Source organism: Nostoc sp. DedQUE04, from assembly GCF_034530995.1.
Taxonomy (GTDB): domain Bacteria; phylum Cyanobacteriota; class Cyanobacteriia; order Cyanobacteriales; family Nostocaceae; genus Nostoc.
Genome location: NZ_JAVRCA010000049.1, coordinates 1 through 55,057 on the forward strand (window position 1 = coordinate 1; position 55,057 = coordinate 55,057).

A 55,057-nucleotide genomic window follows, 5' to 3' on the forward strand; every position below is an offset into this window, starting at 1 on the left:
CAATTTAAACCTTTTTTATCTTCTGGATAATTTCAGTTATTTACTACTTGCTTATCTCGGAAAGTGACAGAAGAGGGGTAAATAAGAGCGCATCTACATTGGGGTACAAGAGGTGCGATCGCACTTTATTGTTTATCGATGGACTGCAACATTGCCAATAAGCAAATCGACCTTAGCAACGAGCGTGTAGCCAGTGCCCAAGCCAACCTCAATGACCAACCTGAGATTGAGAAAAATGCAACTCAGGAGCAGAAAATCACCCAAGGCACAGAAACCCAAAACTTTCAAGCTGGTGAATCTAGGCGCAGACGCGGCGCTGCAATAGATTTGTTTGAGACTAGTGAAAAAGCGGGTAAACCAATAAGCATGGAGGAAGCTGAGAAATCGCGAGTTAGTCCAGACTTGGCACTTCCCCAAAAAAATCGACATTAACCAAATGCCTGAATTGAAACTCAAGCTGGGAGAAAATATTTTTGAAGCTTACCAGCGACAACGAGAAGAAATGAAGTTGCCCTCCACTGGAGTGAAGTTACCAACTGCTACGAAGGCTGATATGCCGCCAATCGATACAACTTCCCAGGCAATCAAATCAACCGCCATTCAACCGCGTGATACTAGTAGCGGCAATCAGTTTGTAGAGGCGTTGAAAATGGCGAATCAGGGGATTGAGCAAAGGTTGGACGCTTTGAGTAGTGCGATTATCACTTTGGCTAACACGCCGCGCAGTATTTCTGTCTCTAGCGCAAACCCAATTGATGATACTGCGGACTTGATAAATAAACTTGGTCGCGGTCAGGTTATGGCTCAGGGAATGTGAAAAATTTTTCACTCTTGCTTTACTTGTTCCTGCTCTGATTCTTGTTGGATGCCTACAAATTCTCTTCTTAAATCGTCGTCAGACGGTCTTTTACGAAATTCTTCGTGGGTGTATATCCACAGCAAATAAACAATGCGCTTTGCATCATGAACCACATACATGAAGCGACATTGCCCAGCATTACCATCTAATTCTGGTGTTCTAAACTTGATTTTCCTGAATTTAAAGTCAGCTTGATGTGACCCTTTAGGAAATCCTTCATCCTCTGAAAATGAATTAGAGCTAGGATTCTCACGGAGTTTGTCTATGTAGTGTTCTACTAATTCCAGAAAAGAATCTCTAGCTCTTTCGTTTTTACGGTAGTGGCTTTTGATTAGTTTTTTGAGGCTAGTATTAAACCTCTCCAAGCGCCTCGTCTGATAAGCTTCGCAACCAGTCACGGGTTTCCTCCGGTTTTAACTCTTCACCCTGGATTGCACCTGAGTACAATTGTTCTAGGGTATCAGATAAAACCGCTTGATAGTGCGGATCTTCGCGCTCAACAGCATCCAAAATAGTTTCAACTAGTGTATTTATAGCCTTCATGCAAGACCTGAAAGCTTCTCTTTGATTAGTTACGTGCAAATATAAGAAATAAATTATTACCCGAATTTGCAGTTGCAAGTTAAACACACCTTTTGCTGGTGGTTCAAGCCAATCATACGCAAATTCTTTTAATCCCTCGCGGTCTTCAACAGAAAGATTGTTCCACTCCTGCTTAACTCTATGGGTTAATTTACGATTTTTGGCTGTTAATTGCTCAAAATTCGATGATGAACCAATCTTTCTTTGCCGGATCTGCTCAAACTCATGAGTAAAAATCACGATCGCAGTGGACACCGCTACACTCTCCTACTTTCTGCGCCTTTGGACAACACCAATTAAGAACTGTTTGACCTTGACAAACTATATTTACAGCTTTTTTACCGCGTGTATACACTATTCTACGACAATAGAGCCTGACTGTCTTCCGCAGTCAATTGGAGACGGATGTTTGATTATTTCTGTTACAGAAGCAATCAAAGCGCGATCGGCTTGTTTTGCAATTGGATAACTAGTTATCCAATCAAGTCGAGCATTCCAAACAAGGACATCGCTGCACTTGTTGAAGAATTTTTCAACCACTGCGCCTTGTTACAGCTCATCCAAAACAAGGATATGGCGACGGCGGCGATCGCTCTAAGGGCATACATTTTTGCTCGGATATTTAAGTATCCACTCTTACTAGGCAGAGCAAAGAATAGTTGAAAAATTTTCCAGCTTCTTCCCTAAGCCAGCATAAAAAACTCACTTTTATGCTGTATCGCCCTCATCTCTAGTGAGATTAGAGCAGAGCCGATAACAGCTAAGATAATGGCATTACAGCAGCAACATAGTGGCACTACAGTAGAGATATAACGACAATGCGATGACACCACAGTAGAGATATAACGTCATTATGGTGCTATTACAGTAGAGATATAACGACAATGCGGTGACACCGCAATAGAGATATACAAGTACTATAGATATAGTGGATATATCCCAGAAATACAACAATCCTGTATCCCTAGTAAGGTTAAAGGGTTTTTCTGGGCAGTAAAAGTGAATAAGCTAATTCTGGCTGTAGGGGTCGTAAGGTAATGACACAAGGCTTCATGCTCACACAAGAAACAATCTCAACACTTCAAGCACAAGTAGAGCTGTTTGAGCAATGCCTGCATTTTCCTAATGCACAACATCAGGTCAGTGCCGAACTAGCTGAAATAGCTAACACCAGAGACATTTCACAGGATGAACTTGGGCAAGTGATAGCTCAACTTCAAGAAAAACTTCATAGACTTGTCAAACTACTTAACAAAATTAGGGAAACGACCAAAGAGGAATCAACAAACCTATACTTCGTTAAATGTATTTTCCTTTTAAAAGAAATTTTAGAGACAGACTGGGATTTCTTTTTAGGAAAAGAGGGAACAGAAGCAATCAAAAGGCTAACATCAGGTGGTGTTCTTTTATATAAGGAAATCAAAAACTTAGTTGGTAGTGAAACTCCCAAAAAAGAAAGCAGCTATGTTGTAGTAGAAGCCCTAAAACATAATCTAAAGTCGCTGATTGAAGCAGGGTTGCGAGTCAATGCATTCTCCCAAGAGGAGGTTAACGCATTCGATTTAGGAGACATAACTCCTCAAGAATCAGAAACTATGTTAATCTTCCTATCAACAATGAAAAAATGGGAATCGGTTTACAAGAGACTTGCAGCATCCTGAATTCCTTAAAAAAGAAGACGTAATCCGCATACATGATGAACTCGTCAGTGAAACTGGCGAGTCATTAACCATATTAAATGAAGGTTCATTGGAATCCGCTCTTTACCAACCAGAGGCAGGTTTTGGCGAAGAATATTTCCATCCCACAATTTACGAACAGGCCTCTGCATACCTATTTCACATAGCTTGCAATCACGCTTTTGAGCAAGGTAACAAACGCACTGCTTTTGCTGCTATGGTGACTTTTTTAAATGTGAATGATTACGATATTGAAATCACAGAAGAAGAAGCTGAGAAATTAACGGTACAGGTAGTTACGCATGAAATCACCAAGGAAGAACTGCCTAATATATTGAAAAATTATATAACAAGCCTTATTTAGCACCCTTGCAATTATCTAATTGGCTTGAGTCAGTCAACGATGCCGTAGTTCTTGATCGTAAGCGCGATCGCTAATTTTTGGCTGTCTTCTTCCTCATAGGGATGTCGTCAAATCCTCATTTACCGACATCTACGCCCCACAACCTAAGACTACATCAATTTGAACGCCGCTACAGTAATTACAATCTAAAACTCCAATAACGCCGATATCATCTGTCTAAATGCTAGATATTTGACACTTGGCAACCCCCTAATCGCTGATGTTAGGCTAAAAAATTATTTCTAATATGTACTTAAAGATGTATATCAGAGGAATGAAAAACTGATGAAGGAGCGACCCATAACATCCGCCGATAAGAGCGTCGCCGCTTCGCGACGCTCCCGACAGACTGCACGCCCCGCCCTAACGCTGCTGCTCGCGATGACCTCCCTAGTCACCGCCGTTGGCATCGCCTCCCCGGCGACCGCCAACTCGGCCGACTGCCCCTCCGGCAAGTTCTGCATCTGGACGAACTCCACCTACAACGGGTCTTTTGCGTATTTCGCCAAAGGTTCTGCCAATCTGGCTAACCCGATCGGTGGATATGTGTTCAACAACAAGGTCACGTCAATCTGGAACCGGACTGGCAGCGCATGGTGTCTATACGACGGTGCGAACTACAGGACGCTGTTACTACGGCAGTCTGCGGGCGGCTACCGCGCCAACCTAGCGATCGAGCGCATCGACAACAAGACGAGTTCGCTGAAATCCTGCTGAGATGTAGTAGTTCACATGTTCAGTGAAAGTGCGATCGCCCTCATTCCCCATACCCTATACCCCAATACCCAATGATTACCCCTTCAGGATGACCTTGAAAGGGGTATTTAATTGAATAAATAATAGGTTTAATAATCTAAAAGCTATCTCAGCCAACTTCAAGGCGGTTCTAGTGGTATTTGGTTAACCGTGAGGCGTGACCTTGAAAAACGAGGGGCAATTTTTGGCGATCGCCCTCCGGTCAGGAGTCCACGATAAGCGAACCTGAAGAATTTTTCATAAACTTCAATACAAGAGCGATGCCTTCTCTACAAGACGCTCTGCGCGTTCGGCGAGCTGCGCTAACGCTTTCAATAAGGAAGAAGTTAGTCAAAAAGCGATTTGGACGAGGGCGATCGCTCTTCAAGAAACTGAAATTATCCACAAGTTATCCACATAACAGAGGTAACAATTTGGTGAGGGCGATCGCTCAAGTCTTTCGCCTACTGTATTGGATACTTAAGTGTCCAAGCGCACAGGTATGCTCTTGAAGCGATAGCTTTTGGGTAGCTGAAAAATTTTGGCTCACCTTGGGCGGTCGCAAGAAGACAACGTGTGGGCTGCCGTAGCTGTCGCGGGATTGGGGACTGAGGTCAAGGCGATCGCAAGACAGAAATGATGCAAAACTTGTCTTTTTTTTGTGCCGTTGTGGTTTACTGCTTTTTAATCTAAGCTAAAACTACAATAGTATGCTTTGTGGAAAAACGGCTTTGTTGCACTTACCTGAGTCTGAGCGTGTAATCTATGAGCGCAATCCCCTTATTCAGGTTGCGTGTCAATTGCGGTTTCCACCCATACTTAAGATTTCTCGCCAGGAACCAGTTGAGTTTCAGGATGAGATAAGGTTTCAATACCCGCTTTTCGAGAGTATGCAACCGCAGGTTCCATCTGAAATCTCCCAAGCAATTCAACAATTTGGCATACCTCTGTTAAGCGATTTATCCTATAGTTTCAAATCTGAAGACCAGAAATGGCAGTTATCTATTTCTAAGGATTTTATTACTATAAGCACATCCGCATACGAGAAGTACGAACTGTTTGAAAAACGCTTTAGAGAAGCTGTCGAGGTTTTTGAAAGAATATATAAACCATCTTTTTACACAAGGGTGGGACTTCAATATCAAGACTTGATCATTCGCTCAAAGCTAGGGCTTGAGGATAAAGATTGGTCAGACTTGATTGGAGAAAATATTGCCTCTGAGTTATACAATTCAGAGCTTGCACCCTCAATTCAGTTAATGATTAAGAATCTAATATTGAAAGCTGAACATGGTCAAGTCAATTTCAAGCACGGGTTTGTTTCTGTGAAAGAACCAGAAACAAATAAGGATGAGATTGCTTATTTACTAGATACTGATTTTTATATAGAAAAAAAAATAGAGAGAGGTGAAAATGCCTGGAACATACTTAATCAATTCAACCAATCAGCGAGAAAGCTTTTTAGATGGAGTATCACAGATACCCTCCATAACGCTATGCGACCCCAGGCAGTTAAAACTACAGAAATATAGCGAGACTTCAACAGGAATTTCTGCAAAAAACTTTGTCCTTGATAGAGAAAGTGGGAAAACGCTTGTAATACAGTATCCATCGTTTGATTTAATGATGTCGGGTTCTTCTGTGTCTTTCAGAACTGACTGGAATCGTCTTCCTCGCACCACATTAATTGCGCTACTAAAATGCTTGTTTATTCTCCAATCTCTGCCAGAATCTGCTTTGGAGGAAGCTGCTGACGAACTTAAAGGAATTGCTGATTTTTATTCCGATCGCTTTCCCCAAGCTAATCTTCCTACTATTCCAGCTAGCAGCATCAAGGGTAAATTGAAATCTGCAAAAGTTAGACCGCCTATTGTTTTAGAATCATAGCTTGTTAAATTTGGTGCATGAGAAAACAAGCTATCTACCAACTGTCAACTAAAGATGGTTCTCTAAGGCAAGGAGAGATACTGACAAATGTGATTCAGTATAACCCTGTTGTTGGTGAACTATCACTAGAGGCACAAGAATTATCTTTTGAGCAAGTTGTTCATCCTTACGCGATTCTTATTACACAAGATTGTGATTTGGATTGGGATTATAGAGCTAGACAAAGTAGTGATATTCAATCGCCAAAACTGCTAAATTCTGTGATTTTATGTGAGATTGCAACAGCGCGAGAAGTTAGAGACATAGCAGATAAAAATACTATGAATAGTACAGAGTGGAACTTTGTTAGAACTCATCGTCATGAAAGGTTTTATTTTTTTGAAACAATTCCTGTTGAATGTGAGTTAGAACAAGTAGGCTTACCTGAGCTAACGGCTGATTTTAAGAAGGTTTTTGGAATTGATGCAGCAACCTTATACCGTCAAATTAGCTTAGGAATAACAAAGCGGCGGGCAGTTTTATGTAGTCCCTACCTAGAACATTTTTCTAGGCGATATCATAGCTTTCATGGCAGAGTTGGATTGCCTTCTCAATACGAAAGCGAACGAGGAAGTTAAAGTTTTATCTTTAAGCGCGGGAAGTTGATTGAGTGGAGTAGACAAATCTAAAAATTATTTAAATCAACGATTCCACCTTATGAAAAATTTTTCACATTCTTGCAGCTACTACTTGCCCCCTTCCAATTCTGTTCATAAAGTCTGCTGCATCATCAATGGGGTTAGGTGAAGAGATACTAAGCGATCGCGGTGTGTTAGCCAATGTGATAATCGCACTATTTAAAGCATCTAACCTCTGCTCAATGCCTTGGTTTGCCATTTTCAGCGCCTCCACAAATTGATTACCTCCAGATGCCTCACGCGGCTGAATGGTGGTTGAATTTACAGCAAGAGCGGTTTTATCAATTGGCGGAATATCAACCTTACTACTAGACAATCCTGCCCCCGGTGCTGGTAACTTCATCCCCTCTCGTTGCCGTTGGTAAGCCTCAAAAACATTCTCACCAGGCTTCAGGTCAAGTTTGGGCATCTGGTTGATGTCAATCTTTTGTGGAAGTGCTAACTCTGGAGTTCGGTTTTTCTCAGCTTCTGACAAACTTATTGGTTTGCCAGCACGCTCCCCAGTTTCTACTAAATCTATTGCCGCGCCGCGTCTGCGCCTTGATTCACCAGCTTGCAGATTTAGAGCTTCCGTCCCTTGGGTAACTTTCTGTTCTTGGGTCGCATTGGCAGCAATCTCAGGTTGATCGTTAACGTTGGCTTGGGCACTGGCGACGCGCTCATTGCTGAGGTCAATTTGTTTATTGGCGATATCCAGATTAGTCTGGGCAGTTTGAATGGCGATCGGGTCTTTTTTGGTGATCGCGCCATAGCTCGTTTATTCAACTTTGACATAACTATTACATAACTCTAACAGCCTAGTCTGACCAAGGTTGAGTTGAAAATTCGTATTGTTTGATGATTCCTGAATTGAAAGCAGTGAGCGTGTAGTAAAATTTGCTCACCTCCATAAAATGGAACATGGCTGAAGACTTCTCCCATCAAAATCTCCGAGGTCGCAAATTCAAAGGTAGAAAAGACCTTGCAGGTGCAAACTTTAGCTATGCCGACATCCGAGGGGCAAACTTCAGCGGTGCTAATTTGACAGGGGCAAACTTTAACCATGCCAAAGCTGGACTGCAACGCCGTTGGGTAATTTCCCTAGTCCTTGTCTCGTGCCTGCTGTCGGGACTGTCAGGATTTTTATGGGCTGTCAATGGTTATTTGGTGTCACTAATATTTGATACTTCTTTACCAAATCAGATTCTCGCCTGGACTGCCCTAATCGTATTAATTGCCTTTTTCTTCGTCACAATTCGCCAAGGAGTAGCATCTGGTTTAGGAGCCGGAGCCGTCGCTGGAGCCGTCACCGGAGTCGTCGCTGGAGTCGTCCTCATCACCGTCGCCGGAGCCGCTGTCGTCGCCGTCGTCGCCGTCCCCTTGGTCGCCGGAGCCGCAGCTGTCATCGGAGTCGGAGCCGTCGCCGTCGCATTCGCTGGAGCCTTTGCCGGAGCCTTCGCCGTTGCCGTCGCCGGAGCCGTCGCCTTGGCTGTCGTCTTCACCATCGCCATCACCTTCGCCGTCGTCTTCGCCTTTGCCTTCACCGTCGCAAATGCCGGAGCCTTCGCCATCACCGGAGCCGTCCCTGGAGCCTTTGCCTTCACCGTCGCCGTCGCCGTTGCCGTCGCCGTTGCTGTCGCCGTCGCCGTTGCTGGAACGTTATTTAGTATCTACATCAGCTGGCGAGCTATGAAAGGAGATCAAAAGCACTCCTTGATTCGTAATATCGCGATTGCCTTTGCTGCAATAGGAGGTACAAGTTTTCGTTACGCTGACTTAACAGGTGCTGATTTCTCCCAAGCTACATTCAAAAGTACAGATTTCCGCAACACTATTCTTATCTATAGCCGTTGGCATCAAGCCAAAATGCTTGACCGTGTTCGCCCTGGCTCAACCTATCTTAAAAACCCACAAATACGTCAACTGCTGGTTACAAGACAGGGACAGGACAAAAACTTTGATGGTCAAAATCTGCGGGGTATCAACTTACAATTAGCAAATTTAGCAGATGCAAGTTTTATTGGTGCTGATCTCAGCGAAACGAATTTGCAAGATGCCGATTTGTCAAGAGCAAAACTGAAGCAAACGCAACTAGACAGCACAGATTTAACAGGTGCAACACTCACTGGAGCTTTCATTGAGGATTGGGGCATTACAAATACAACTAAATTGCATGGGGTGAAGTGTGAATATGTCTTCATGCGTTTACCCACTGCATATGACCCTGACCCCCTCCGCAAACCTGATAATAAACAAGAGGTATTTGTAGACGGTGACTTTGCCGACTTTATCAAGCCGATTTTTGACACACTCGACCTTTACCATAATCAAGGCGTTGACCCCCGCGCCATTGCCATTGCTTTCAAAAACCTCGCCGAAAACCATCCCGAAGCCGAGTTAGAAATCGTGGCAATGGAGAAACGCGGCGATGATAAAATCTTGCTCAGAGCCAAAACCGCCGCAGATAGCGATAAATCTCAACTCAGTGCAGAATATTTTGATGACTATAATCGACTCAAAGCTTTATCGCAGAGTCAGCAATTATTGCTGGTAGAAAAAGATAGTTTTATTAGTCAGTTAGTAACTACGATTCAAGTTGGACTTGGACAGTCTAAATATCATATACAAGGAAATCCTACCATGTCTGATATTAGCGGCATCAGTATTCAAGGTAGCAGTAATGTTAGCGGTATCGCTGGTAATAGTTCTGTTGCTAATCTAGGAACCATTAGCGGTAATGTGAGTATTGCTCTCAATCAGTTACCTGATGCACCAGATACCGAAAAACCGGGAATCAAAGAACTGTTGACGCAGTTACAAGAAGCAATTTCACAGTCGGCAGATTTGCCCGAAACAGACAAAGCTGATGCATTAATACAAATACAAGCTTTAGCCGAAGCTAGTAAAAATCCCCAAGAATCGACTAAGCAAAAAACGGCAAAAAATGCAGTCACCATGTTGAAAGGGATATTTTCTGGCTTACCTGCTGTTGCCTCGCTAGTAGAAGCGGGTAATAAATTATTACCTGCGATTTCTAAATTATTCGGTTTAGGGTAATTTAACGTGAGTCTCCAACGAAAGCGCACCTACGGGAAGGGCGAAAGAAAACTGCGTTTTCTTAGGAGTTCGATATCTCCGATTATGACCAATACGATTCGGTTAACATCCCCCGCCCCCACAACTTAACCACCTCCTGAAAAATTTTTCATAACCCCCAACGCAAGAGCGATCGCTCATTTCATGCCTTAATCGCTTATACTTTTGCAAATCAGGAGCATTGCTTCAGAAAATAGAGTGATAGAATCTAAGCGCGTCCGCACTCGTGCTGTCTTTGGATGACTCAACCACAAAATCCCCAGCCCCCTCAACCAGTTTCACCGCCTGCACAGACTCCTGCTCAACAACCCGTGCAGATGCAGACAAAAGCAGGTAAGTGCACAGAAAGAATCCTGAAAAGCATTTGGGAGCCTATGAATTTATTGGGTCAAAGTTTGATAGGGGATTACTGGAAAACTGTTTATCTGTCTATCCAAGATGCGATCGCTCTTTGTATTCTTCTTAAAATCCCTGACTTCATCGGAGAGAAGATTTTTCATACAAGCTTTTCTAATTTTGGTCTTTGCCTTAAAGAAAATGCTTTAGGTGCTTCACGTTATGCCTGCTTTATCATAGTGGCATCGGACTTTCTACTGTGGATCTTAATTGCAGGTCGAATAATTGGTCGATTCTGGGCAGATTGGAATGATTTAAGAAACGGTAAAAAGTAAACATGGCTCTGGAAAACCGTAGAGATATCAATTTTGATGATGCTAAAGCAGGACTGAGTTCGCTAATTAAACAAACGGCTCAAGTTGGCGCTGGTTTTCTGTTCGTGTTACTGCTAACTGGAGGTAATCCATCAGCCTTTGTCATCAGTTTGAGCGTTTGCTTGGGTACTGTATTTGTCGCTTGGAGCGAACAAAAGAGACTTACAATCTCTAAAATAGATTCTGAAAACCAAAACCTGAGTTTTCACAGTAATCCAATTAAACTCAACTTAGTTTTTGTAAACCTGATTCATGGCAATTTAAGTGGTGCTTTTCGGGTTTCTAAAAACCTGAGCAGTGCCAACCTGAGCAGTGCCAACCTGAGCCATGCCTACCTGAGCCGTGCCAACCTGAGCCGTGTCAACCTGATCGGTGCCAACCTGATCGGTGCCAACCTGAGCCGTGCCGACTTGAGCAGTGCCAACCTGATCCTTGCCAACCTGAGCCGTGCCAACCTGAGCCGTGCCGACTTGAGCAGTGCCAACCTGAGCCGTGCTTACCCGATCGATGCCGACTTGAGCAGTGCCGACTTGAGCAGTGCCAACCTGAGCCGTGCCTACCTGAGGGGTGCCAACCTGAGCAATGCCGACTTGAGCAGTGCCAACCTAAGCGATGCCGACTTGAGCAGTGCCAACCTAAGCGATGCCGACCTGATCGATGCCGACTTGAGCCGTGCCAACCTGAGCGGTGCCGATCTGAGCCGTACCTACCTGAGCGGTGCCAATCTGAGTGGCACTATTGTTACAAATGCCTTATTTGGAGACAGCATAGGGCTTACAAAGGATATGAGGTATGACCTAGAGAAACGAGGGGCAATTTTTGGCGATCGCCCCCCAGTTCGGAGTCCAAGATAAGAAACAGGAGTGAAAAATTTTTCATAATCCTTTAGGACGTAGTTTACCGCCGCTATTCCATCGTTCTTGGCTAACTGAAGCCAAGCAGATAATAGCTCTTACTGATTGCAGCGCTGGCGAATGCACTGATGATACTTTGAAGTTTGTGAAAAGTTTTTCACTATCATCCGCGTGAATTAAAAAACTTTGATCAAGTTCGGGCTATGGTAATAAAGTTTTAGTAGGAGTGTTGAGCTTGGAGTTTTCTCAAAATAGTACAATAGTACTAAAACCTGGTTGATATGGAAATACGGTTTAAATTTCATCCTGAGAAAGCTGTTGAAGTGGCATGTTTATTTTTGAAGCTTCATGGCAAACCTATGTCATATTTAGGTTTGCTCAAGTTGCTTTACATGGCAGATCGGATTGCTTTAGAGCGTTTAGAGCAGCCAATTACTGGCGACCGATATGTATCAATGAATTATGGCCCCGTCCTTAGCCGTGTCTATGATTTGATCAAGGGCTTAGATGTTCCTGGTGCCAAGGATCTATGGTCGAGGTATATTTCCTCACGCGATCCTCGCTACAAAATTTATGCTGACTATACTGTTTCTCTGCGGGAATATCCGGGAGACGATGAGCTTTCCGAGGCAGAAGTGAAAATCATTGAACAGGTCTATGCAAAATATGGACACATAGATCCTTTTGATTTAGCGGAAACAACTCATCTATTTCCAGAATGGGTAAATCCTTATGGAAGCGCTATTCCTATATCTGTTGAAGAAGTTCTCAAAAATGTAGGAAAAACTGATGAGGACATAGAGCGTATCCGCGAAGAGTTTGAAAGAGAAGATTACTTAGACTGGGTGTTGAATGGCTAGTAATATTAGTCCTATAAACCTTGGAGATGCATTCCTTTTGGACACACCGCCAAATGGAATGCATTTATATATTGCTGTTGTTGCAATAGATGAGAACAGGTATTTATTTTTAAACGCTAGCAAAAGGCATCCAAACTCGGACACGTCATGCATTCTAAAACCTGGATTAAGCGTCCCTAGCTTCATAATTCAGGAATCATTCATAGCTTATAATTTTCCTAGAGAATATAGTGAAAATGACATTTCTAGACTGATAGATTCTGGTGTGTGTCAACCAAAAGGGAAATGCTCGCCTAACATTCTGTATCAAATACAGATGGGTGGTGTGAAATCTGAGCAAATAAAAAAGAAATATAAAAGGATTATCAAAAATTTTCTTGGCATATCTGACGATTAGAAATAGAACATTTCTTTCATCCTTGAAAAATTTTCCAACATCTACAACCCTGCGCCCACGAGTTGACCCCTTGAAAAATCATTCATGATCTTGGCAGCATCATCACAGGGTTGGGAGTTTGTACGGTCAGGCTTCGCGGACTTCTAGTGACTGTAGCCATAGATTCAGCCATAAAGTTAATCAACCTGTCCAGCCTTTGCTCAGTCCACCGACATTTCCTTTAAATTCAATAAATCTGGAATTGAATTTGCGATCGCCTCTCGTGAATTAAACGCCCAAATCTTTTACCCGTGTGTTGTTCTGATTGCTGGGATTTTGGGATTGCCAACCGATGCGATCGCTCTTGCTTTAGGGCAATTTTTGACCAAGGGGCGAGAATAATGTGGCGTGGTTCCAACAATTACAGCAATGGATTAAGCAGCTATTCAAGCCCAAGAAAAAACGCCGCACAAAGCCTAAAATCATCAAGCAGTGGTATGGAAAAGACTGCGCCGTATTGCGAATTGAACGCGATACCCCAGGCGAGAGAGCAACCTACCGCATCACCTCAATCCACGGGCAATGCGATTATCTCATCACGCTTGATTATCTCCGAGAATTCCATACAGAATTGGTTGGGATTTATCCAAGGAACCCCTATCTGCATCCCAACGATGGAGTATCAACGCAATTCTGTACTCACGCATCGCTTTGCGGTCTGGCGGCTATGGCGTAATGGTACTAGCGATCCTTTGGGTATTTGGGATGTCGATCTCGAAGGCAGCGCTCAACGCGGAGCCAATTTTGCAGAACTCGCATCACGCAACGCAGTTAAAATGGTCGCGTTAAGCGCGCTTGTATTGGGACACGTGCCACAAATCCCGGATCTACATTGGGAAGCCCAGATGGGGCGAATTGATTGGCTTGTCCTGCTTGAAGAAAGAATTAGAAAGGAACTTTCAAGCCCCAATCATAATTTAAAAGCTCGCGTGATTTTGCCTGATTTGGGTTCCTGAAAAATTTTTCACGAAGGCGGATCGTTTCGCTCGACCAATCCATAAAGCAGTGATCGTACTTTCTCTTGCCAATCTGGAATCGCTTGAATTTTTTCTAAAACGGATGGTTCTATTCTCAAACTTAGCTTGGCGTCTCTCGCCTCTGCTCTGTCTGTAGTAAATTTTCCTTGATTATTTCGTATTTTTTGCATCATTCACCTCCAATTGCTTCTATTATATATTGCAGCCACGTCCCCGTGGTATAGAACTTTTGTAATGGTGAGTAACAAAATAATGCAATAAATTTATGCGAAACTCCCTTTAAATCCATGTCCCCACGGATTAAGATAGATGTATGAGGGAAAAAGTTACACCCTCAAATTAAGGAGGTGAGTAAATGAGTCAATCAGGAAACGGAAAAAAAGAAGATGTTAAGCCATCGGACATTGATATCTTCGAGAAGATTGAAAACGAAAACCCGCTAACCGAAGACCAAAGGTGGTTTAAAGAAAACCTTGGTACAGGCGAACGGGAGATCGAAGTAAATCCGCCTGAGTTAGACGGTTCCCAGGATGAACCTCAAGAAGGTTAATCCATAGAGAAAACCCCTACCCCAATAGGGGTTTTCCTGAGTTTTATGCATTCTATCAAATTTGGCGAATATGAATGACTGCACTATCATCTATCCAAGCTACTTCCGAATTTTTGAGTGTAGAGCAGGACGCTGGTTTATCAAAAATACAGAGGTTTTTATAGCGTCTGACGAAGTTAAAGATGATGACATTGCTGCGTCTTATGGTGTTACCGAACAACAGGCAGTTATCAATTTGTTTCGGATTAATGGCGGAAAAGCCGGCTTTTATTTAGCAAATTTCAGAGATAAAAAGTACCACTATTGTGGACAAAGCAGGGAAGATGTCAAAGCTAAACTGCGATCGCTTGGCATTGGCAGAGAAGATCCAATGGAATCCAGTTAAAAAAGCTTTCACTTCATCCTTCATTTTCACCAAGACCCTATGGAAAATTTTCCACAGGGTTCTGCTTTTTGGTGGTCTTGCGATCGCCTAGTATCTGCTCTTTGCGCTTATTACGAAAATCGACTAACACCCAATGCCTTGGCAAGCCCTGCTCGAAGATTTTCGGCTTCTTTCCCAGCAAAATCCTGAAACGCTAGGTAATGTATTTCCCCATCTCCTGTTGATGCTTGGAAGTGGATTCTAACTCCGTTTATTAGCATACCTGTCACGTAGTCGCCAAAATCTGCATCAAAATCGACATAAGCGATCGCATTAGTGTTGATCAGAATCCTGTTACCGTCCTTGTTGTTCGCTTCAATGAACATTGGCTTAAAAATAATTTTACGCACACAGTCTACTCGCGATCGCTCATTAACTGCACGCCATTTTTGTTCGAGATTACTTACTTCCAGCAATCATCACCGTACAATACCTTCTTGCTGCCATCGGGAAAGAAGCGGACGCACCAACCTTGGGTTCTAATCTGATATTCACGATAGGCTGTCACAGCAATGAATATAGCTAACGTCCCTAATCCTGTGGCTAGTAGAACCCGTTTCCAGCGCATATAATTCAATTGCTTTCTTTGGAGTTGTCGCGAACACCAACGTTTTAGCACTTGGGAGAGCGATCGGCAAAGCGCACACAAAATCTTCACGTAATTTTCAGTGTCTTCTCTGCAAGAGCATTACCCGCCGAAGTCATACAAAGGAGAAAGAAAAATTACAAGATTTTAGTATGCGTTCTTTATTGTTAGTTCTTAGTGTTGCATCTACAGTTACTGCATTTGCGAGTTCTGTTCTGGCTCAAAGCCAGCCAGGGCTTGAAGAAGCACTTCAAGGAAGTAACTATCCTACTGGATCAAATGAAGCGCTCTGTTACGCCAAGACAGATGCCCCAAGTACTTTTGATTTGAGTCGCCTGTGTGGTTTGATTTCTAAACCAATGCTTATCAATAACACCGCTATAACTGGTGCTAGCTACAACAGATTACCTAGCGATAGCAGCACCTATAGTGGGAATAGCTACAGGAATTTTTCTAGTGGAAGCACTTCATCTGGAGTTTGTAACGTACCTAGCGATATTGCTCGTGACAGCAGTCGTTGCGGCGGTCGAGCAGCTAGCGAAAGATGATGAGGAAAGTGAGATAAAAAACGATCGTTTTGTTTTTGTGCGGTTGTAAAACAGGAGAGCGATCGCTGCCATAAAAAATGAGTTGACCCCATGAAAAATTTTTCATAAGGTTTGCTTCAAACGTTGAAAATTTGTTATCTTTATTTTGGTTACTTTCCCCCGTCCATTGCGTCCGTTCCGAACGCCCGCAGCATATTTGGTGTTTTGACCGATAATCCCACAGTAAGTTCGTGGACGGAAAAAGGGAAAGGAACCGCGTAGCTGCTTCGGTGTTCGTTCATTCAACCTAACTTCAGGGCTAGCCTTGAAGAAGCACAAAATAGCTGTATTTTTTACAGATGTCCACTGCTTGTCGCAAATTGCTACTGCAATCTGTGATTTGAGTTGTATGCACGAACCCGGCTAGACAAAGCAGCACAAAATTAAGCTTTTAGCTACCGGAATTTTTGCAAACACTCTCTTCAAGGCAGCCTCCTAGATTAAACCCAAGGAGGTCTAAAAGGTGCAACGTTCCGTCAATTTTGTAAGCAATAGCAATAAGACCGCATTCAATGTGAATGCCCCAGGCTGTCTTGAGTCTGGGGCTTTTGCGTTTGCAGTTTCTATTTGCAGAAAAAAGCCCGGAATCTCTCCAGGCCGAAAATTAAACTCACTTTCATGATAGAGCTATGTCCATTGAAAAAAAGAACTCGCCCCCACTTCCACCGAAAAAGGGCAGAAATTCACTGTTTTGGTGGTTTCGCCAGAGGTGTAGATTTTGGCAGCCAATTTTAACAGCGATCGCAGCAATATTTTCCTTGCTGGTAACACTGCTGAAGCTTTGGCAATTATTCCATTCTTAATTGTGCTTCGCGCACATAATTAAACTTCAAAGGTGAGTAATGCCCACCTTTTTTTGTGTACTTGCGATCGTTTTCATTCTGCGTGAGGTCTTAACTGCGAAGTGTGGATCGAATATGAGGCGATCGCAACATGGATGTAAAGATTTAGTACCTATTTTCAAAACAGAGTCCATTGTGTCAGACATATTAAAAAAACGACGCAAACTAACAACTAGACATATTGAAGAACTGGCTAAATTCTTTCATATTTCACCAGCCGCTTTTTTCCCAATAAGTTGAAAAGAGAAAGTTGACTTGCGATGCTCTCACCCTTCAGCATCCTTTTCCACTTGTTACCGCATATTGCATAGACTCGGACTTGCTTGCGATCTGGACGCAATGAGCCGATGGAATAGGCGATCATTGCCCTCTCCTTCCATCAGCCAATCGAGTACAGTGACCTTCGGTTGAAGGCGCAGATTTAGTATATCTGTTTACGTTTAAATCTCCGTCAAAATCTCTATACACCAACCACCATATTTAGATTTGAGTATTTGTATGTGTCATTAGAGCCATCTGGAAGATTCTGCACTGCGGATTTCTAGAAATTAACGGCTCGTTCTAACATCAAAAACCTTCCTGAAAAATTCTTCAGGAGGGTTTTTGATTCACTTGGTACAAAACCGAGTAGCCCACCGGAGGCATCGCTTGACTACTCACTCACCTGTTTTGCTGATTTACTACGCAAGTTGCGATTAACCAGTCGCTTGTTGCTTCCCTCTGCATAGGCATTAAAACCCAACACCCAAACAACCCTGTGTAATTCTGCTGGCTTCCATCCTTCTGCGCTTGCTAAATCAAGGATTTGCTGGTGAAGCTCCTCTGGTACAGCAAAGGTTATTTTAACCATCTTCGGTGCATTTGTTTCTGGCATATCTACTTCATATACGGCTTTTTCTTCCATATTTTCACCTTAGTGCTATCCACTTGGTAGGGTTTTTCATCCTCAAGTTTGCCACACAGCATCCTAGTGGTAGTCACTAGGTAGGGTTTAAGGTACAATGCCTGTAAAAAGCAAGTTAAATTTTGTAATTGTCTACTGGTGAACCACCACCAGCAGACTTTTGCCCCCTGCAAACACAACATCGACAGGAGAGCGATCGCATTATGTCACGCCGTAAGCCAACAAAACTCGACCCTATTGCACAAAAGTTAATTGACCGACACCACGCCTCACTATTTCCCGGTGAATATGAATACGTTTCCACAGCCGCCAACCTTGTTAGGCAGCAGATAGTAATTTTTTTTGATGGCACTGGAGCGCAACCGCCAGAATTAAAAACAGTAAAAAATTGGTTTTACCAAGACTGTCCTGATTGGGCGATCGCAATTCTCTCTCGTGCAGTAATTTCCTGAAATTGGGAAACTACCCGAAAAACCAAAATCTTATTGCCCGCCATGTGCGGGTTTTTTAGTATGGATATATCCGAGGCTTAGACATAGATGATGGAGAAAAAAATTAGCATCCAAGACTGCCGATCGCTTTTACAAATCCAGTCGCGTGACACAATGACCGAGTACTTGAGATTATTTGATTTGCTCGGTTGTAGATTCATTAGCTGGAAGGAGTTTCGCCGAATTCTAGAATTGCAGGCATTTTTGGGATTGAAACCAGGATGTAACAGCAAAGCGATGTTTTTGGATCTAAGTGTTGCCGACATCCAACAAATGTTTGCCTATCACAAGATTGATATAACCGAACGCTTCTTGCAACTTCAACTCCAGCACGAACGAATGAACTCTGTAACTTTAACCGTAACTTTGGATAACGACTAATAACAATGGACAACATTAGAGATTTAGAAACCTCATACATAGCCTCTACTCCAGCTTTAAACCAAGCTGAACTAGTTGGTAAAGTCAAAACCTATAAAGCGATCGCTAACACACTGATTGACTCTATCCAAGAAGCAAACGAAATTTTGCTCAATGCCGCTGCTGGCTCTAATGAGCCGGACAAAATACTTGCAGCATCCAAAGTATTAGTAGAAAGCCTAGCTCAGGTGGCCAAAACATGAGCCGTTCGCCCCAGTACTACGCCTACATTAATTCAGATTAATGGCGACAAAAGTGTAAGAAAGTGCCACGCATTGACAAAACACCATTGCGTTGTATTCCCGTGGGCGAAGAGTCAGAATGTCCATCATCTGACTTACCGCAACTTCCAAAAAGAAATACCATTGCGTGACACAGTTCCACTTTCTAAGTTTGCTCACTGGATTGTTCATTGGTGGATATTTTGGAAAACACTGTTACGCTATGCGGTTAATTTCTTGCTGCGATTGCTTTTAATATTTTGGGCAGTTATTTGGTTTGTGCTGCCGTCGAAATCTAAACGCACAAGGCGTAAGAAATATGCGTGAAAAGTTGCTTGGCTTGATTTCCGTCTCGCTTGGAGCATTGGGATTAACCGTAACTGGAATAGGCGCTGGGGTTCTAATACTAGGGTTATCTGCCAAAGTAGTCACCAGGCTTGCTAACACCTTAAAACCTCATGAATTAACCATTGAAAAAATGGTGTTTTATGGAGGTAATGCTGGAATTATTGGTTTATCCACAATTAGCGTAGCAGTAATTTCTCAAGCAGTGTCAGACAAGCTAAGAGAAGTAAAAGTAGAGCAAATGATTGCTGAACTAGAAACAAAGCATCATTGCAATGGGTGTAAGTATTACTCTGCTAACACTTATTTATCTTGTGCGGTTAATCCCGATTTACCTAAAAACTGCTCGAACTTTACCTGTAACTAGCGTTGCACTATTTGTCAGCAAAGCAACACCGCGCTATTTGTCTGCATGTCATGCAAAATAATTTTTTCGTTAAACCAGTTGCACTACACCGTCAGTAAAAAGTGCATTCAGCAGCGCAGCACAACTTTTGTTGCATTAAGTGTTGATTAAATCGCTTGTGATTGACTACAGCCCTCACAGCACAACAAGTTGCACTAAATGTCACCTGCAACTGAATTTTCAAAAAAGGAGGAAGTAATGCCACAAATAAAGGAAAGAACAAGAATAACTTATGAAGCCTGCTTGGGGAAGTCAGTTCGCGCTTACCAGTGGCAAGAGCTAAAAAATCAGTTAGGGAATGCTCGACTGCCTCTCACTTTTGAGAATTTGCGGTTTATAGCCAAGTGCAAGAAGGTTGCTCCCAGGAAAGCGATCGCATCTCATGTATTGAATTTAGTGGTGGAGTCTGCCACCGATCTAAATGGCGAAGTCAAAGGTGCGGTGTTGAAAGATTATCTCTACAAAAAGTGTCCATCTCTATCCAAGCATAAGTTTTATCGGGCGTTTAGAAGTACAGGAATAAGCTACAGAAACGATGGAACTTATTCTGTGTCCGAACTTGGAGAAGTTTTGTATAAGTTATTTGCGTAACGACAATGAACCAAAACCAAATTAAAGTAATTCAGTCTCGCTTAAAAAGTAGAAACAAAAAATTCACTCTCGAACAGATTAGAACATACGTCCTGACTAATTACCACGACGAGGAGCTTACAGAAGATCAGATATTAGCAATTGTTGACAAGCTATCAGGATCTGACGCTCGCGGACTCGCTAACACTGCGCTATCCAAAATAGTTCCGGCAGATACGAGCAATGATTTGAGCCAAGTCGAAAGACAAGGAATGATTGAGCAAGTTGCTTCCACTTTGGAAATCGATTTGTCAGTCGAACAGGTAAAGCGAATCAGCAGCGATATGGATTGGGCACTGAGCGATCGCGCTGCCCTCAAAAAGCAAATCTGTACCGCTATTATTGCCTGGGCGGATCATAAGTTCAATGAAGATGCTACCTCTACAGACGAAATGATGGAAGAAGTAGAAGCTCATTTCCTTTCGCGGCTCAAGGAAAATAATCAGCATTTCAACCGTAAAGTGAATGAATTTTCTGGAGAAGTAAGTAAAGCCATAAATAAGTTTCGCACCACAGAAGCAGAAGTTCTCGACCTCTTCAAAATTTCTCGTTGACCAAATAGCTGATTATCGACAACAGCATAAATTCAATCTGCTGTTGTTACTATTTTTGGTTCCAGTTTTATTGTTCGCGACTCAATTTATCTTCTATGAAGCACATCAAAACCCGTATCAAGACCAACAGCAGGGCAGGTAAAGCGGCAGAAAGGGTGGCTGGTGTAACTGTCGAGGAACTAAAAAAAGCGCTGACAGGAGATCAAGCGACCCTGAAAAAGCTCGGAAGTATGTACCAAGAGGGCAAAATGGCGGCGGCCTTGATGCCCTCTATCATCGAAACGGTTAAGACAAAAATTGGCAACGAACGGGAGTGGAATAAATTTTTAGGCGAATTTGTAACCGATGGCAGTAAAGCTGAAGTTGATATTCAAAAAGCCAAGCGAGACGCTAGCTTGTCCAATATCAAATACCTAAATGGGATGTCTGAGTTGTCCGAGCAATTCAAAGCAGCTTTGGAAATGGAGCAAGGACGGCACGGCTGGGCGATTGATTACAACAGAGCCAAGTTGCTTGCCGACATGATAATCCAAGATGTCGAAGGACAAGTTCGACTCGCAGAGCAGCGATCACGAATCTACTTGAAGCAGATAAAAGAAGATGAAGTTTACGAACTCAAAGTAGCCCAACACCTTCTAGAGAATGGCGATCGCGCCGATTTATCTTTGATTCACAAACGTGATTACTCTGCTATTGCAAAAAGTCCAGTTGGGATTTTTCAAAGGTTGCGAAATGCGCTTGGAATCTAGAAACAAAGACCCACCAAACTTTTAACATTATGTGAGTATTGCAACTATGTTGATTGATACTGATGAACTCACGCCTTATCAGCAGCAAGACTCCGAGCCAAGCTCAATTGCGCGGGAATATCAAGATTATCTAGATCGCTTAGAAAAAGATTATTTATCAGCTTGCGCGACGTTTGCTTTAATCCGTAATTTTCTACTGACGTTGACAGCAAACTCTGCTAATATTTCACTTTGTTTTCTTGCTATAGATTTTGGCTTGGGGGCAATGAGTGCTGGGCTACTGGGCTTTAGCATTGGCTCAATTCCTGCCATGATCGATATTGGGGAAGCAGGGATTGATTTAGCCAGCAATTACAAAATTCGAGATATTTCACGGGTAGTTTTTGGCTGTAGCAAACTCGTAGCTTCTGCTGGTATTTCGTGGAACTCTACCAAGGAATACAGGCAACTTATGGATAATGCAAAAGAATCAATTCAAGCTTTTGAAGTAGAAGTTAAAAAATACGAAGTTAAAGTCCAGCCGACAGATGGGATATCTCTGACTTTCCAGTTTCAAGTTGTTATAGGCACTTCAATATTTTTAGCCGCCTTGCCATTCTTCCTCAAGTTTTTCAGGAGGTAAGGAGTGGATTGGTTAAAGTTGTTCAAACAACAAAATCAATTCAGCATTGGGCTGGCGATCGCTTTGTCTGTCACAGGCTTAGGATTGTCAGTCTATTCTTTGTCGGGTACTAAATATGAAGTAATCGAATTCTGTTTCAAGCCCAAGCAGATTAAACCGAAGCGGGTTTTGCCCAAACAACTTAACAATGGCGTCGCTAAGTACTGCACCCAGGATAAACAATACATAATCCCAGAAGGATATTGGAAGCAAGAGGATTATATACCAGCTAACCCCCGCTTTCAACCAGAAGGAACATTTATCTTATCGGAAAAAGCCACGCGGCTGCGGACAATCCCAGCTACCAATCCCGATGCTGAAAAATGGGCTTTGGGTAGTTTAATATTCCTGTCTAGCGGTACGTTACTCACATCAAAGCGATTGCAACGCTACAAAAGGGAATTTGTCGCTTATTTTGAAGAGTTGAAAACCGATTTAAGCCAAGAAATCCAACTTAACGAGCAAAAGCGTGAAATTACTACACATAAAATTGCTGTTGAAACTGAGTACATAAAGGATCGGGTTATTCGCAATGACCAAATCACTCGCATCAAGGATAAAAGTGAAGGTGAGCGGGAATTTGACCGAGAACAAGCCGAAAAACAAAATCAATTAGCTGAGTATCAACGTCTGCTACAGTTAGCACGGTTAAAGATGGAGATAGCGAAATCAGAGGCAGAAGAAGCCAAGCATAAAAGTGAAGCTAGCAGGCATTTATCGGCTGTTGCTACTCCAGCACTAGAACTGACGGACGAAATAGATTATGAAGCGTTGTGTCCCGGCAAGGTAGGGGAGCTTGAATTCTACGATTGGCGGGATTTGGTTGATGATGCTGTCGGAATTATTGTTGCTGGTAATTCTGGTAGTGGTAAAACATCCGTGGCGGTTTGGGTGGCAGGATGGCTTACCAAGGATGAACCTGCACAAGTTTTAGCTCTTGACCCTCATGCGAATGTTAATGTGCTTTGGCAAGAGCTAGGAATTCATGCGATCGCTGATTTCCCGCTAATTGAACAGCAATTAATTCTACTAATTGAGCTACTTGATTCGCGGCGAGAGCTTAATAAACAGCAGCTAGATTTAGAACCGACAATTATTGTCTTTGGTGATGAGATTAACGCTTGCTTAGATAGCTTCTCAAACAAAGAAATTATTGAACTAGCACTGAGACGATTAGGTTCAGAAGGCAGAAAATATAAAATAATTTTCATTGCCTTAAATCAATCTTCCAATGCTGATGACTTGAAAATATCAGCACAGATGAGAAACAACTATCTCCTCATCGCCCTCAATGCCACGGCAAGGCAATTGGCTAAACAATGGAAAAAAGATGATCCCAGGAAGAAACACATTGATGAATTAGCCTACAGCTGCGTTGTTAGCGGCGCTGTTCCCGAATCTTTGGCCATACATCCCACCCACCACACTTACAAGCAATTCAAGAAGAAGGGCAATAGACCCAAGGGGCTGCGACCAATCAACCAACTTCCTCTCACCATCCCCTTAGCGTCTCCAGAAGATATTCAAACCGATTGGCATGAAGACTTAATTGCCTGGGCAGACGGACTAGGGCAAGTGCCAACACCAGACCTAATTAAAGAAAAATGGCAAGAAATGATGGGACACGCACCAAGCAGCAAACAAGTGGAACTGCTGCACGAGTACCTACTAAACCGCAATTAGATTACTCAGTACGCTATGGCAACAATTACAGTAGAGAGTGTGCGATCGCCCGTTCAGAACTAGAAAAGTATGGCTCTTTGTGTTGCTGTTGCTTAAAGCGCAAATTTGACGAGCTGCACCACACTAGCTACGGCAGCAATCACCTGGGAAAAAATTGGTTTCCAACATGCGAAAGATGTCACACCGAGATTTGTCACAATTCAGGTAACTGGATCGTTGATAATAAAAATCCAGTCTGGGGCAATCGGAATACTGAAAAATTTACTCTTCGCTTGCGTTTAGGGTATCAACTGTTGTATTCAACAAACTCTTGAAACGGAGCGCGTAGCAAGACGGGGCAGGCGTCACTGATGAGATGATAGAAGTAGAAGGGTGATCGAGCGATCGCCTGCGGCAACCCCAAAAGCGATACCTACGGTGGGCTACGCCTACGCCCTCCATACTCCTCTTTGACTTACTGCAAAAATTCGCTTCCTGAAAAATTTTTCACGATCAAAACCAGGGCAGATTTAGGGCAAGATTTATTTTAAACTCCTAAAACTCATGTTATAAAAGCATCTCAAAAATATAGAGTATCGCCATTGGGTCGAGATTGAAAAGCGCGTTTGCCCAATTCAATTGCTGCTAAGATACTTGTCGCCTTCGCCGGGCCAACACCAGAAATTTGCATCAACTCAGCAGGGCTAACTTCTCGCAGAACTACCAAAGGATCGCGTTGATGTTTGCCTAATTCGCTCAAGATATATTGTCCCAAACCCACAGCAGATAGTTTTCCTGGCCCTTGACCAGTGCCTAGAAGAATTGCAATTAACTCCGCTGTGGCTAAAATTTTTGCACCATGCGTCATTAATCGCTCACGCGGACGCTCATTTGTAGGTAGGTCAGCAATTCTGAGGCAATAGGTCATATTAAACTAAGAAAATAGCACCACACATAGAACTATCCTTAGTTATCCCTCGTTTGCTCTCAAAATCATCTTTATTTGAGAAAATCTTTAATTTTAGGAAATTTTCTCTATATATCTTGCTCTCATTAGAATCATGAACCCTATTCTCCTTAGCCACTGGCTGCCAATCTGCGATCGCGCTGGGCTTGCCTACATTCCAGCAATCTTTGGCCCAGAGGTGAGAATCGATGAAATTTTCCGTTTCTTAGAAGGGCTGGGAGATACTCCAACACTCGATCGTGCATACGCTTGGTTGCGTCAATACTATCAGCCACGGTCTACTATGTGGCGTTGGGACTGTTGTAGTACTGAAATGCTGAAGGCGACGATGGCTGAAAGTTATCCAACGGCTCTGCCGCTCTTAGAGTTTGATTTGGATGAACCTCGCTTTATGTCTGTATTAGAAGAGTTGGAGCGATCGCTACGCGGGGTTACACCTACGCAACAGCCTACTGTCTCTGTTTTGGTTAGACCTTGGGTTAATGCCAAAGTGGAGGCAAGTTATCCTGTGGAGTTTAGGGCTTTTACTTTTCCTTCAGGTATTGCTGTATCAAGCTATTATACTCGTCGTCCCTTACCGGCTAGTTATGAAGAAACTGCCATTCAAGTTCGTAACTTGACTGAAAAGCTAGCGGCTTATACTCCGTTGCCGAGTTTCTCTGCTGACTTCTTACTTACCGAAGATGGGAACTTGTTGTTTTTAGAGGGTGGTTTGGGCTTTACTCGTGAAGGGTTAGTAAATAGCTGTTGTTTTAGTGGTGAACCGAAACCGGGGGCGATCGCTTTATCCTACCAGAGATAAAAATAGCACGAACAGTAACTTCTAAGTATGACAACAGGTTCACTTTTAAAGGGAACACTAAAAATAAGATGATTTAGGCGATCGCTATGTTCGATGATTTATTCAACAATCTCAAAGGTTTTATTGACTCTAAAATTCAAGAAGTCGGTAACGATCTGCAAAAACGCTTCGGCGTTCCCGAACCTGCAGAGCCATTTATGCTGATTCGTCGATTCACACCTGCCGATTCTACGGTGACAAAGGGATGTATTGCAATTGTCGGAGAAAGCTGGCAAATTGAAGCTTATGACGATAATAATCAGAGCTTTTTTACGAATAGTACCGATCCTTTGCGAAATGTCATCTTGTTTGAAATTGCAGAACCCGATGTTCAAGAGTGTGTTTTTGCTTGTCAATTTAACGCGAAAGCGCTAGACACAGAAAAAGCAATTAAAGTTAGTTTAGGTTTTCGGAGAACGGGACAGTGGGGCGGAATGACAACAACTTCATGGTTTACAGAAGTTTCACCAACAGAAAATTTTAAACCTTACGAAGCGCGTGCCCATTTTAAAAAAGAAACAGATGCTGCCAAAGTTCAAATCAGTGTGCAATTTGAGAGTAGTGGCATTCTTCAGATTAAAGATATTGAATTACTGCAAGCGCCTGTAAAGTAACAATCGTGAGCTTGGGTAGGGGCTGGGATGGGGTGCAATGATTGTGGAAATCATAACTAATTATCCAGACATGATATGAGCGGATGAACAAGAACGCCCAAATATGACAAAAGGCTACTATTTCAAAGGGAATACTAAAAATAATATAATTTAGGGCGATGCCTACGGCAGTAAACTACGCTATGTTTGACGAGCTATTCAACAATCTGACAAATTTTATTCTCTCTAAAGCTAAGGAAACCCTTAAGGAGCTAGAAAAACCACTCGCTATTCCCGAACCCGCAGAGCCATTTGTGCTGATTCGTCAATTCACACTTGCCGATTCTATAGTCACAAAGGGAGGCATTGGAATTGTCGGAGAAAGTTGGCAAATTGAAGCTTATGACGATAATAGTCAGCGCTTTCTAACTAATAGTACAGATCCTTTGCGAAAAGTCATCTTGTTTGAAATTGCAGAACCCGATGTTCAAGAGTGTGTTCTTGCTTGTCACTTTAATGCGAAAGCGCTAAACACAGAAAATTCAATTGCAGTGAGTTTGGGTGTAGGTAGACCACGAGAATCGGGCGGACTGAGAACAACTTCATGGGGTAGAGGAGTTTCACTAACGGAAAATTTTCAGCCTTACAAAGTGCGTGCCTATTTTAAAAAAGAAGCGAATGCTGCCACAGTTCAAATCGGTGTGCAATTTGAGAGTAGTGGTATTCTTCAAATTAAAGATATTGAATTGCTGCAAGCCCCCGTCAAGTCGGAATCATGAGTAAGCAAAGTGCGTAGTTTACCGCCGTAGGCATCGTATAATTCAGCAGCCTAACACTACACGCGATCGCAAACTATTTAAACCCCTTCATTTTTGCTAATTACTGATGAATTTGCGTTGCTTTCAACATATGGTAGGTAATGATCAACTGAGTCAAAGCCAGGGGGTAACTTTGCAGTGTTTCTCCAGTTGTACCAGCAATTTTACCCAGTTCTGGATTACTTTCGCGATCGCAAATACTTCGTAAATGGGGCATATCAGAACAAATAACATGCTCTAGCTTATTCACCTGGTCTAAGGTTGCATGACCATCAACTTCTAAGACATCCACAGGCTTACTCATATCCCTGTCTAATCCCAAGCGGATTGCTGAGTCAGAATTACCATAGCCAGGGTTGATAATCTGGGTAAAATCTGGGTGGGGAATTGTCGGACGTAGTACCAAACGCACATTTAAATGTCCATTGGTTTCATCATCTTCCCCGGTAGGTGGATAGAAACTAATGACTATATCAGACCATTGCCGCTGCGGACGAATAAATTGTGCTGAGTCTGGTTCGCGCTTTTCTAATTCTGCCAGCACCTGTTCATCTGTGTAGCCGCGCTTTTGGGTATCCCGCTTGACTTTCCATTTTGTGCGTAGTTCTTCAGGGGGTGCAAGATAAACTTTCACGTCGTAGGAGTCACGGGCGGCACGAGTAGAATAACCGAGTAATCCCTCAATGATTACGAATTTATTCGGCTTAATATACTGCGGTGGCTCGAATGTGCCGGTTTTATGGCTGTAAACTGGTTTGAGAATTGGTTGTCCTGTGCGTAGCAGCGACAAATGTTGCTGCATAATATCTAAATGGTTGCAGTCCGGGTGGAGAGCAGTGATGCCAATATCTGCACGTTGTTGGCGATCGTAACGGTGATAATCATCTGTACAAATGAGCGTGACATTTTCCGGGCCGAGTACCTGAGCGATTCCTCGCGTTAGTGTTGTTTTACCAGCCGCGCTGTCGCCGACAATACCAAGAATTATTGGACGGCTCATCATAACCTCCCACAATAAAAACAACTATAGTAATAAAATTACCTACAATAGTTTTTATTCTAGAAGGGTTTAAGCAAGTAACTCAAACAAACACTTGGTATGCAATATCTCTACACATATAGCAATCCTATTTGAGTTGTGAAAAATATAGATTAGAAAACGAACCGCCTTCTCTACAAGAGGCTGAGGCCAACGTGTAGCGTCTCGTTAGAGAAGGACGCCAAGGACGCAAAGGAAAGAAAGAGAGATATAATTTTCAAAGGATGATTTAGGACTGCTATAGAAAGTTTATGCGATCGCTTTTTGCATAATAATTACAATCTAAATGATTGTTAGACTTATCTGTACGCATAAAAACTAGACATTTTCTGTTGAACCTACTCTCAGCCGCAGATATTCAATTTTGATACAAGCATCCATAACCACATTGAGTCCTGCATCTATAGCTTTTTGTGCTGATGGTTGATGCCAGATACCCAGTTTGTGTCCACACAGTTTTAGCAGTGATGGAAATTGCTTCATCTACAATTTCTGGCAAGTACTCACAACGACGAAATACGTTAACAATATCCACGGGTTCGGGTAATTCCTGGAGTGCAGCATAACTGGGTTGACCGTCAATTTCTTTAATTCGCGGGTTGACGGCATAAACTGTATAGCCTTTTTGTCGCAAAAATTGCGCGATTTGATAGCTAGTGCGTTGGGCGAAGCCCTTGCCGTAGGCATCGCGTTTATCAGAGTGACCCACAACAGCGATGATTTTGGCTTGGGTCAACACCTCACGCAGAGCGTTATCATCTTCTTTAAGGTTTGGCATGATTTAAAATATCTTGAGCGTAGGCGCAGCCCGTCGTAGACATCGCTTTGTTTATCATACTGAGTTGTATTTAAATATAATTTTGACTTTTAAAAAATCATTTACGAATATCAAAGACTCGTCCACGAGTAAAAAAGACTCATTCACGAGTATCAAAGACTCATCCACGAGTATCAAAGACTCATCCACGAGTAAAAAAGACTCGTCCACGAGTATCAAAGACTCATCCACGAGTATCAAAGACTCGTCCACGAGTATCAAAGACTCATCCACGAGTGAAAAAGACTCGTCCACGAGTAAAAAAGACTCATCCACGAGTATCAAAGACTCGTCCACGAGTATCAAAGACTCATCCACGAGTATCAAAGACTCATATCATGTCCGCCAAATTACCCATAATAAAAGAACCCCACCCCCAACCCCTCCCGAAAAGCGGGGAGGGGAGACAAAGCACAGCTTTGGCGGGGTGGGGTTCTTCGGGTTTAATAAGCAATCAAGCGGACATGAAATCATCCCCTATTCTCCATGCCCAATGCCCCATGCCCAATGCCCCATGCCCCATGCCCAATACCCATGACAACTAAAACATTAGGACTCGAACAAAACCTCCACGACTATTTACTGTCAGTCTCTCTTCGAGAACCGGAAATTTTAACCCAACTGAGACAGGAAACAGCCCAATATCCCATAGGTAGAATGCAAATTGCTCCCGAACAAGGGCAGTTTTTGGCATTACTGGTGCAATTGTTGGGAGCAAAGAAAACCTTGGATATTGGGGTATTTACAGGTTATAGTTCCCTGGTGGTGGCATTGGCGTTACCGACGGACGGTAAAGTGGTAGCCTGTGATATCAGTGAAGAATTTACAACGATCGCTAGACGTTATTGGCAACAAGCTGGAGTGGCGGATAAAATTCAACTGCATATTGCCCCAGCTTTGCAGACTTTGGATCGGTTACTGGCAACAGGAGAAGCAGAAACTTTTGATTTTGCCTTCATCGATGCAGATAAGAGCAACTATGATGGCTATTATGAGCGATCGCTGCAATTAGTGCGTCCGGGGGGATTGATTGCGATCGATAATGTTCTCTGGTCAGGCAAGGTTGCCGATCCCCAAGTGCAAGATAATAGAACTAAAAGAATTCGTGCTTTTAATCAAAAACTGCATCAAGACCAGCGAGTTAGTCTTAGTGTAGTAGCGATCGCAGATGGCTTAACTCTGGCATTGAAAAAGTAATACCAATTAAAAAAACAATGCGACAAATAGACCATTTGTAGAGACGCGATTCATCGCGTCTTCTTGTAGAGACGCGATGAATCGCGTCTTCACCCAAGAATGTGTTGCAATCATTAATTGAATTGGTATACATTTAACGAAAATAGCTCTTATTGCTCTAACATTTGGAAAAATCGGGTAAAGTAATCTGGAAAAGTCTTCGCTGTGCAACCAGGATCTTTAATTACAATCCCTGGAACCTTCAAGCCAGTGACAGCAAAAGCCATCGCCATTCGATGATCGTGATAAGTTTCAATCGCTGCTGGGGTAATGGGGCCAGGCTCAATTTTCAGTCTATCTGCAAATTCTTCAACTTCAACTCCTAGCCGCCGTAACTCTGTCACCACAGCTTTAATTCGGTCAGTTTCTTTATATCGAATATGTTCCACGTTCCGAATGGTAATCGGTGAACTAGCAAAGGGTGCGATCGCTCCTAATGTTTGCACTAGATCCGATATATCATTCATATCAATATCGATGCCTTGCAATTGCTTCGGCCCCGTCACTTCGGTGTAATCATCCGCATCCTTAATTTGGCAACCCATTTGTTCTAAAACATTCAGCCAGAGAATATCACCTTGACAAGATTGTTTGGTCAAATGTTTTACCCGCACCCGTCCACCCGTGACGGCGGCGGCGGCAAAAAAGTAAGAAGCATTTGATGCATCGGGTTCTACAGTGTAATGTCGAGCTTGGTAACGTTGACCTGCTTTAATCTGAAATTGATTATCGCCGATTTGGATCGCTTCCACGCCAAAGTCTGCCATCAGACGACAGGTCATTTTGACGTAAGACTGAGAAACCAGCGTACCTTCAACCTCAACAATTGTGTCTTGTTGAGCATAAGGCGCAATCATCAGTAATGCCGAAAGTTGCTGACTTGTTTGGTTCGCTTTCAAGCGAAAATTTCCGCCAGCAAATCCCTGACTATAGACGGTGTAAGGCATAAACCCGGAGTTTCCTTCAAAGTTAATGGTTGCTCCACCCGTTTGTAGTACCGTCAACAAGTCGCCCATCGGTCGTTCTCGCATCCGGGGAACGCCATCTAGGCGATATTCACCATTCCCCAGTGCTACCAGCGCCGAAATAAACCGTGCTGCTGTACCTGCCAAACCCACAAATAAATCTGCTTGTTTAGCTGGAATTTCGCCTCCCCTTCCCGCCACTTGAATTTGTGCCAGTTGAGGATTCAAAGTAATAGGAATGCCCAATTGCTCTACGCATTTAGCAAAATACTCGCTGTCTTCACTAAATAAAGCATTTTCTAAAATGGAGTCACCTTGCGCTAATGCCGCGACAAGCAACGCTCGATTGGTAAGACTTTTAGAACCAGGAATTTCTACCGTGGCATCCACTGGCCGATTCAGAGCAGGAATTGCAATGGTATCCACTTTAAACCTCTACGTAGGCGGTTAGGTACAACTTTCTTTATATATTCCCACATCTTGAGCAAAAGGGGCAGGGGGAGTAGGGAGTGTGAGTTACAAGTAAATAGTGAGGAATAAGATTTTAAAACTTATAATTTATAACTCGCCTATAACTCAGCACTGGCTCAACGCCAGCTATCCGCTAACAGGACTCTAGAAAGATGCAATTTATCGATCAAGCAAAAATTGAAGTTGAAGCTGGTAAGGGCGGCGATGGTATTGTCGCTTTCCGGCGAGAGAAATACGTGCCGACTGGCGGCCCCTCTGGTGGTAATGGGGGACGAGGTGGTTCGGTATTTTTCGTTGCCGAAGAAAACCTACAAACCTTGCTGGACTTCAGATATAACCATCGCTTTCAGGCAGAAAAGGGTACTCGTGGCGGGCCAAATAACTGCACTGGGGCAGCAGGAAAGGATTTAATTATCGAAGTTCCCTGCGGTACAACCATTTATGATGCTGAAACTGGCGAACTGCTAGGGGATTTAATTGAACCTAAGCAGACTTTGCTGATTGCCCAAGGTGGTAAAGGCGGACTGGGAAATCAGCATTTCTTGAGCAACCGTAACCGCGCCCCAGAATATGCCCTCCCAGGATTGCCAGGAGAAATAAAGCAGTTGCGCCTAGAGTTAAAACTTTTGGCAGAAGTGGGGATTATTGGCTTACCAAATGCTGGTAAATCCACTTTAATTTCATCTTTATCAGCAGCACGTCCGAAAATCGCAGACTACCCCTTCACTACCCTGATTCCAAATTTGGGTGTAGTGCAAAAACCTACAGGCGATGGTACTGTTTTCGCCGACATTCCCGGACTAATTGAGGGCGCGTCTCAAGGTGCAGGACTGGGACACGATTTCTTGCGCCATATTGAGCGCACGCGAGTGTTACTTCACTTAATTGATGCTACTAGTGATGATGTGATTAGAGACTACAACACAATTAAGGAAGAATTACAAGCTTATGGACGGGGTTTAGCAGAACGCCCACAAATTTTGGCGCTGAATAAAATTGATGCAGTCGATCGCGAAACTGTCAATTTGGAGGCGTTGGCCACCCAACTTAATCATCTTTCCTATGCGCCGGTTTTTGTGATTTCTGCGGTTACTCGCACCGGGTTAGAGCCGATGTTACAAGAAATCTGGGGAATTCTCGATCAAATGAAGGTTCCTGAAGAAGTGGAAGCATTTAGATAATTTGTAATTCGTAATTCGTAATTCGTAATTAACCTGACGTGAGTTCGATGAACCTCTCCCGGACAACCTCCCTCTCCCACGGGGAAAGGGAGGAGCAACGAGAAATTAGGGTTTTGGCTCCCCTCTGGGTGTCCAAGAGGGGTTGGGGGAGAGGTCAAAAAAGGGCTTGTCGAACTTACGTTAACCTGAGTTCGGGATAAGCAAAAGGACAGGTAGTAAGCTGAAAATAGCGTTAAATCCAGCAACCTGTCCTATGTTTAGTTTAGATGTTTTGTTTTGCCACGTAGTCAACAATGGCGTGGCTTTTGTGAGTAGCACAATTGATACAAAACCTTAAAATGCTTGCGGTATCGTCAAATTCGTAGATTAGACTAGAACCACAGGGTAACAATCAAAGGAAGATTATGATGAGCGATCGCGACTATACCTTAATCATTGATAAAAGCGGTAGTATGTCTACACCCGACCAAGTGGGTGGTAGAAGTAGATGGGAAATCGCTCAAGAGTCTACTCTTGCTTTGGCCAGAAAGGCCGAACAGTTTGACCCCGATGGCATCACCGTTTACGTGTTTTCTGGTAGATTTAAACGCTACGATGATGTCACCTCAGCCAAAGTCGCCCAGATATTTCTCGAAAATGACCCTGCTGGCACAACAAATTTAGCTGGTGTACTCCAGGATGCCCTCAATAACTACTTTCAACGCAAAGCAGCTGGTAAAACCAAGCCAAACGGAGAGACAATTTTAGTGATCACCGATGGCGAACCAGACGATCGCAAAGCTGTGTTTGAAGTCATTATTCATGCTACTCGCCAAATGGAACGTGATGAAGAATTAGCAATTTCGATTATTCAAGTAGGTTCAGATGCCCAAGCAACTAAATTCCTCAAAGCCTTGGATGACCAGTTACAAAGTGTTGGCGCTAAATTTGATATTTGCGATACCGTCACTTTAGACGACTTAGAAGAAATGAGTCTTGTAGATGTATTGACGAACGCCATAACTGACTAATGTATCCAGTAACTATTAATTTTTAATTGGAGAATTGAATAATGCTAGAAAATCGTGATTATACCTTGATCATTGACAAAAGCGGTAGTATGGCAACCCAAGATCAAAAGGGTGGTAGAACTAGATGGGTTGCAGCTCAAGAATCAACTTTAGCTTTAGCTAGTAAATGTGAGCAATTTGACCCAGATGGAATTACTATCTATGTATTTTCTGGCAAATTCAAGCGATACGAAAATGTCACATCCAGCAAGGTATCACAAATTTTTCGAGAGAACGATCCCTCTGGTACAACTGACTTAGCAAGTGTGTTAAAACATGCAACGGATGATTACCTTCAACGCAAAGCAGCCGGTCAAACCAAGCCAAATGGTGAAACAATTTTAGTAGTTACTGATGGTGAACCAGACGATCGCAAAGCAGTCATGAGGGTGATTATTGAAGCTTCTCGTCGCATCGATCGAGATGAAGAATTAGCTATTTCTTTTATTCAAGTTGGCACAGATCAACAAGCTACCCGCTTTCTCAAAGTCTTAGATGATGAACTCCAAAGTGCTGGTGCTAAGTTTGATATCTGTGACACGATTACTATGGAAGATATGGAAGATTTGAGTCTATCGGAAGTGCTACTCAATGCTATTAATGACTAACTATACTATTTATTAGGAATTGCAAAAATGGATTCCCTTGATAAGCTGTTAGCTCAACTCGAAACTGAATACAAAGAAGTACAACCACAACCGCAATCAAAATCAGCCATAGCCAAATCGTTTATTCCACCATTGCCAAAGTCGGCATCTTTCGTGGATAAGCTTTTGGCAGAAGTTCAGGCTGATTTTGCCCAAGAGGATGCTGCTATTGAATTAAAAAGGCAGCAAGAACTAGAACAAGAAAAGGTTCGACAAGAACAACTCAAAGCCAAACAACTAGAGGCTTTGAAAGTGCAAGCAAAAGAATGGTTAGCCAAAGTAGATCCACTTTCGTCTGAAGGACTTTGGTTTGAAAGGTTTGCTGAAAGTTATCCTTCAAAATTAGAGGCAGCGATTGAATATTTAAAAAGCAGTGAATAAACTTAAAATTCAAAATTTAAGACACCATAGATAAATCTGCTCACTCGAATTGAAAATTAGCAATTATTATTTAAGTTAAGTAAGCGCAAATAATTCTACCAATTTAAAAAACGAATGCGACAAATAGACCATTTGTAGAGACGCGATGAATCGCGTCTTTACCCAAGGATATGTTGCAATCATTAATTGAATTGGTATTAGTAGATGTGTCGAGTGTGTTGGCGCATTAGCGTAACGCACCGAAAACCTCAAATGGTGAGTTACGAAAGCCATAACCCACCCTACATATTCAAGTTAAATTAGCAATTATTATTTATTGACTATAATCAACATTAATGGTGATTTGTTCGAGCTAAATGTTGCACAGCCCATTCATGCATAGCATAGAGAATTGGTTGCAAAGTTTCTCCTAAAGGTGTCAGTGAATATTCTACCTTGGGTGGAATTTCGGGATAAACTTCTCGATGAATAATTCCATCTTCCTCCATTTCTCTGAGTTGCTGGGTTAGCATCTTTTGCGTAACTCCAGGTAAAGCTCGTTGCAACTCACCAAAGCGTTTGACACCAGTCATTAATTCTCTAATAATTAAAACTTTCCAGCGTCCGCCAATCACTTTTAGGGTAGTTTCTACTTCACAAGTCAGCCTGAAATGGTTTTCTGCTTCAGCTTTCATAGTTTTGTTGTAGGAATCACCAGAAGGAAGGTTTGCTGGATATACCGCTAGTTATCTGATTATTACTTGTTTTAGGTCTTTCATAACTAGTGTAGCAGCTGCGGGAATATGACAATACAGTAGATACTTGCTATCTTCCGCAATCAACTGAAAGCGGATGTTTGATGATTACTGTAACAGTAATCATCAAAGTGCGTAGTTTACCGCCGTAGGCATCGCTTGTTTTGTAATTAGATAACTAGCTATCCAATCAAGTAGAGTCTTCCAGACAAGGTAATCTCTCCACGCTTTTTGAGTTAAGGGTAGTTCATGATTAGATACTCAAAATATCTATAATTACGTAGCTACTAACTCAGAATCGATTTCCGACGGCGCACTATCTTGGACTAGCGATCGCGTTTCGCCGTTACGCTGAAGGATACCGCCAACCATTGCCAACAAGGCGTTTACCTTGCGAGTTCGCCACATATCTACGAGGTTTTGCACTTCAGTTGCAGACATCCGGCGCATCATCGCTTCGTAAAGATAAGCAGCATGTCCAGTTTCGTCTTGGGCAATACTTAGCATTCCTAACTTCAAATTACGAGCGGTTGGCTCGTTATCAGGTAAGACTTTCGCCATTCGCGCAAAGTCTTTACTAGCATCTAACTCAAGAATGTATGTGCTAGCCATAAACACATCCCAGTCAATAACAGCCGGTTTTAGCTGTTCTTGGGTGTAGCCTTCAAAGAATGCTGCGAAAAAGGGACTACGCTGTTGTGATTTTTTTGTGGATGGAGTTTGGGGTTGACTCTTGAAATCTATAACTTGTTTATTCAACTGTTGTAAGGCGTGGGCAAAAATTTTACCATGCCTAGTTTCATCTGATGCATGTTTTGCTAGTTTTTCGGCTAGCCATGTATCGCCTTCAGCTGCGGCGCGATCGCTAAGTGCGGATAAAAATGGCACAGAGCCAGATTCGGCCAACTGAAACCCGGCAAGGATGTTGGGACGGGTTTTAGAATCACGAATTTGAGCAGCAGAGTAATAGGCAAAAACACTTGAACCAGCTAGATGCAGAAGGTTAGTCAAGAAGTTCATCAGAAATTCCCGCCGACAATTGGAAGGTTACAATTCTTATACTAATCCGCATTTTCTATTCCGTTGCCGCCAGAGGGTCTTATCATTTTGAATTTTGAATTGCCTGTGGGAGTATCTCAACAGTTAACAAATATATCTTTTCATTTTGCTAGTATCATCCCACAGAGATAATTTGGTAACTTTGGATGGAGAAATTAACTAAAGCAGTGCGATTTTGGCTTTGCGCAACTATCATAATTTTGGGTTTGTTCGGCTGCGATCGCTTTATCGGTACTTCTGGAGAACCAGTTGAACGAGTCAGTGATGGTGATACTTTAGTAGTGAAAGATACCGATGGCAAAAATCTTACCGTGCGCTTTGCTTGTGTAGATGCGCCAGAAATAGCTCATACAAACAAAGAAAAGCAGAGTAAACGTACTAGCGATCGCAATCAATTTACTTGGGGTGTAAAAGCCCAAGAACGGGTGCAACAACTGGTGCAACAAGGAGGCGATCGCGTAACTTTGAATATCACCGATAGCGATCGCTATGGACGCAAAATTGCCGAAGTCCGTTTAAAAAATGGCACTTTTGTACAACAGGTATTGTTGCAAGAAGGTCTAGCAAAAGTGTATCGCCCTTATTTAAACAAGTGTCCTAGTAAAGATTTAGTTCAACAAGCCGAAGCTAAGGCTAAGGAGCAACGGCTCGGCATTTGGAGCGATACTAAATTTATAAATCCTTGGGAATATCGCAGCTTATATAAAAAGTAAAAACTCTAGCTGTTTCTAATTCAATACACTAAATTTTTTGGCATTGCACATTTGCGGTATTATCTTAGCAACTTCCAAAATCCTCCCTGCTCCTCCTGCCTTCTGCCCCCTGCCCCCTGCCTCCTCTACTCCTCTCCCCAAGTTTGCAGTTGCAAATAAACTAGTACCAGCGTCACTGCTAATAATACAGTCGCTCCTGCTGCTGCATAACCAAAATCAAATTGACCAAAAGCCTCTTGGTAAATGTAGTAAACCAGCAGATTAGTTGAATTTAGTGGCCCACCGCCAGTCATCACAAAAACTTGCTCAAAACTCCGCAATGTAAAAATTGCGGTAGTAATGACTGCAAATATCACAGTCGGGCGCAATCCGGGCAGAGTAATATACCAAAATTGTTGCCAAGCATTTGCTCCATCTAAGTCTGCTGCTTCATAACGACTGGGAGGAATTGCTTGCAACCCTGCTAAAAAAACTACCATATTGAAACCCAGTTGTTTCCAAATACTCATTAAAATAATTACTGGCATTGCCCAAAATGTGTCTCCTAGCCAGGATATTTCTGAAATGCCAAAAAAATCTAAAAGTCCGTTAACTGGGCCTGATGTCTGAAACAGCCAGCGAAACCCCAAACCTGCTGCCACAAGTGAGATAATTGAAGGCAGAAAATAGGCACTCCGCAGGATGCCCCGCAAGGGAATGGAACGGTTTAATAGTACTGCTAATCCCAAGGAGATAACTAAACTGGGAATGATGGTGGCGATCGTAAAATAAAAAGTGTTACCCACCACTTGCAAGAAGTCGGGGTCGAGCAGCAAGCGCCAATAGTTTTTCAAGCCTATCCAATAAATACCTTTTAAAGTGAAACTACCAGCAGTGAAACTGAGGTAGAACAAATAGGCAATCGGCCAAATGATAAAAACACCCAGCAAAATTAATGCTGGTGCGAGAAAAATCCACGCGGCTACTGTATCATTATCCAACCACGACTTAGTATATATTTTTGGCATCTATAATTAACCTTTCTAGCTGTTATGACTTTCCGCCCTGATTCTACCCTGAGCTTAATTTCTCCCAACATTAGCGATCGCTTGGGGTTTGCTCTTGGTTCATAATGATCTCTACTTGGAGTCTTTACTTAAACATCGCTATTTTTCTGCAAACTCAAACCAATCCCAAATGCAATTTTAACGCCGCATCAATTAGTACCATCATCTCTTCGTTTAAACTACCTAATACTTCACCAGTAATTCGTTGCTTAGAAATTGTTCGCACTTGCTGCGCCTGTACTTTAGAAGACTTTGTTAAACCACTAACCTCTGGATTAAGCAGAACTTCAAAGGGATAAACACGGCTCACATTAGAAGTAAGCGGTAAAATTGTTACAGTGGTAGCAGCACTATTACTTATATTAGTACTGACAATTAGCACTGGACGACGTTTACCCATTTCTGAACCCATCACCGGACTAAGATTTGCGTAATAAATATCACCACGTTTCATCTGTTAAACCATCTGCCACTGTCACATCCCAATCGTTATCAACTTCAGCAGATGCTTCTCGGTAAGCTGCCTCTAATTCTCGGTTTCGCAGCAATTCTAATGCTTCTTCAATTACTTGAGAACGAGATTTACAGCCTTTATTGAGCTTGTAATTTTCGACAAACTCTACTAAAGACGGTGGTAAGGAAATAGAGAGTTTTTCTACATTCATCTTCCTACCAATTAGTAGCAAAAATAATTCCTACTAATATACTAGCTTAATCTCAAGTCAGTAAATCGATGCTGCTACTTACTGCATCATTATCCAACCACGACTTAGTATATATTTTTGGCATCTATAAATTAACCCTCCTAGCTGTTATGACTCTTTGCCTTGATTCTACCCTGAGCTTAATTTCTCCCAACATTAGCGATGATTGCCAACAATTCGCCCCATTAAAGCTGGGAATTATGGCTTCTGGAAATGGCAGCAATTTTGATGTAGTTGCCCAAGCTATCGAAGATGGGCGGCTAAATGCCCAAATTCAAGTTTTAATTTACAATAACCCCTCGGCGAAAGCAGCCCTCAGAGCAGCTAATAGAGGTGTAGAAACTGTTTTATTAAATCATCGCAACTATCAAAACCGAGAAGAGTTTGACGAAAAGATTGTGCAGACATTGCGGCACTACGATGTAGAATGGGTGATTTTGGCAGGGTGGATGCGACTATTAACGTCAGTTTTCATTGATGCCTTTCCTGAGAAGATTATCAATATCCATCCGAGTTTGTTACCTAGTTTCAAGGGAATCCATGCTGTAGAACAAGCCTTGGCATCTGGAGTAAAAATTACTGGTTGTACAGTGCATATAGCTTGCTTAGAAATGGATAGCGGCCCAATATTAATGCAAGCCGCAGTACCAGTACTGCCGGATGATACAGCAGAAACACTCCACGCCAGGATTCAAATTCAGGAACATCGAATTTTACCATTAGCGATCGCCCTCGCAGCTTCGTCAAAAGTTACACTAAGCGTAACGTAAAAATACATATATCAATTAAGGGCGCACAGCTAGCTGCGCGCCCCTACTATTCCTCACAGTTAGCTTCAGCAGTTTGATACGCTTGTAGGAGCCTAGCATGATCGAGAGTAAATCCTACTTGCATCGCTATCTGGGCAAATAAATCAATCTCAGATTGTTGCCAATCGCGGGGTTCAGAACACTGATGTGCAATTAACAAGCCAAATAGCTGCTCATCTTTAATAATTGGTGCTACTAAATTTGCTTTCACACCAAAAGATTCGAGCAGTTTAATGTGACAATCAGCCAAACTAGACTCATAAATGTTGTTGATTGCGACAACGCGACCAGATTGGTACTTTTCTACATAACCTTCAGTAAAACAAGGGTCGTGAATTTTAGACCGCAAAACTTTGGGATAACCTGGAACCACTGATTCAGCAATAATAATTCCAAACCAATTAGCGTAAAAGCTATAAACCAACACTCGGTCAGTACTCAGAGCTTTGCGAACCTCTTCTACAGTAGTTTTGATGATATCCTCTTCCTTGAGGGATTGGCGAATGCTGCGGATAATATCCACTAGTAACTGACTTCGCATCCTTTCTGCTTCAATTCTTTGCAAAAGTCTTGCATGGTCGAGAGCAAACCCTACCTGGATTGCTATCTGACCAAATAAATCAATCTCAGTTTGTTGCCAATCGCGGGGTTTGGAGCATTGATGTGCAATTAACAAGCCAAATAGCTCTTTATCTTTGAGAATGGGGGCGACCAGATTTGCTTTGACAGCAAAGGATTCGAGTAAGTTAATATGGCAGTCAGCCAAACCGGCTTCATAAATGTTGTTGATTGCCAGAACGCGACCAGAGCGATACTCTTCTACATAGCCTTGACCGAAACATGGGTCTTGGATTTCAGCTCGTAAAACTTTTGGGTAGGTGAGAACAACTGATTCAGCAATCACTGTTCCAGACCAATTAGTATCAAAGCTATAAACCATGACTCGGTCAGTACTCAGAGTTTTGCGAACCTCTTCCACAGTGGTTTTGAGGACATCCTCTTCGTTGAGTGATTGGCGAATACTGCCGATAGTATCTGCTAACAACTGACTTTGCACACCCTCAGCCTCGATTCGTTGCAGGAGTCTTGCATGGTCGAGAGCAAACCCGACTTGCATCGCTATCTGAGCAAATAAATCAATCTCAGATTGTTGCCAATCACGGGGTCTGGAGCATTGATGTGCAATTAATAACCCAAATAGCTGTTCATCTTTGAGAATAGGAGCGACCAAATTTGCTTTGACAGCAAAGGATTCGAGTAAGTTAATATGGCAATCAGCCAAATCGGCTTGGTAAATGTTGTTTGTGGCTACAACGCGACCAGATTGATACTTTTCTACATAACCCTGACTGAAACAGATGTCTTGGATTTCAGACCGCAAAACTTTGGGATAACCTGGAACCACTGATTCGGCAATTATAATTCCAGACCAATTAGCATCAAAGCTATAAACCAGTACTCGGTCAGTACTCAGAGCTTTGCGAACCTCTTCGACCGTCGTTTTGAGGACATCCTCTTCGTTGAGCGATTGGCGAATGTTACGGGTAATTTCGATAAATACCTGAGCTTTATCTGCTTTGGTATCTACTTGTTGTAGAAGCTTGGCGTAGTCAAGGGCAAATCCTACTTGCATGGCTATCTGAGAGAACAAATCAATCTCAGATTGTTGCCAAAAGCGAATTCTAGAACATTGATGTGCAATCAATAAACCGAATAGCTGTTTGCCTTTGAGAATAGGTGCGACTAAATTAGATTTGACAGCAAATTGCTCCAGCAACTCAATATCAGCATCACTGAGATCGGCTTGATGGATATTATCAATAGCATGGATGCTACCATTGTGGTATTTTTTTATATACCCTGCCTCAAATCCCGGATCGGAGACTGTAACCCCTAATATTTTCGGTAAACCAGGTGCTACTGATTCGGCGATAAAGGTTCCATTATAGTTCGAGTCGAAGCAAAAGATGGTGACGCGATCGATGCTTAAAGCTTTACGAATTTCTTCTGAGGTAGTTTTTAGAACATCTTCTTCATTGAATGATTCTCGAACCCAACGGGTAATTTTGATTAATATTTGGGAATAATCGGCTTCGGCTTCTTTCTCCTCTACCAAAACCGAAAGCAGGTCTGTGAATGAGGTGATGTTTTTCTCTAACATCACTAATTCATCTTGGCTAGCGATAAAGACTTGAGTAAACTCACTGTCTGGACGTAGCCTCTTTTTAATCTTATTAGAGATTGCAGCAACGTTGCTGACTCGACTCATAACTCGATTCGCCACAAAAACAGCGATCGCACCTGCTAAAATTGCTGTCACTCCCATACCAGTTAACAAGAGTGACAATTGTCTTTGTAGAGCAAGTTCAGTTTCTATTGAACTTTCTCTACTCTCAAGTCTTACTTGCGGAGTTTGTGTGTTAATTAAATTAATGCCATAGTTGTAAGTAGCTGTTCCAATTGCAACTACAGGAAGGACACTGATACTTAGCGCCCAAACTATTGCTTTAGTCTTTAAACTCCATTTTTGTTGCCAGAGTCTCTGTTGGTGATTTCGTCTTGCTTGGTTTTGAGAAAAAGACTGACTCATAAATGAAACCTGGATTGCTGCAAGTGAGAATCAAGTAAATAACCTCACCACCAAATTCTACATAAAACTTATAAAACAAGGACTGGCTTTCAGGAGTATTTTAAGGCACTAATGTTCTAGGTCATGTTCGATAATGCTTTTGTTTGCTTTAAATTCAAAAAAATTGGGTCTGATTAACAGGTTTGTCAACAATTTTATGGCGATCGCTTGGTTGGAATATCTTATTTTCTCATTAGGAGTTGTAGTTTGCTGACAACACAGCCAAACAATCTTTATTTTTTAACGAGGTTCTACAGACTTCTTTTCACAGTTACCCTTACCCTTACCCGTAATCTCATGTCCGTTTGATTACTGAGATTATTTTTCAAGTACATGAGGGACAAAATGCAAGATTCATGCATCAGACACAAAAAGTTGTACTTCCTGCCCCCTGCCCCTCTGCCCCCTGCCTCCATAGGCTAATCTGCAATCAACTCTACTGCATCTCGTCCATCACAATTTTGTAAGTAAACTTTGACAATTTCTTCTTTAGCTGTAGGCAACTTCTTGCCAATAAAATCAGGGTGAATTGGCAATTCTCGATGGCCTCTGTCTACTAACACAGCTAAACGAATCACCTCTGGCCTACCGTAATCGTTGACTGCGTTCAAAGCCGCGCGAATCGTCCGTCCTTTGAAAATCACATCATCCACGAGTACAACTGTTTTCCCCGTAAGGTCAAAAGGAATTTCGCTTTTCGTTGGAGTCCGCAATCCAATTTTGTCAAGGTCATCTCGATAAAATGTAATGTCCAAAGCACCGACTGACACTGCTACACCTTCGAGCGTCTCAATCTGACGCGCCAATAATTCGGCTAATAACGCACCCCTGGTATAAATACCAAGAAGCACCAGTTGAGACAAATCACGCGTCCTTTCGACAATTTGAGAGGCAAGGCGAGTTAAGGTACGACGGATTTCTTCGGATGAGAGAATTTCAACTACTTTGGCAGACATAGCGAGTCATCAGTTAGGAGTGATAAGTTAAGAGCTAGGAATTTTTATTCTTAACTCCTAACTCCTAACTCCTAACTTTATATTTATCATTACCTATTTGGGAGCATTAAGAATATTGCGATCGCTATCCCTAACCATAGCAAATAACAATATCGAGTCAGCTGTAAAGCATTCTGAATAGAAGTTGCAGTAATGGCATAAAGAGCATCTCCTAGCAGTGGTTTGTACTTAGCTACCCCCCGATACCAATTTGTACCCCCCATCTGTACGCCTAAAAATGCCGCATAGGCGCATTCACTCCAGCCAGAATTGGGACTAGGATCGTTAATTGCATCCCGACGGCAAATTTGCCAAATATGCATCGGTTTACCCGATAGTAGTGCCAGAGTCACGACTGTTAACCGACAAGGTAGCCAAGTCAAATAATCTTCTAAGCGCGCACAGAACCATCCTAAATAAGTATAGGGTGCTTCCCGATAGCCCACCATTGAATCAAGGGTACTGCTGGCTTTATATGCTAAAGCTAAGGGAGTTGGCCCCACAATTGGTATAAAGACACCAATAATTGCATAAAAAAGCGGAGCCATCACCCCATCGGTGGCATTTTCTGCAACAGTTTCTAAAACAGCTCGGTAAATTTCTGCTTGTGAGAGGTTTTGAGTATCTCGACCAACGTAATTACTTAAAATCTTCCGAGCCTTCTCTAAATCTCCGACTGTTAAAGGTTGTAAAACAGCCTCCGCTGCTACTCGCAAACTTTTGCCAGCAAAACAACTAGCCAAAAGAATTGTATTTATTGCAATTCCTAAGAGTGGATGAACCCATCTGGCAATTTGAATCATCAAAAAGCCAACAAGACCGCTACCAATTATTAAAATAATAGCTAGTGCAATTCCTGCTAGGCGTTGTGTTAGAGAATTTTGACACAAGTGGAGAAAAAACTTGGTCAGGCGAGAAATTACCCACCCCATAACTTGCACTGGATGAGGCCAATCCCAAGGATCGCCAATTAAATAATCTAAAAATGCCGCAATTATTAAGATATAGATATTATTAGTCATAAGTCACAAGTCTTGGGTTAAAAGTCAAGGGTCAATATTTTGACTATTGACTCTTGACTAAACCACAAAACTAGCTTCTTCTCCAAGGGAAGCTTGCCGACTGCGAGCATCGTAATAAAGGTCTGCCAGAGTAATACTGTATAAAGCTTCTTTGAGTTTTTGGTTGAGTCTCTGCCAAAGGCTAAACGTTACCCAATCTTCAGCTTGTGTTGGTGCTGGGGTGTGATGAGGTAAATGGCTAGTCTCGCCAACAGCTTCTAAAATTTCTCCTATAGATATTTGTGCAGGCTCTCTTGCCAATTGATATCCGCCGATGCTACCACGAATTGATTTAACTATTGATGCACGACGCATTTCTATTAGTAGTTTTTCGAGGTAAGGAGCTGGGATATCTTGGCGTTTTGCGATCGCTCTTACAGATGCAGGCCCATATCTTGGCTGTAAACTCAAATCTAGCAACGCCTTTACACTATAGTGTCCTCTGGTAGTTAATTTCATTTTGGCAAGTTTTGTTGTTTGTCCTTTGTCTTTGTTGGCACTGCATCTCCCTGAAAAGAAATTCTGATGGTCGGCTTCCGACTCTGAGACTTCTTTAGTTTGTCGTTTCTAAATAACCAATGACTAATTACCATTGACCAATCACTAAGGATCAGTTTTGCTTATCATTCTGTGACTCAGTTCTCATCCTTAAGAAATAGAAAACCTCTTGAGGTTAGTTTAGAAAACTTAAAACTTATATAGTCTAGCAGTAATTCACAAACTATATATAGTTATCAGCATTGCCAGCATTTTCTAAAATAGATTGTCTTGCCAATATTGGTAATGGCATAACAATTGTGCATCTGAGTGTAATATACTTGGCTAGGTTGAGATAAAAACTAAAGGATTATGTTCCTGTTAGCTCAACCTCAGCTAAAATAAAATCGATTCAAACACTTCAAACATTCATTTTCGACCTAAGTTGATGCCTAAACAGAAAAAAATTGAACCCTTACTCGGCGAAGAACTGCTCAAAAAAGTCAAAGAGCTAGAGAACGAGAGCAAAGAAGACAAAGCTAAGAAGTGCGGCTACTATACCGTTACCAAAAATGGTATAGAGCGCGTCAATATGATGAAGTTCTTAAATGCCCTAATTGATGCTGAAGGCATTCAGTTAGACAGTACACCCAGTGCTAATGGGCGTGGTGGACGTAGTGCTAGCTATAGAATTAGTGTGCAATCGAATGGTAACTTACTGATAGGTTCAGCTTATACAAAACAGATGAATCTTAAACCAGGAGATGAGTTTGCGATCACTTTAGGCAAAAAGCACATTCGTCTGAGACAAGTAGATCCAGAAGATCGTGAAGATGATGAAGCCATAGAAGCCACGGCTTAATAAATGGTCATTAGTCAATTCTCCTTTGTCATTAGTCAAGTGTCATTTGTCCTTTGTGAAAAACAATGACTATAAACAGTCATTAGTCAAGTGTCATTTGTCCTTTGTGAAAAATAATGACCAATGACTAATGACTAATGACCAATGATTAATGACCAATGACCAATGACTAATGACTAATGACTATATCTGTAGTAGGTAAGACTGGTAAATAGTGGCGAAGTGCCTTGCGCGTGACTGCTAAATTACAGGTTAAGGCAATTTGCTCTTTTTCTAATAAACCCAAAATGCGATCGGGTTTGTCTCGTGCTACCACTGGTAATTGATGTAAACCTCGAAGACTCATCCGGTCTAAAGCCTCAGATAAAAGTTCATCTTGCCATGCATAGAGAATTTCAGTAGTACAAATGTCTATGAGGGTTTGACTGGATAAATTATCGGGAATTTCGGTTAAAGAATTTGGGTATGTTTGCCAAATAGCAAGGGCACGGTTAATATCTTCCAAAGAAAGTATACCAACTAATTGCTCTGCTTGATCGAATACTAAAGCACTACGAACGCGATCGCGGGTCATTTCCACAGCAGCATCTAATACTCCCAAAGTTGCAGGTAACTTTTTGGGACAGGGATACATGGCATCTTCTACCAAAATTTGCTGCACAATTTCCGATTGTTCATCTTTCAATTCCGAAAGACCAATTTGTTGTAGATTAGAGTTAGAGTTAAAAGTTGGTTTAATCCTTTCTACTAGCCAAACACTTAAACCCACAGCTGCCATCAACGGTAAAACAATCCGATAGTCGCGGGTTAATTCAAACAGCATCAAAATAGCCGTTAACGGCGCTCTCACACTAGCAGCTAATACTGCTGCCATTCCCACCATTGCGTAAGCTGGGGGAGCCGCCATTTGATCGCAAATTGTCGGGAATGCTACAGCCAACATTTTGGCGTAAGCCGACCCAAAAGAAGCACCTAAAAACATTGCTGGTGCAAATAAACCACCAATGAAACCACTACCTGCACTAATTGCAGTCATCAATAATTTCACCACCAACAACACCACCAATAAGTAGAGTGGAAACTCCACATCTTGAAGCATTGCTTCTACAGTTTCATAACCAACACCCAGAATTTGCGGGAACTGCAAAGCAACAGCGCCAATAATTGCACCGCCAATAATTGGATGAATCGGCTGAGGAATTCGTCCCAAAAAATCAAAACCTGGAACCTTCCCAGCAAAGCAAGCTTTTGCTCCCCGAATTGATTGAGTATAAGCTAGAGAAACTAGGCTGGCTCCTAAACCTAAGCCAAGGTAAAGAGGTAATTCCAAAGGACTGCGAACTTGGTAAACAGGTAAATCAAAAGCAGGTTGGGCCCCCAAACCGATTTGGGCAATTAATGCTGCTACCACCGCAGCTAAAAGCACCACACTGACAGCAGAAGTAGCGAAAGATGTCGCTCCCATCACCACCTCTAGAGCAAAAAATACTCCAGCTATAGGAGCATTAAATCCCGCCGCCAGTCCCGCCGCCGCGCCAGCACCCAACAGCAAACGTTGTCGTTCCTGAGATACATTGAGGATCACAGAGAACAACATTCCAAAATTTGCGCCAATTTCGACACTCGGCCCTTCTGGCCCCAAAGAAGCACCGCTCCCTAAAGTAACAGATGCGGCCAGCATTTTGCTAACTGGTCTTAGTGGTCGCTTAATCTCTGTTCCCTGAGAGGCGGCGATGAGAGATGAAAGTCCAGGGCCAAAGTCTTGAGTGCGCCAGCGCATCAAGCCAACAATTAATCCGCCAAGGGTGGGAACGCAGGCTAAAGTCCATGCACCCCAGCCGCCAATTTGACCCATTAAATTTTCCAGCATCAGCTGGTGAACCAACTGGATTAAATAGTGAAAGGTGACTACACCCATACCAGTACCACCGCCAATGAGCATGGCTAAAAACAGCACAACTGTTTCTGGGGATGGTTGAAAACGATTAATTAGGTGAGCTAAACGAGCGGAAGGTGTAGGAAAGGCAGGTTGTTCCGTTACCTTCCTCAGTTGAGTGGGAGGCAAGAGAGTCATTGAGAGGCGGGGTAAATGTAAGAAAAAATTTAAATTTTTATCTGTTACTTATCATTGTGAGCCATTATTTAGCAACCGGACAAGTAGACTTTATTTGCTTAACTTACAAAGCTTTAGCTAAAAATGTCATTGTGCAAAATTTGTGTGGGGAGAATGGTTAAATGAGAGACAATTATTATTTAGGGGTCAGCAATGCCTAAATTGGGCGTAGCTGCGGCAAATGGAGTGCGAACGAGCGCCAACACTATTTTTTCTAGAGACAACAAAGTTTTTTCGACTGGGTGGACACATCCGTAAACATGAACCATGAGTCATCCTTGTTTAAATCTAGCTATACTCGTGTTGCGACTATTGAGGCATCCTTGGTAGTAATAGAATGTATGTATGATTGATGCCTGATGTCAGATCGGACATTGACCCCAATTCAATATAGCTATTGTTATAGAGCGAGTAAATGGACTAGGCGGATGAGGTAAATGAATATACACACTTTTGATAATCATTATGTTACTTGCCCAATTTGCCAAAGAAATGCCACGCCAAAACCAGTTAAAACACGCATGGGTTTGTTTTGCTGTCCCTATTGCCAGGAAAGGCTAGTAGTTTGCCAAAGTGGTCATTATGTCCGCGATCCGTTTACTTGGAGACAATTGATGATGTCTTCATCGCTACGTCGCCAAAGCCGACCTTTAGCGAGGATTCTCAGAGATTTTATCCTACTCAAGCGTCCGATGGTAGCCTTGGCTGTAGGTAGTGCGATTTTCTTTGGTGCGATCGCTCTGACCCAAGAAAAGACAAGTTACGATCGCCAAATTCTTCCCACAACAGAGAAAGTTAATGAACCAGGAAACAAATCCCAGTAAATCGATTACTTTGGTATAAATCAAATTCTACTTTGATTTTTGTAATATTATAACTAAATATTTCGATTGAACCGTGTCTTCTTGCCCCAAATAGGACGCGGTTTTTTATTATGTCCGCTTCAAGAGCGATCGCCCACCAGACATCTAATGAAATTTTGGCTATAGAAAAGAAAATTTATAGCCAAAATTGCGATCGGGAATCAATTTTTATAATTATTAAAATATTTGTAAAGTTTTATGGCAGGAATTAGAGAATTTGAGTTTTTAACTGTTCTTTATGAAATCATAGTACAGGAATTTGAATATTCGATCGATTTCATTAATCGTATCAATCGTATCTATAAATTATCAAAATTTCTTAGAAAATCGGGACACTACAGCATTTAAGATTTACTGTCCGGCAAAACTTGGGGTGAAAACATTGCTTGCAACGACTCATAGTAAGCGAAAAAATAAGCAGCCTGTTCTGGTTCCAAACGAGAGCGGATTTCAGTACCGAGCAAGTAAATTAATTGCCGCACCAATTCCCAGCGCACCTTTAATCGAGGATATAACATCACACACAGGGGAAATAGCTCTTGTTGTATGGCACTAATGTTGTTCTCCAAAATACAGACCCATAGATATACCTGGAACATCTCTATATCACGGACACTGGAAATGTTAATGTTAGTATCACTTAAACAACCTGTGTGGCATTGATAGTTGGGATACATCTGCATCACCCGTTCTGCAATCCTGGTCGCAATCTCGCTGCACAAGGGCAAAAGTTGCTGGACAGCTTGTAATGGTGGCGCGTCGTAAGCATATTCTGCTGCTGCCTGGTAAGCACGCTGGAGCGGCATATAGAGATGATCGTCAATCACTTTGAAGTAATCCCTCAGCGATGCTTGCTGCACTGGTGGTGTCAAGTTCAGTAGTATTTGTCCGCTGTAGTGAAACTGTATACTAATGAACCCAATTACTCTAGGATCGTCTGCTGTGTACTTCTGTCGAATTTTTCCCAAATCCCTAGCAATCCATGTAGAAAACTTTGCTGGGGAAATCTGTTCAGCATAGGCTGAGAGGGCAGTTTGATAAATCTGGTGGGTATCCTTTGCAACTTCCCACGGATCGATTAATTCAGGGTCAATTTGATGCCGAATCACCTCTTGAGACAAAAGCGCTTCTGTTTTTCCCCACGCTTGCAGACTTGTGGTTCGCAGTGCCTGCGTTAACGTTTTTGCAACTTCATTTGCAATTTCACTGACCTTGAGAACTTCGATGCGATTGTCCTGTTCAGCTAAATTTCGCAAATACTTCTTTGCCCACGCTTCTGAAAATGGTTGATTTGCTTCTGTCTCAATCCTTCTGACTGGTTCTGGTAACGATGAAAGATTTTGCGGCACTAGAAACACCTAATTGCTAAATTTAATGAATGAAATATTTCGTAATAAATATTTCAAGCATAGAGAAATCAATCTCGCCACCAAAACCGCAGAATTACGCAGTTTATCATTTCTTCAAAGTAAATTGCAGGTTTTTTACACTTTTTGGAAGAACGCGATCGCTATAAAATTATCATTACCTTTTGGGCAACGATCTGATTTTTTCCTGAGCAGGGGGCAGGGGGCAAGGGGTAAGGGGCAAGGGGGCAGGGGAGCAGGGGGGCAGAGGAGCAGAGGAGCAGAGGAGCAGAAGAGCAAAGGAACAGAAGAGAATAATTAATACCAATGCCCAATGCCCAATGCCTCATGCCCAATGCCCAATGCCCAATGCCCCATATTTACAGCCGATTAGTATCTTTTGTGACTAACTTCCAACCTTCAGCTTGGTCAATTAGCTTCATCGACTCTAGTTCAAGATTGTTGAAATCAGATACATTAAGCAGGAAGTAGGGTTGGCCGTTGTAGTGCCAATAATATTCTAGTTCACCAACAGAAGCGGGAATGATGGTGCGATCGCTATAATAATCCAACGAAGGACGATGGTAAGGAAAGGATGTGTAAATCTTCCTTGTCGCTGGATTTGCCCGTACAATCATGGCAGCGACTGGTTTAACTGGATAGGCTTGTGATAATTCCCAAACCCAGTAGTTAGATTTCATTAACAGCAGCAGCGAAATATAACTTCCCCAAAACAAAATCTTCAGAAATTGTCCGTCGCCTCGTTCTGCCAAAATAGCTGCTAAGGTCATAGTTAAAGCTACGGCGGCAAAAATCAGTTGTAAGTCTGTTTTTGGTGTTGTACCCGAACTGAAATAAATACTACCAGCAGAAGCAGCTACAGCAAGTATTGCCAAACCAGCAACCCAAGCACGGGGATAAGATGAGAGTAAAGGCGAATTTTCCGTATCTGATAATTGAATACCAAAAGCTAAAGCTAAACTAGGGTAAATCGGGAATAAATACCAGGGAACTTTGGTAATCATGAAGGAAATTACCAGTAGATAAACCCCACTCCACGCCATTACTAATTTTGCCCAGCTAAGGTTGCGATTTTCCCAGGTTAAACGGACAGTTTGTGGTAGAAATAATAACCACGGCCATGTGTATTTGAGAAGTTCAATCACATAGTACCAAGGTGGTTCAGAATTACCTTCTACAACTGAGCCAATTCGGTCTAGTGATGGGTTGGCAATACCAATTTGGGCGAAAGTATAACCATAGTGAATTAGTTGCGCACCATACCAACCAGCTACAGGTAGAATGCCAATTAAGATTGCGATCCAGAGATAGTAACAAGTGAGCAGTCGTGGCGTATCCCAAAATAGAAATACAATTGCGATCGCACCGAGTAATACACCTAGCAGTCCTTGAGTTAAACAAATAAACCCAAAGCTAATGCCAACACCAAGACAATAACGTAAATCTCGGCGCGATCGCAACACGCACAACATCATCACCATCAAAAAACTTACCATCGCCCCATCTAACATTGCCAGCCGCCCATGACGCACCACAGGTAGCATTGTTAGATAAATCAAGGCGCTATAAATAGCAGCCCAACGTTGGCGAAATATCTCTCGAGCAATGCAATACAGTAAAGGTACAGATGTTGCTGTTAAAATTGCTCCAGGTAGGCGCGTTGTCAACTCATTTTCGCCTCCTAGAGAATAAGCCCAAGCTATTAGCAAATGCATCAAAGGCGGCTTGTCATGATATGGTTCGCCTCCTAACGTTGGGTAAAGCCAAGGCATTGAGCCTGCTGGGGCGTGCCAAATTTCACGAGCAACCTGTGCCACAGTACCTTCATCCCAATCTCGCAGCGGCAACCCTCCCAGATTGATGCTAAACAGTAATACTGCTGCCAACAGCAATACTATTAGCCATACCCAATCAATCCATTTGCCAACCGTGCGATGCTGTCTTTCCAGATGACTCCAAATAAAGCTTCCTTCTTGCATATTCTCTGGTAATCATTTTACTTGCTGGTTTGATTACATAGAGACATCTAGCGAATCTCCCATGTTGCCACCCAGTAACAACGTATGTTCTTAACAATTGCTAGTTTCCAAGATTAACTCAGTTTTTTATAATTAGCGCTATTTTTCAAAAAAATATATTGGTTATTTAAGTAACATTTTAAACTAATAAATGATAAAAATAATACAAGCAATAAATTATTTATTACCTGTTTGATAGTCCGTAAATAAACTTATATGTTATTTTGAATGTGACGCTTAGTTTAAATTTTATCTGGTTAATTTCATAAAGTTTGTAACTGATTGCTATAAAAATAAAATGGTCTACTGAATACTTAAAAAAATTTTATATATGATTTTTTAATATTAGTTCCAGGAAAAATATAATTATTTCTTCAATAATCAATTAATAAGAATATTTTTTATAAAACTCTCTAAACAAACTAATTTTAGTTTTTTAATTTTGATTAAGCAAGTATTGAATCTTGAAATCTATGATATACAATTTTTTAAGAGATTTTGATAACAGTTAATAGCTAAAAGTTATTGGAGAGTGTCAATGAATTTACCTGTAGTTGTAGATATTACTCTTGGCTTAGTTTTTATTTACTTAATTTTGAGCTTGCTAGCCTCGGAAATCCAAGAACTAATTGCCACATTATTACAATGGAGAGTTAAACATTTAAGAACTTCAATTGAATTACTTTTATCAGGTGGTAGTGAAAGTGAAAAATCAGATATTATTAATGCAATCCATCTAGTACAGAAACTTTATAACGATCCTTTGATTAATACTTTGAATCAACAAGCTAAGGGTAAATTAGAAAAGCATTTCCAGGAAATTACTAAAAAGCCTGATAAAATAGTGCTAGAAAAACAAAGCGGCCCTTCCTATCTACCTTCTGAAACATTTGCAATTACTTTATTAGATGCCTTAAAAATTCCTCAGCTAATTAATTACGTTAAACATCCTAATGAAGAAACAAAAACCAACTTACAGATGATATTAACTTCTTATAAAGAACTTAAAAAAGGTATTAATAATCCAAATAGTGCAAGTTACACAAAAATTCAAGAAATTTATGGAGAGATTGACCAGAAATTTATAGATTTTGTTAATAATGAATTACCTGATGAAGTTCCTAATAATTTAATTAAGAGCCTTAGTGTAATTGCTCAACGTAGCAGGATAAAGATTGGCGATCTCACAGAGGAAGTAAATCAATTTAAAAATGAAGTAGAAACATGGTTCGATCGCTCGATGGATCGAGCAAGCGGTGTTTATAAGCGAAATGCCAAAGGAGTTGCTATTTTAATTGGAATATTAGTCGCCTTTTTAACTAATACTGATACATTTCACTTGGTTAAAAGACTATCGGAAGATTCGATTATCCGCTCTACTATTACTCAAAGTGCAAGTCAAAGAATCGATTATATCAATAATGAAGTAGACAGAAGGAATATTGAGAAACTATTAGGAAATTCTTCTATACCGATTGGATGGCAAAATATTAATCAACAGTTTGAGTTATTAGATACGACGAAATCGAATAGAATTTACATCAGAATTTCACAGGTTTTTAAATTAATTTGTGGTTGGATAGTAAGTGGTTTTGCTATTGCTATGGGTGCGCCTTTTTGGTTTGATATCCTCAATAAAGTTATCAATGTGCGAAATGCAGGGCCAAAACCTGTTGCGTATACTAAGGATCAACCGTCTCAAAAATAGTGTTTCATTTAAATCAAAAAATAAAAATAACTTGGAGTTTTAATTCTTTATTCTGACAAATAATCTCAATTTGTCTAATAAATTCTCGAAAGTAAAATCTTCGTTCTGTTTCTGATAAATCTAACCAAAATTGTGGTATAGAAACAGCTTGAGCAACAGAACGCAAGTTAACTGGAGGGAGAATTGCCAACTTTGCTTCGAGTGCAGAAATTTCTGTGCGAAGTTTGTAAGCCCTTAACTTTGCTGTTTCGGCATCTAAAATTCCAGTTTCAATTAAAGCGGGTAACTGAGCAAGTATTTCTTGCTGACGAGCGATCGCTTGTCCTAAACTATTCTTGAATGCATCCAACTGGGGAAAATTCATTCCTGCTACCGCCAGAGGTAAATCACGGCAAACGGTTTCAATGGTATGTTCCAACACCTCTTGGTAGGGAATAGCCTTACACTTGGGGCTTTGGGGGCAGCTAGTAGAACGTAAATAAAGATACTCTTTATCTTGGTTGCGTTGGGTAACACGGGTAACTGTCAGATGCGACTGACACTCAGCGCAGACAACCAACCCAGCCAGAGAACGCGGTGCGCTAGCAGTTCGGGATGGTAAACGGCTGTTACGGCGCAAAAGTCGGTCAACTTGGGCTGCTTCTTCCTTAGAAATTATCGGAATATGGGTATTGGAGATAATTTCACCATTTTGGTAAGCTGTATTGCCGCGATAAACTGGATTAGTCAGCCAGCGTCTTCCTGTGGTTACAGAGATTTTCTTGCCGTATTTTTTCGCCAAGTAACGCACTGAACCCCGCAGGGAACCATAAAGTAAAAAGTGTTCAAAAAAATCTTTGACAACTGGTGAAGTACTGCGGTCAATGGTATATTTTCCCTTACCTCTGCGATAGCCGTAGGGAACTTTGCCGGGTGGCGGTGCAACCTCAAGACGATTACGGGCGTGTCCTTGGCGGATGCGGCGGCTACGTTGCTGACGTTGGATTGCGTGTAGCAAATTCAGCAAGTCAGCGCCCAGAGGGTAATTTTCGGAAGTGTAGGGTTGTTCAGTGGCGATTACTGCGATTCCCATGACTTCGAGTTGATTGAGGCGATCGCTAATTTCCTCTACAGTATCTCCTAATTCTT

69 protein-coding genes and 2 pseudogenes (1 of these 71 cut by a window edge) are annotated in these 55,057 nt (G+C 42.1%); 42 read left to right on the forward strand and 29 right to left on the reverse strand.

What is annotated here, in order from left to right:
- The first annotated feature begins 138 nt into the window (after positions 1–138).
- Both RM049_RS26900 and RM049_RS26905 read left to right on the forward strand, forming a co-directional pair.
- Complete coding sequence (locus RM049_RS26900) at positions 139–432, forward strand: hypothetical protein (RefSeq protein ID WP_322706339.1); 294 nt, start codon at positions 139–141, stop codon at positions 430–432.
- A gap of 4 nt (positions 433–436) precedes the next feature.
- Positions 437–817, forward strand: coding sequence for a hypothetical protein (locus RM049_RS26905; protein WP_322706340.1), 381 nt, complete (start codon positions 437–439; stop codon positions 815–817).
- An 8-nt stretch (positions 818–825) separates the two neighbouring features.
- Here the strand turns inward: RM049_RS26905 and RM049_RS26910 are convergent, their stop codons facing one another.
- From RM049_RS26910 to RM049_RS26920, 3 genes are all read right to left on the reverse strand, one after another.
- Complete coding sequence (locus tag RM049_RS26910) at positions 826–1,257, reverse strand: hypothetical protein (protein ID WP_322706341.1); 432 nt, start codon at positions 1,255–1,257, stop codon at positions 826–828.
- A complete protein-coding gene (locus RM049_RS26915; protein ID WP_322706342.1) occupies positions 1,211–1,696 on the reverse strand; it encodes a hypothetical protein in 486 nt (161 codons plus the stop codon). Before RM049_RS26915 ends, RM049_RS26910 begins: the two co-directional genes overlap by 47 nt.
- 218 nt (positions 1,697–1,914) lie before the next feature.
- Positions 1,915–2,049 carry a hypothetical protein gene (locus tag RM049_RS26920; RefSeq protein WP_322706343.1) on the reverse strand — a complete coding sequence of 45 codons (135 nt, stop codon included), beginning with the start codon at positions 2,047–2,049 and terminating at the stop codon, positions 1,915–1,917.
- A 429-nt stretch (positions 2,050–2,478) separates the two neighbouring features.
- Here RM049_RS26920 and RM049_RS26925 point away from each other — a divergent pair, with 429 nt between their 5' ends.
- From RM049_RS26925 to RM049_RS26955, 7 genes and pseudogenes are all read left to right on the forward strand, one after another.
- The gene (locus tag RM049_RS26925) at positions 2,479–3,102 is read left to right on the forward strand and encodes a hypothetical protein (protein ID WP_322706344.1); all 624 of its coding nucleotides are present in this window, start codon (positions 2,479–2,481) and stop codon (positions 3,100–3,102) included.
- Complete coding sequence (locus RM049_RS26930) at positions 3,089–3,484, forward strand: type II toxin-antitoxin system death-on-curing family toxin (protein ID WP_322706345.1); 396 nt, start codon at positions 3,089–3,091, stop codon at positions 3,482–3,484. Before RM049_RS26925 ends, RM049_RS26930 begins: the two co-directional genes overlap by 14 nt.
- A gap of 420 nt (positions 3,485–3,904) precedes the next feature.
- Positions 3,905–4,090 (forward strand): annotated as a pseudogene (locus tag RM049_RS39415) (peptidase inhibitor family I36 protein); the annotation flags it as partial.
- 449 nt (positions 4,091–4,539) lie between these two features.
- Positions 4,540–4,770 carry a hypothetical protein gene (locus RM049_RS26940; RefSeq protein WP_322706347.1) on the forward strand — a complete coding sequence of 77 codons (231 nt, stop codon included), beginning with the start codon at positions 4,540–4,542 and terminating at the stop codon, positions 4,768–4,770.
- Positions 4,771–4,968: 198 nt separating this feature from the next.
- On the forward strand, positions 4,969–5,790 hold the full coding sequence (locus RM049_RS26945) for a TIGR04255 family protein (protein ID WP_322706348.1): 822 nt from the start codon (positions 4,969–4,971) through the stop codon (positions 5,788–5,790).
- A gap of 109 nt (positions 5,791–5,899) precedes the next feature.
- Positions 5,900–6,145 carry a hypothetical protein gene (locus tag RM049_RS26950; RefSeq protein WP_322706349.1) on the forward strand — a complete coding sequence of 82 codons (246 nt, stop codon included), beginning with the start codon at positions 5,900–5,902 and terminating at the stop codon, positions 6,143–6,145.
- Between the two features lie 17 nt (positions 6,146–6,162).
- A complete protein-coding gene (locus tag RM049_RS26955; RefSeq protein ID WP_322706350.1) occupies positions 6,163–6,762 on the forward strand; it encodes a hypothetical protein in 600 nt (199 codons plus the stop codon).
- Positions 6,763–6,853: 91 nt separating this feature from the next.
- Here RM049_RS26955 and RM049_RS26960 read toward each other — a convergent pair whose 3' ends face one another.
- Entirely contained in the window at positions 6,854–7,297 is a 444-nt protein-coding gene (locus RM049_RS26960; protein ID WP_322706351.1) for a hypothetical protein, read from the reverse strand.
- A 102-nt stretch (positions 7,298–7,399) separates the two neighbouring features.
- On the opposite strand from RM049_RS26960, the gene RM049_RS26965 reads away from it, so the two are divergent.
- The 5 genes from RM049_RS26965 to RM049_RS26985 all read left to right on the forward strand — a co-directional run bounded on the left by RM049_RS26965 (position 7,400) and on the right by RM049_RS26985 (position 12,321).
- Complete coding sequence (locus RM049_RS26965; RefSeq protein WP_322706352.1) at positions 7,400–7,609, forward strand: hypothetical protein; 210 nt, start codon at positions 7,400–7,402, stop codon at positions 7,607–7,609.
- A 113-nt stretch (positions 7,610–7,722) separates the two neighbouring features.
- Complete coding sequence (locus RM049_RS26970; protein WP_322706353.1) at positions 7,723–9,858, forward strand: pentapeptide repeat-containing protein; 2,136 nt, start codon at positions 7,723–7,725, stop codon at positions 9,856–9,858.
- 278 nt (positions 9,859–10,136) lie between these two features.
- The gene (locus RM049_RS26975) at positions 10,137–10,568 is read left to right on the forward strand and encodes a hypothetical protein (RefSeq protein WP_322706354.1); all 432 of its coding nucleotides are present in this window, start codon (positions 10,137–10,139) and stop codon (positions 10,566–10,568) included.
- Between the two features lie 2 nt (positions 10,569–10,570).
- Positions 10,571–11,461, forward strand: a complete 891-nt coding sequence (locus tag RM049_RS26980; protein ID WP_322706355.1) for a pentapeptide repeat-containing protein — start codon at positions 10,571–10,573, stop codon at positions 11,459–11,461.
- Between the two features lie 281 nt (positions 11,462–11,742).
- A complete protein-coding gene (locus RM049_RS26985) occupies positions 11,743–12,321 on the forward strand; it encodes a Panacea domain-containing protein (RefSeq protein ID WP_322706356.1) in 579 nt (192 codons plus the stop codon).
- A gap of 623 nt (positions 12,322–12,944) precedes the next feature.
- On the opposite strand, the gene RM049_RS26990 is transcribed toward RM049_RS26985, so the two are convergent.
- On the reverse strand, positions 12,945–13,118 hold the full coding sequence (locus RM049_RS26990) for a hypothetical protein (protein ID WP_322706357.1): 174 nt from the start codon (positions 13,116–13,118) through the stop codon (positions 12,945–12,947).
- Between the two features lie 103 nt (positions 13,119–13,221).
- Between RM049_RS26990 and RM049_RS26995 the strand changes: the two genes are divergently transcribed.
- A complete protein-coding gene (locus RM049_RS26995; protein WP_322706358.1) occupies positions 13,222–13,713 on the forward strand; it encodes a hypothetical protein in 492 nt (163 codons plus the stop codon).
- Between the two features lie 8 nt (positions 13,714–13,721).
- Here the strand turns inward: RM049_RS26995 and RM049_RS27000 are convergent, their stop codons facing one another.
- The gene (locus tag RM049_RS27000) at positions 13,722–13,907 is read right to left on the reverse strand and encodes a hypothetical protein (protein ID WP_322706359.1); all 186 of its coding nucleotides are present in this window, start codon (positions 13,905–13,907) and stop codon (positions 13,722–13,724) included.
- Between the two features lie 182 nt (positions 13,908–14,089).
- Between RM049_RS27000 and RM049_RS27005 the strand changes: the two genes are divergently transcribed.
- Both RM049_RS27005 and RM049_RS27010 read left to right on the forward strand, forming a co-directional pair.
- Entirely contained in the window at positions 14,090–14,284 is a 195-nt protein-coding gene (locus tag RM049_RS27005; RefSeq protein ID WP_322706360.1) for a hypothetical protein, read from the forward strand.
- A 70-nt stretch (positions 14,285–14,354) separates the two neighbouring features.
- Positions 14,355–14,669 carry a hypothetical protein gene (locus RM049_RS27010; protein ID WP_322706361.1) on the forward strand — a complete coding sequence of 105 codons (315 nt, stop codon included), beginning with the start codon at positions 14,355–14,357 and terminating at the stop codon, positions 14,667–14,669.
- A 110-nt stretch (positions 14,670–14,779) separates the two neighbouring features.
- Here RM049_RS27010 and RM049_RS27015 read toward each other — a convergent pair whose 3' ends face one another.
- Together RM049_RS27015 and RM049_RS27020 are read right to left on the reverse strand one after the other, a co-directional pair.
- Positions 14,780–15,124, reverse strand: a complete 345-nt coding sequence (locus RM049_RS27015) for a hypothetical protein (protein WP_322706362.1) — start codon at positions 15,122–15,124, stop codon at positions 14,780–14,782.
- Complete coding sequence (locus RM049_RS27020) at positions 15,112–15,276, reverse strand: hypothetical protein (protein WP_322706363.1); 165 nt, start codon at positions 15,274–15,276, stop codon at positions 15,112–15,114. The genes RM049_RS27015 and RM049_RS27020 overlap by 13 nt, the downstream gene beginning before the upstream one ends.
- Before the next feature lie 170 nt (positions 15,277–15,446).
- On the opposite strand from RM049_RS27020, the gene RM049_RS27025 reads away from it, so the two are divergent.
- Positions 15,447–15,842, forward strand: a complete 396-nt coding sequence (locus RM049_RS27025) for a hypothetical protein (RefSeq protein ID WP_322706364.1) — start codon at positions 15,447–15,449, stop codon at positions 15,840–15,842.
- Between the two features lie 1,074 nt (positions 15,843–16,916).
- On the opposite strand, the gene RM049_RS27030 is transcribed toward RM049_RS27025, so the two are convergent.
- Positions 16,917–17,087 carry a hypothetical protein gene (locus RM049_RS27030; RefSeq protein WP_322706365.1) on the reverse strand — a complete coding sequence of 57 codons (171 nt, stop codon included), beginning with the start codon at positions 17,085–17,087 and terminating at the stop codon, positions 16,917–16,919.
- Positions 17,088–17,375: 288 nt separating this feature from the next.
- On the reverse strand, positions 17,376–17,627 hold the full coding sequence (locus RM049_RS27035; protein WP_322706366.1) for a hypothetical protein: 252 nt from the start codon (positions 17,625–17,627) through the stop codon (positions 17,376–17,378).
- 128 nt (positions 17,628–17,755) lie between these two features.
- Between RM049_RS27035 and RM049_RS27040 the strand changes: the two genes are divergently transcribed.
- From RM049_RS27040 to RM049_RS27050, 3 genes are all read left to right on the forward strand, one after another.
- Positions 17,756–18,079 (forward strand): hypothetical protein, encoded by a 324-nt coding sequence (locus tag RM049_RS27040; RefSeq protein WP_322706367.1) that lies wholly within the window; start codon positions 17,756–17,758, stop codon positions 18,077–18,079.
- 87 nt (positions 18,080–18,166) lie between these two features.
- On the forward strand, positions 18,167–18,499 hold the full coding sequence (locus RM049_RS27045; RefSeq protein ID WP_322706368.1) for a hypothetical protein: 333 nt from the start codon (positions 18,167–18,169) through the stop codon (positions 18,497–18,499).
- Positions 18,500–18,504: 5 nt separating this feature from the next.
- Complete coding sequence (locus RM049_RS27050) at positions 18,505–18,741, forward strand: hypothetical protein (protein ID WP_322706369.1); 237 nt, start codon at positions 18,505–18,507, stop codon at positions 18,739–18,741.
- A gap of 27 nt (positions 18,742–18,768) precedes the next feature.
- On the opposite strand, the gene RM049_RS27055 is transcribed toward RM049_RS27050, so the two are convergent.
- Positions 18,769–18,951, reverse strand: a complete 183-nt coding sequence (locus tag RM049_RS27055) for a hypothetical protein (RefSeq protein ID WP_322706370.1) — start codon at positions 18,949–18,951, stop codon at positions 18,769–18,771.
- 127 nt (positions 18,952–19,078) lie between these two features.
- Here RM049_RS27055 and RM049_RS27060 point away from each other — a divergent pair, with 127 nt between their 5' ends.
- The 7 genes from RM049_RS27060 to RM049_RS27090 all read left to right on the forward strand — a co-directional run bounded on the left by RM049_RS27060 (position 19,079) and on the right by RM049_RS27090 (position 24,101).
- Entirely contained in the window at positions 19,079–19,471 is a 393-nt protein-coding gene (locus RM049_RS27060; protein WP_322706371.1) for a hypothetical protein, read from the forward strand.
- 237 nt (positions 19,472–19,708) lie between these two features.
- On the forward strand, positions 19,709–20,101 hold the full coding sequence (locus RM049_RS27065) for a hypothetical protein (RefSeq protein WP_322706372.1): 393 nt from the start codon (positions 19,709–19,711) through the stop codon (positions 20,099–20,101).
- Positions 20,102–20,106: 5 nt separating this feature from the next.
- Entirely contained in the window at positions 20,107–20,694 is a 588-nt protein-coding gene (locus RM049_RS27070; RefSeq protein WP_322706373.1) for a hypothetical protein, read from the forward strand.
- A 95-nt stretch (positions 20,695–20,789) separates the two neighbouring features.
- A complete protein-coding gene (locus RM049_RS27075; RefSeq protein ID WP_322706374.1) occupies positions 20,790–21,443 on the forward strand; it encodes a hypothetical protein in 654 nt (217 codons plus the stop codon).
- A gap of 46 nt (positions 21,444–21,489) precedes the next feature.
- Positions 21,490–22,065, forward strand: coding sequence for a hypothetical protein (locus tag RM049_RS27080; RefSeq protein WP_322706375.1), 576 nt, complete (start codon positions 21,490–21,492; stop codon positions 22,063–22,065).
- 3 nt (positions 22,066–22,068) lie between these two features.
- On the forward strand, positions 22,069–23,787 hold the full coding sequence (locus RM049_RS27085; protein ID WP_322706376.1) for a hypothetical protein: 1,719 nt from the start codon (positions 22,069–22,071) through the stop codon (positions 23,785–23,787).
- Positions 23,709–24,101, forward strand: coding sequence for a hypothetical protein (locus RM049_RS27090; protein WP_322706377.1), 393 nt, complete (start codon positions 23,709–23,711; stop codon positions 24,099–24,101). The genes RM049_RS27085 and RM049_RS27090 overlap by 79 nt, the downstream gene beginning before the upstream one ends.
- Positions 24,102–24,355: 254 nt before the next feature.
- Here RM049_RS27090 and RM049_RS27095 read toward each other — a convergent pair.
- Positions 24,356–24,694: pseudogene (locus tag RM049_RS27095) on the reverse strand (UPF0758 domain-containing protein); the annotation flags it as partial.
- Between the two features lie 133 nt (positions 24,695–24,827).
- Between RM049_RS27095 and RM049_RS27100 the strand changes: the two are divergent.
- From RM049_RS27100 to RM049_RS27110, 3 genes are all read left to right on the forward strand, one after another.
- Positions 24,828–25,535 carry a hypothetical protein gene (locus tag RM049_RS27100; protein WP_322706378.1) on the forward strand — a complete coding sequence of 236 codons (708 nt, stop codon included), beginning with the start codon at positions 24,828–24,830 and terminating at the stop codon, positions 25,533–25,535.
- An 86-nt stretch (positions 25,536–25,621) separates the two neighbouring features.
- Positions 25,622–26,188: a hypothetical protein gene (locus RM049_RS27105; protein ID WP_322690912.1), complete on the forward strand. Its 567-nt coding sequence runs from the start codon at positions 25,622–25,624 to the stop codon at positions 26,186–26,188.
- A gap of 158 nt (positions 26,189–26,346) precedes the next feature.
- Positions 26,347–26,946 carry a hypothetical protein gene (locus RM049_RS27110; protein ID WP_322706379.1) on the forward strand — a complete coding sequence of 200 codons (600 nt, stop codon included), beginning with the start codon at positions 26,347–26,349 and terminating at the stop codon, positions 26,944–26,946.
- A gap of 100 nt (positions 26,947–27,046) precedes the next feature.
- Here RM049_RS27110 and RM049_RS27115 read toward each other — a convergent pair whose 3' ends face one another.
- Both RM049_RS27115 and RM049_RS27120 read right to left on the reverse strand, forming a co-directional pair.
- On the reverse strand, positions 27,047–27,985 hold the full coding sequence (locus RM049_RS27115) for a phosphoribulokinase (protein WP_322686628.1): 939 nt from the start codon (positions 27,983–27,985) through the stop codon (positions 27,047–27,049).
- A gap of 397 nt (positions 27,986–28,382) precedes the next feature.
- Positions 28,383–28,802 (reverse strand): CoA-binding protein, encoded by a 420-nt coding sequence (locus RM049_RS27120; protein WP_322706380.1) that lies wholly within the window; start codon positions 28,800–28,802, stop codon positions 28,383–28,385.
- Between the two features lie 573 nt (positions 28,803–29,375).
- Between RM049_RS27120 and RM049_RS27125 the strand changes: the two genes are divergently transcribed.
- Positions 29,376–30,038, forward strand: a complete 663-nt coding sequence (locus tag RM049_RS27125; RefSeq protein WP_322706398.1) for a class I SAM-dependent methyltransferase — start codon at positions 29,376–29,378, stop codon at positions 30,036–30,038.
- 149 nt (positions 30,039–30,187) lie between these two features.
- On the opposite strand, the gene aroA is transcribed toward RM049_RS27125, so the two are convergent.
- On the reverse strand, positions 30,188–31,468 hold the full coding sequence (gene aroA / locus RM049_RS27130) for a 3-phosphoshikimate 1-carboxyvinyltransferase (protein ID WP_322706381.1): 1,281 nt from the start codon (positions 31,466–31,468) through the stop codon (positions 30,188–30,190).
- Between the two features lie 197 nt (positions 31,469–31,665).
- Between aroA and obgE the strand changes: the two genes are divergently transcribed.
- From obgE to RM049_RS27150, 4 genes are all read left to right on the forward strand, one after another.
- A complete protein-coding gene (gene obgE / locus RM049_RS27135) occupies positions 31,666–32,694 on the forward strand; it encodes a GTPase ObgE (RefSeq protein WP_322706382.1) in 1,029 nt (342 codons plus the stop codon).
- Between the two features lie 404 nt (positions 32,695–33,098).
- Positions 33,099–33,704, forward strand: a complete 606-nt coding sequence (locus tag RM049_RS27140; RefSeq protein WP_322688481.1) for a VWA domain-containing protein — start codon at positions 33,099–33,101, stop codon at positions 33,702–33,704.
- A gap of 41 nt (positions 33,705–33,745) precedes the next feature.
- Complete coding sequence (locus RM049_RS27145; RefSeq protein ID WP_292869171.1) at positions 33,746–34,351, forward strand: vWA domain-containing protein; 606 nt, start codon at positions 33,746–33,748, stop codon at positions 34,349–34,351.
- 27 nt (positions 34,352–34,378) lie between these two features.
- Entirely contained in the window at positions 34,379–34,771 is a 393-nt protein-coding gene (locus RM049_RS27150; RefSeq protein WP_322706383.1) for a salt stress protein, Slr1339 family, read from the forward strand.
- A gap of 332 nt (positions 34,772–35,103) precedes the next feature.
- Here the strand turns inward: RM049_RS27150 and RM049_RS27155 are convergent, their stop codons facing one another.
- Positions 35,104–35,445 carry a helix-turn-helix domain-containing protein gene (locus RM049_RS27155; protein ID WP_322706384.1) on the reverse strand — a complete coding sequence of 114 codons (342 nt, stop codon included), beginning with the start codon at positions 35,443–35,445 and terminating at the stop codon, positions 35,104–35,106.
- A gap of 336 nt (positions 35,446–35,781) precedes the next feature.
- On the reverse strand, positions 35,782–36,525 hold the full coding sequence (locus tag RM049_RS27160; RefSeq protein WP_322706385.1) for a ferritin-like domain-containing protein: 744 nt from the start codon (positions 36,523–36,525) through the stop codon (positions 35,782–35,784).
- 185 nt (positions 36,526–36,710) lie between these two features.
- Between RM049_RS27160 and RM049_RS27165 the strand changes: the two genes are divergently transcribed.
- Positions 36,711–37,277, forward strand: coding sequence for a thermonuclease family protein (locus RM049_RS27165; RefSeq protein WP_322706386.1), 567 nt, complete (start codon positions 36,711–36,713; stop codon positions 37,275–37,277).
- Positions 37,278–37,402: 125 nt separating this feature from the next.
- Here RM049_RS27165 and RM049_RS27170 read toward each other — a convergent pair whose 3' ends face one another.
- The 3 genes from RM049_RS27170 to RM049_RS27180 all read right to left on the reverse strand — a co-directional run bounded on the left by RM049_RS27170 (position 37,403) and on the right by RM049_RS27180 (position 38,988).
- Positions 37,403–38,284 (reverse strand): sugar ABC transporter permease, encoded by an 882-nt coding sequence (locus tag RM049_RS27170; RefSeq protein ID WP_322673150.1) that lies wholly within the window; start codon positions 38,282–38,284, stop codon positions 37,403–37,405.
- A 154-nt stretch (positions 38,285–38,438) separates the two neighbouring features.
- Positions 38,439–38,777, reverse strand: a complete 339-nt coding sequence (locus RM049_RS27175; protein ID WP_322706387.1) for a type II toxin-antitoxin system PemK/MazF family toxin — start codon at positions 38,775–38,777, stop codon at positions 38,439–38,441.
- The gene (locus RM049_RS27180) at positions 38,764–38,988 is read right to left on the reverse strand and encodes a ribbon-helix-helix domain-containing protein (RefSeq protein ID WP_322686507.1); all 225 of its coding nucleotides are present in this window, start codon (positions 38,986–38,988) and stop codon (positions 38,764–38,766) included. Before RM049_RS27180 ends, RM049_RS27175 begins: the two co-directional genes overlap by 14 nt.
- Before the next feature lie 149 nt (positions 38,989–39,137).
- Here RM049_RS27180 and purN point away from each other — a divergent pair, with 149 nt between their 5' ends.
- On the forward strand, positions 39,138–39,797 hold the full coding sequence (gene purN / locus RM049_RS27185) for a phosphoribosylglycinamide formyltransferase (protein ID WP_322706399.1): 660 nt from the start codon (positions 39,138–39,140) through the stop codon (positions 39,795–39,797).
- A gap of 46 nt (positions 39,798–39,843) precedes the next feature.
- On the opposite strand, the gene RM049_RS27190 is transcribed toward purN, so the two are convergent.
- The 4 genes from RM049_RS27190 to RM049_RS27205 form a co-directional block, all read right to left on the reverse strand.
- Positions 39,844–42,426: a GAF domain-containing protein gene (locus RM049_RS27190; RefSeq protein ID WP_322706388.1), complete on the reverse strand. Its 2,583-nt coding sequence runs from the start codon at positions 42,424–42,426 to the stop codon at positions 39,844–39,846.
- A 458-nt stretch (positions 42,427–42,884) separates the two neighbouring features.
- Positions 42,885–43,421 (reverse strand): bifunctional pyr operon transcriptional regulator/uracil phosphoribosyltransferase PyrR, encoded by a 537-nt coding sequence (gene pyrR, locus RM049_RS27195; protein WP_094353001.1) that lies wholly within the window; start codon positions 43,419–43,421, stop codon positions 42,885–42,887.
- 89 nt (positions 43,422–43,510) lie between these two features.
- Positions 43,511–44,482, reverse strand: coding sequence for an adenosylcobinamide-phosphate synthase CbiB (cbiB, locus tag RM049_RS27200; protein WP_322706389.1), 972 nt, complete (start codon positions 44,480–44,482; stop codon positions 43,511–43,513).
- A 57-nt stretch (positions 44,483–44,539) separates the two neighbouring features.
- Positions 44,540–44,980 (reverse strand): Rrf2 family transcriptional regulator, encoded by a 441-nt coding sequence (locus RM049_RS27205; RefSeq protein WP_289798377.1) that lies wholly within the window; start codon positions 44,978–44,980, stop codon positions 44,540–44,542.
- 466 nt (positions 44,981–45,446) lie between these two features.
- Here RM049_RS27205 and RM049_RS27210 point away from each other — a divergent pair, with 466 nt between their 5' ends.
- Positions 45,447–45,860 carry an AbrB family transcriptional regulator gene (locus RM049_RS27210; protein ID WP_322673146.1) on the forward strand — a complete coding sequence of 138 codons (414 nt, stop codon included), beginning with the start codon at positions 45,447–45,449 and terminating at the stop codon, positions 45,858–45,860.
- Between the two features lie 169 nt (positions 45,861–46,029).
- On the opposite strand, the gene RM049_RS27215 is transcribed toward RM049_RS27210, so the two are convergent.
- Positions 46,030–47,934, reverse strand: coding sequence for a chloride channel protein (locus RM049_RS27215; RefSeq protein ID WP_322673145.1), 1,905 nt, complete (start codon positions 47,932–47,934; stop codon positions 46,030–46,032).
- A gap of 179 nt (positions 47,935–48,113) precedes the next feature.
- The gene (locus RM049_RS27220) at positions 48,114–48,242 is read right to left on the reverse strand and encodes a hypothetical protein (protein WP_322706390.1); all 129 of its coding nucleotides are present in this window, start codon (positions 48,240–48,242) and stop codon (positions 48,114–48,116) included.
- A gap of 168 nt (positions 48,243–48,410) precedes the next feature.
- Here RM049_RS27220 and RM049_RS27225 point away from each other — a divergent pair, with 168 nt between their 5' ends.
- Together RM049_RS27225 and RM049_RS27230 are read left to right on the forward strand one after the other, a co-directional pair.
- Positions 48,411–48,797, forward strand: coding sequence for a hypothetical protein (locus RM049_RS27225; RefSeq protein ID WP_322673143.1), 387 nt, complete (start codon positions 48,411–48,413; stop codon positions 48,795–48,797).
- A gap of 110 nt (positions 48,798–48,907) precedes the next feature.
- The gene (locus RM049_RS27230; protein ID WP_322688471.1) at positions 48,908–49,048 is read left to right on the forward strand and encodes a hypothetical protein; all 141 of its coding nucleotides are present in this window, start codon (positions 48,908–48,910) and stop codon (positions 49,046–49,048) included.
- A gap of 132 nt (positions 49,049–49,180) precedes the next feature.
- Here the strand turns inward: RM049_RS27230 and RM049_RS27235 are convergent, their stop codons facing one another.
- Together RM049_RS27235 and RM049_RS27240 are read right to left on the reverse strand one after the other, a co-directional pair.
- Positions 49,181–50,185 carry a hypothetical protein gene (locus RM049_RS27235; RefSeq protein ID WP_322706391.1) on the reverse strand — a complete coding sequence of 335 codons (1,005 nt, stop codon included), beginning with the start codon at positions 50,183–50,185 and terminating at the stop codon, positions 49,181–49,183.
- Positions 50,186–50,562: 377 nt separating this feature from the next.
- On the reverse strand, positions 50,563–52,182 hold the full coding sequence (locus RM049_RS27240; protein ID WP_322706392.1) for a glycosyltransferase family 39 protein: 1,620 nt from the start codon (positions 52,180–52,182) through the stop codon (positions 50,563–50,565).
- A 577-nt stretch (positions 52,183–52,759) separates the two neighbouring features.
- Here RM049_RS27240 and RM049_RS27245 point away from each other — a divergent pair.
- Positions 52,760–53,929 carry a hypothetical protein gene (locus tag RM049_RS27245; RefSeq protein ID WP_322686500.1) on the forward strand — a complete coding sequence of 390 codons (1,170 nt, stop codon included), beginning with the start codon at positions 52,760–52,762 and terminating at the stop codon, positions 53,927–53,929.
- A gap of 13 nt (positions 53,930–53,942) precedes the next feature.
- Here the strand turns inward: RM049_RS27245 and RM049_RS27250 are convergent, their stop codons facing one another.
- A protein-coding gene (locus RM049_RS27250; protein ID WP_322686499.1) for a recombinase family protein crosses the window boundary here: on the reverse strand, positions 53,943–55,057 show its 3' portion. The gene runs 193 nt beyond the window's last position; the window shows 1,115 of its 1,308 coding nt (coding positions 194–1,308); its start codon lies off the right edge, out of view; its stop codon occupies positions 53,943–53,945.

Coding starts and splice junctions, on each gene's coding strand:
- RM049_RS26900 (WP_322706339.1), top strand. CDS start 139: ATGGACTGCAACATTGCCAATAAGCAAATCGACCTTAGCAACGAGCGT.
- RM049_RS26905 (WP_322706340.1), top strand. CDS start 437: ATGCCTGAATTGAAACTCAAGCTGGGAGAAAATATTTTTGAAGCTTAC.
- RM049_RS26920 (WP_322706343.1), bottom strand. CDS start 2,049: ATGTATGCCCTTAGAGCGATCGCCGCCGTCGCCATATCCTTGTTTTGG.
- RM049_RS26925 (WP_322706344.1), top strand. CDS start 2,479: ATGACACAAGGCTTCATGCTCACACAAGAAACAATCTCAACACTTCAA.
- RM049_RS26940 (WP_322706347.1), top strand. CDS start 4,540: ATGCCTTCTCTACAAGACGCTCTGCGCGTTCGGCGAGCTGCGCTAACG.
- RM049_RS26945 (WP_322706348.1), top strand. CDS start 4,969: ATGCTTTGTGGAAAAACGGCTTTGTTGCACTTACCTGAGTCTGAGCGT.
- RM049_RS26955 (WP_322706350.1), top strand. CDS start 6,163: ATGAGAAAACAAGCTATCTACCAACTGTCAACTAAAGATGGTTCTCTA.
- RM049_RS26970 (WP_322706353.1), top strand. CDS start 7,723: ATGGCTGAAGACTTCTCCCATCAAAATCTCCGAGGTCGCAAATTCAAA.
- RM049_RS26975 (WP_322706354.1), top strand. CDS start 10,137: ATGACTCAACCACAAAATCCCCAGCCCCCTCAACCAGTTTCACCGCCT.
- RM049_RS26980 (WP_322706355.1), top strand. CDS start 10,571: ATGGCTCTGGAAAACCGTAGAGATATCAATTTTGATGATGCTAAAGCA.
- RM049_RS26985 (WP_322706356.1), top strand. CDS start 11,743: ATGGAAATACGGTTTAAATTTCATCCTGAGAAAGCTGTTGAAGTGGCA.
- RM049_RS27000 (WP_322706359.1), bottom strand. CDS start 13,907: ATGATGCAAAAAATACGAAATAATCAAGGAAAATTTACTACAGACAGA.
- RM049_RS27005 (WP_322706360.1), top strand. CDS start 14,090: ATGAGTCAATCAGGAAACGGAAAAAAAGAAGATGTTAAGCCATCGGAC.
- RM049_RS27010 (WP_322706361.1), top strand. CDS start 14,355: ATGAATGACTGCACTATCATCTATCCAAGCTACTTCCGAATTTTTGAG.
- RM049_RS27020 (WP_322706363.1), bottom strand. CDS start 15,276: ATGCGCTGGAAACGGGTTCTACTAGCCACAGGATTAGGGACGTTAGCT.
- RM049_RS27025 (WP_322706364.1), top strand. CDS start 15,447: ATGCGTTCTTTATTGTTAGTTCTTAGTGTTGCATCTACAGTTACTGCA.
- RM049_RS27030 (WP_322706365.1), bottom strand. CDS start 17,087: ATGATCGCCTATTCCATCGGCTCATTGCGTCCAGATCGCAAGCAAGTC.
- RM049_RS27035 (WP_322706366.1), bottom strand. CDS start 17,627: ATGGAAGAAAAAGCCGTATATGAAGTAGATATGCCAGAAACAAATGCA.
- RM049_RS27045 (WP_322706368.1), top strand. CDS start 18,167: ATGATGGAGAAAAAAATTAGCATCCAAGACTGCCGATCGCTTTTACAA.
- RM049_RS27050 (WP_322706369.1), top strand. CDS start 18,505: ATGGACAACATTAGAGATTTAGAAACCTCATACATAGCCTCTACTCCA.
- RM049_RS27055 (WP_322706370.1), bottom strand. CDS start 18,951: ATGAACAATCCAGTGAGCAAACTTAGAAAGTGGAACTGTGTCACGCAA.
- RM049_RS27060 (WP_322706371.1), top strand. CDS start 19,079: ATGCGTGAAAAGTTGCTTGGCTTGATTTCCGTCTCGCTTGGAGCATTG.
- RM049_RS27065 (WP_322706372.1), top strand. CDS start 19,709: ATGCCACAAATAAAGGAAAGAACAAGAATAACTTATGAAGCCTGCTTG.
- RM049_RS27070 (WP_322706373.1), top strand. CDS start 20,107: ATGAACCAAAACCAAATTAAAGTAATTCAGTCTCGCTTAAAAAGTAGA.
- RM049_RS27075 (WP_322706374.1), top strand. CDS start 20,790: ATGAAGCACATCAAAACCCGTATCAAGACCAACAGCAGGGCAGGTAAA.
- RM049_RS27080 (WP_322706375.1), top strand. CDS start 21,490: ATGTTGATTGATACTGATGAACTCACGCCTTATCAGCAGCAAGACTCC.
- RM049_RS27090 (WP_322706377.1), top strand. CDS start 23,709: ATGGCAAGAAATGATGGGACACGCACCAAGCAGCAAACAAGTGGAACT.
- RM049_RS27100 (WP_322706378.1), top strand. CDS start 24,828: ATGAACCCTATTCTCCTTAGCCACTGGCTGCCAATCTGCGATCGCGCT.
- RM049_RS27105 (WP_322690912.1), top strand. CDS start 25,622: ATGTTCGATGATTTATTCAACAATCTCAAAGGTTTTATTGACTCTAAA.
- RM049_RS27110 (WP_322706379.1), top strand. CDS start 26,347: ATGCCTACGGCAGTAAACTACGCTATGTTTGACGAGCTATTCAACAAT.
- RM049_RS27115 (WP_322686628.1), bottom strand. CDS start 27,985: ATGAGCCGTCCAATAATTCTTGGTATTGTCGGCGACAGCGCGGCTGGT.
- RM049_RS27120 (WP_322706380.1), bottom strand. CDS start 28,802: ATGCCAAACCTTAAAGAAGATGATAACGCTCTGCGTGAGGTGTTGACC.
- RM049_RS27125 (WP_322706398.1), top strand. CDS start 29,376: ATGACAACTAAAACATTAGGACTCGAACAAAACCTCCACGACTATTTA.
- obgE (WP_322706382.1), top strand. CDS start 31,666: ATGCAATTTATCGATCAAGCAAAAATTGAAGTTGAAGCTGGTAAGGGC.
- RM049_RS27140 (WP_322688481.1), top strand. CDS start 33,099: ATGATGAGCGATCGCGACTATACCTTAATCATTGATAAAAGCGGTAGT.
- RM049_RS27145 (WP_292869171.1), top strand. CDS start 33,746: ATGCTAGAAAATCGTGATTATACCTTGATCATTGACAAAAGCGGTAGT.
- RM049_RS27150 (WP_322706383.1), top strand. CDS start 34,379: ATGGATTCCCTTGATAAGCTGTTAGCTCAACTCGAAACTGAATACAAA.
- RM049_RS27155 (WP_322706384.1), bottom strand. CDS start 35,445: ATGAAAGCTGAAGCAGAAAACCATTTCAGGCTGACTTGTGAAGTAGAA.
- RM049_RS27160 (WP_322706385.1), bottom strand. CDS start 36,525: ATGAACTTCTTGACTAACCTTCTGCATCTAGCTGGTTCAAGTGTTTTT.
- RM049_RS27165 (WP_322706386.1), top strand. CDS start 36,711: ATGGAGAAATTAACTAAAGCAGTGCGATTTTGGCTTTGCGCAACTATC.
- RM049_RS27170 (WP_322673150.1), bottom strand. CDS start 38,284: ATGCCAAAAATATATACTAAGTCGTGGTTGGATAATGATACAGTAGCC.
- RM049_RS27175 (WP_322706387.1), bottom strand. CDS start 38,777: ATGAAACGTGGTGATATTTATTACGCAAATCTTAGTCCGGTGATGGGT.
- RM049_RS27180 (WP_322686507.1), bottom strand. CDS start 38,988: ATGAATGTAGAAAAACTCTCTATTTCCTTACCACCGTCTTTAGTAGAG.
- purN (WP_322706399.1), top strand. CDS start 39,138: ATGACTCTTTGCCTTGATTCTACCCTGAGCTTAATTTCTCCCAACATT.
- RM049_RS27190 (WP_322706388.1), bottom strand. CDS start 42,426: ATGAGTCAGTCTTTTTCTCAAAACCAAGCAAGACGAAATCACCAACAG.
- pyrR (WP_094353001.1), bottom strand. CDS start 43,421: ATGTCTGCCAAAGTAGTTGAAATTCTCTCATCCGAAGAAATCCGTCGT.
- cbiB (WP_322706389.1), bottom strand. CDS start 44,482: ATGACTAATAATATCTATATCTTAATAATTGCGGCATTTTTAGATTAT.
- RM049_RS27205 (WP_289798377.1), bottom strand. CDS start 44,980: ATGAAATTAACTACCAGAGGACACTATAGTGTAAAGGCGTTGCTAGAT.
- RM049_RS27210 (WP_322673146.1), top strand. CDS start 45,447: ATGCCTAAACAGAAAAAAATTGAACCCTTACTCGGCGAAGAACTGCTC.
- RM049_RS27215 (WP_322673145.1), bottom strand. CDS start 47,934: ATGACTCTCTTGCCTCCCACTCAACTGAGGAAGGTAACGGAACAACCT.
- RM049_RS27220 (WP_322706390.1), bottom strand. CDS start 48,242: ATGGTTCATGTTTACGGATGTGTCCACCCAGTCGAAAAAACTTTGTTG.
- RM049_RS27225 (WP_322673143.1), top strand. CDS start 48,411: ATGAATATACACACTTTTGATAATCATTATGTTACTTGCCCAATTTGC.
- RM049_RS27230 (WP_322688471.1), top strand. CDS start 48,908: ATGTCCGCTTCAAGAGCGATCGCCCACCAGACATCTAATGAAATTTTG.
- RM049_RS27240 (WP_322706392.1), bottom strand. CDS start 52,182: ATGCAAGAAGGAAGCTTTATTTGGAGTCATCTGGAAAGACAGCATCGC.
- RM049_RS27245 (WP_322686500.1), top strand. CDS start 52,760: ATGAATTTACCTGTAGTTGTAGATATTACTCTTGGCTTAGTTTTTATT.